Source organism: Rahnella sp. P4_A8 (genome assembly GCF_056402435.1).
The window spans coordinates 1-56790 of sequence record NZ_JBFUHK010000009.1 but is presented as its reverse complement, the minus strand read 5'-3'; the positions used below and the strand labels follow the sequence as shown (position 1 = coordinate 56790).

55 protein-coding genes and 4 tRNA genes (1 of these 59 only partly in view) are annotated in these 56790 nt (G+C 53.0%); 25 read left to right on the top strand and 34 right to left on the bottom strand.

What is annotated here, in order from left to right; translation table 11 throughout:
- The 6 genes in view from AC1DUO_RS07275 to AC1DUO_RS07250 are tightly spaced (at most 2 nt apart) and all read right to left on the bottom strand, a layout consistent with a single transcriptional unit that may run on beyond the window.
- On the bottom strand, positions 1-83 hold the start of the coding sequence (locus AC1DUO_RS07275; protein WP_477986914.1) for a class I SAM-dependent methyltransferase. The gene continues 1150 nt to the left of window position 1, outside the view; the window shows 83 of its 1233 coding nt (coding positions 1-83); the start codon lies at positions 81-83; its stop codon lies off the left edge, out of view.
- A 2-nt stretch (positions 84-85) separates the two neighbouring features.
- A complete protein-coding gene (locus AC1DUO_RS07270) occupies positions 86-802 on the bottom strand; it encodes a DUF1365 domain-containing protein (protein ID WP_013576329.1) in 717 nt (238 codons plus the stop codon).
- Positions 799-2157: an NAD(P)/FAD-dependent oxidoreductase gene (locus AC1DUO_RS07265; protein WP_119261833.1), complete on the bottom strand. Its 1359-nt coding sequence runs from the start codon at positions 2155-2157 to the stop codon at positions 799-801. Before AC1DUO_RS07265 ends, AC1DUO_RS07270 begins: the two co-directional genes overlap by 4 nt.
- A 1-nt stretch (position 2158) precedes the next feature.
- A complete protein-coding gene (locus AC1DUO_RS07260) occupies positions 2159-2875 on the bottom strand; it encodes an SDR family NAD(P)-dependent oxidoreductase (protein ID WP_119261832.1) in 717 nt (238 codons plus the stop codon).
- Positions 2875-3330 (bottom strand): nuclear transport factor 2 family protein, encoded by a 456-nt coding sequence (locus AC1DUO_RS07255; RefSeq protein WP_231576108.1) that lies wholly within the window; start codon positions 3328-3330, stop codon positions 2875-2877. Before AC1DUO_RS07255 ends, AC1DUO_RS07260 begins: the two co-directional genes overlap by 1 nt.
- The gene (locus AC1DUO_RS07250; RefSeq protein ID WP_112198504.1) at positions 3320-4180 is read right to left on the bottom strand and encodes a MerR family transcriptional regulator; all 861 of its coding nucleotides are present in this window, start codon (positions 4178-4180) and stop codon (positions 3320-3322) included. The genes AC1DUO_RS07255 and AC1DUO_RS07250 overlap by 11 nt, the downstream gene beginning before the upstream one ends.
- A 179-nt stretch (positions 4181-4359) precedes the next feature.
- Between AC1DUO_RS07250 and AC1DUO_RS07245 the strand changes: the two genes are divergently transcribed.
- A complete protein-coding gene (locus tag AC1DUO_RS07245) occupies positions 4360-4929 on the top strand; it encodes a helix-turn-helix domain-containing protein (RefSeq protein WP_013576324.1) in 570 nt (189 codons plus the stop codon).
- Between the two features lie 27 nt (positions 4930-4956).
- Positions 4957-5493, top strand: a complete 537-nt coding sequence (locus AC1DUO_RS07240) for a GNAT family N-acetyltransferase (RefSeq protein ID WP_112198505.1) — start codon at positions 4957-4959, stop codon at positions 5491-5493.
- A gap of 627 nt (positions 5494-6120) precedes the next feature.
- Here AC1DUO_RS07240 and AC1DUO_RS07235 read toward each other — a convergent pair.
- The 16 genes from AC1DUO_RS07235 to rutA form a co-directional block, all read right to left on the bottom strand.
- Positions 6121-7116 (bottom strand): ABC transporter permease, encoded by a 996-nt coding sequence (locus tag AC1DUO_RS07235; RefSeq protein ID WP_015690214.1) that lies wholly within the window; start codon positions 7114-7116, stop codon positions 6121-6123.
- 11 nt (positions 7117-7127) lie between these two features.
- The gene (locus AC1DUO_RS07230) at positions 7128-8609 is read right to left on the bottom strand and encodes a sugar ABC transporter ATP-binding protein (protein WP_119261831.1); all 1482 of its coding nucleotides are present in this window, start codon (positions 8607-8609) and stop codon (positions 7128-7130) included.
- 322 nt (positions 8610-8931) lie between these two features.
- The gene (locus AC1DUO_RS07225) at positions 8932-9792 is read right to left on the bottom strand and encodes a VOC family protein (RefSeq protein ID WP_013576320.1); all 861 of its coding nucleotides are present in this window, start codon (positions 9790-9792) and stop codon (positions 8932-8934) included.
- Positions 9785-10894 (bottom strand): alkylhydroperoxidase domain protein, encoded by a 1110-nt coding sequence (locus AC1DUO_RS07220; RefSeq protein WP_477986909.1) that lies wholly within the window; start codon positions 10892-10894, stop codon positions 9785-9787. The genes AC1DUO_RS07225 and AC1DUO_RS07220 overlap by 8 nt, the downstream gene beginning before the upstream one ends.
- Positions 10891-11952 carry a putative FMN-dependent luciferase-like monooxygenase gene (locus AC1DUO_RS07215; RefSeq protein WP_119261829.1) on the bottom strand — a complete coding sequence of 354 codons (1062 nt, stop codon included), beginning with the start codon at positions 11950-11952 and terminating at the stop codon, positions 10891-10893. Before AC1DUO_RS07215 ends, AC1DUO_RS07220 begins: the two co-directional genes overlap by 4 nt.
- A gap of 27 nt (positions 11953-11979) precedes the next feature.
- Positions 11980-13599, bottom strand: a complete 1620-nt coding sequence (locus tag AC1DUO_RS07210) for a dipeptide ABC transporter ATP-binding protein (protein WP_119261828.1) — start codon at positions 13597-13599, stop codon at positions 11980-11982.
- Positions 13596-14459, bottom strand: a complete 864-nt coding sequence (locus tag AC1DUO_RS07205; protein WP_013576316.1) for an ABC transporter permease — start codon at positions 14457-14459, stop codon at positions 13596-13598. Before AC1DUO_RS07205 ends, AC1DUO_RS07210 begins: the two co-directional genes overlap by 4 nt.
- On the bottom strand, positions 14456-15415 hold the full coding sequence (locus AC1DUO_RS07200) for an ABC transporter permease (RefSeq protein WP_119261827.1): 960 nt from the start codon (positions 15413-15415) through the stop codon (positions 14456-14458). The genes AC1DUO_RS07205 and AC1DUO_RS07200 overlap by 4 nt, the downstream gene beginning before the upstream one ends.
- A 16-nt stretch (positions 15416-15431) precedes the next feature.
- Positions 15432-17072: a TIGR04028 family ABC transporter substrate-binding protein gene (locus AC1DUO_RS07195; RefSeq protein ID WP_013576314.1), complete on the bottom strand. Its 1641-nt coding sequence runs from the start codon at positions 17070-17072 to the stop codon at positions 15432-15434.
- A 254-nt stretch (positions 17073-17326) separates the two neighbouring features.
- Entirely contained in the window at positions 17327-18673 is a 1347-nt protein-coding gene (gene rutG / locus AC1DUO_RS07190) for a pyrimidine utilization transport protein G (RefSeq protein ID WP_119261826.1), read from the bottom strand.
- A 32-nt stretch (positions 18674-18705) separates the two neighbouring features.
- The gene (rutF, locus tag AC1DUO_RS07185; protein ID WP_119261825.1) at positions 18706-19311 is read right to left on the bottom strand and encodes an NADH-dependent FMN reductase RutF; all 606 of its coding nucleotides are present in this window, start codon (positions 19309-19311) and stop codon (positions 18706-18708) included.
- 30 nt (positions 19312-19341) lie between these two features.
- Positions 19342-19932 carry a malonic semialdehyde reductase gene (locus tag AC1DUO_RS07180; protein WP_119261824.1) on the bottom strand — a complete coding sequence of 197 codons (591 nt, stop codon included), beginning with the start codon at positions 19930-19932 and terminating at the stop codon, positions 19342-19344.
- Positions 19917-20756, bottom strand: coding sequence for a pyrimidine utilization protein D (gene rutD, locus AC1DUO_RS07175; RefSeq protein WP_013576310.1), 840 nt, complete (start codon positions 20754-20756; stop codon positions 19917-19919). The genes AC1DUO_RS07180 and rutD overlap by 16 nt, the downstream gene beginning before the upstream one ends.
- A gap of 42 nt (positions 20757-20798) precedes the next feature.
- On the bottom strand, positions 20799-21185 hold the full coding sequence (gene rutC / locus AC1DUO_RS07170) for a pyrimidine utilization protein C (RefSeq protein WP_013576309.1): 387 nt from the start codon (positions 21183-21185) through the stop codon (positions 20799-20801).
- A 26-nt stretch (positions 21186-21211) separates the two neighbouring features.
- Positions 21212-21964 (bottom strand): pyrimidine utilization protein B, encoded by a 753-nt coding sequence (gene rutB, locus AC1DUO_RS07165; RefSeq protein WP_015690206.1) that lies wholly within the window; start codon positions 21962-21964, stop codon positions 21212-21214.
- Positions 21961-23052 (bottom strand): pyrimidine utilization protein A, encoded by a 1092-nt coding sequence (rutA, locus tag AC1DUO_RS07160; RefSeq protein WP_015690205.1) that lies wholly within the window; start codon positions 23050-23052, stop codon positions 21961-21963. The genes rutB and rutA overlap by 4 nt, the downstream gene beginning before the upstream one ends.
- A gap of 411 nt (positions 23053-23463) precedes the next feature.
- Here rutA and rutR point away from each other — a divergent pair, with 411 nt between their 5' ends.
- Positions 23464-24153, top strand: coding sequence for an HTH-type transcriptional regulator RutR (gene rutR, locus AC1DUO_RS07155; protein WP_013576306.1), 690 nt, complete (start codon positions 23464-23466; stop codon positions 24151-24153).
- A gap of 9 nt (positions 24154-24162) precedes the next feature.
- Complete coding sequence (locus AC1DUO_RS07150; protein WP_477986902.1) at positions 24163-25152, top strand: metal-dependent hydrolase; 990 nt, start codon at positions 24163-24165, stop codon at positions 25150-25152.
- Positions 25153-25283: 131 nt separating this feature from the next.
- On the opposite strand, the gene AC1DUO_RS07145 is transcribed toward AC1DUO_RS07150, so the two are convergent.
- Together AC1DUO_RS07145 and cycA are read right to left on the bottom strand one after the other, a co-directional pair.
- Positions 25284-30014 (bottom strand): glucoamylase family protein, encoded by a 4731-nt coding sequence (locus AC1DUO_RS07145; protein WP_477986900.1) that lies wholly within the window; start codon positions 30012-30014, stop codon positions 25284-25286.
- 404 nt (positions 30015-30418) lie between these two features.
- Positions 30419-31813: a D-serine/D-alanine/glycine transporter gene (cycA, locus tag AC1DUO_RS07140; protein ID WP_015690203.1), complete on the bottom strand. Its 1395-nt coding sequence runs from the start codon at positions 31811-31813 to the stop codon at positions 30419-30421.
- A 371-nt stretch (positions 31814-32184) separates the two neighbouring features.
- Here cycA and AC1DUO_RS07135 point away from each other — a divergent pair.
- Positions 32185-32260 (top strand) — tRNA-Lys (locus AC1DUO_RS07135).
- Positions 32261-32515: 255 nt separating this feature from the next.
- Here AC1DUO_RS07135 and AC1DUO_RS07130 read toward each other — a convergent pair.
- A complete protein-coding gene (locus AC1DUO_RS07130) occupies positions 32516-32764 on the bottom strand; it encodes a hypothetical protein (protein WP_013576302.1) in 249 nt (82 codons plus the stop codon).
- Between the two features lie 227 nt (positions 32765-32991).
- Here AC1DUO_RS07130 and AC1DUO_RS07125 point away from each other — a divergent pair, with 227 nt between their 5' ends.
- Both AC1DUO_RS07125 and leuA read left to right on the top strand, forming a co-directional pair.
- Positions 32992-33411, top strand: a complete 420-nt coding sequence (locus tag AC1DUO_RS07125; protein WP_013576301.1) for a hypothetical protein — start codon at positions 32992-32994, stop codon at positions 33409-33411.
- A gap of 161 nt (positions 33412-33572) precedes the next feature.
- Entirely contained in the window at positions 33573-35243 is a 1671-nt protein-coding gene (gene leuA, locus AC1DUO_RS07120; RefSeq protein WP_119261822.1) for a 2-isopropylmalate synthase, read from the top strand.
- Here leuA and AC1DUO_RS07115 read toward each other — a convergent pair.
- The 3 genes from AC1DUO_RS07115 to AC1DUO_RS07105 form a co-directional block, all read right to left on the bottom strand.
- On the bottom strand, positions 35230-35988 hold the full coding sequence (locus tag AC1DUO_RS07115; protein WP_112151624.1) for an AraC family transcriptional regulator: 759 nt from the start codon (positions 35986-35988) through the stop codon (positions 35230-35232). The two genes, leuA and AC1DUO_RS07115, sit on opposite strands and share 14 nt — an antisense overlap.
- Positions 35989-35991: 3 nt before the next feature.
- Entirely contained in the window at positions 35992-36165 is a 174-nt protein-coding gene (locus AC1DUO_RS07110) for a hypothetical protein (protein ID WP_162906065.1), read from the bottom strand.
- 109 nt (positions 36166-36274) lie between these two features.
- Complete coding sequence (locus AC1DUO_RS07105; protein ID WP_037037254.1) at positions 36275-36499, bottom strand: DUF2594 family protein; 225 nt, start codon at positions 36497-36499, stop codon at positions 36275-36277.
- Positions 36500-37238: 739 nt separating this feature from the next.
- On the opposite strand from AC1DUO_RS07105, the gene uvrY reads away from it, so the two are divergent.
- The 6 genes from uvrY (at position 37239) to AC1DUO_RS07075 (ending at position 40781) form a co-directional block, all read left to right on the top strand.
- Complete coding sequence (uvrY, locus tag AC1DUO_RS07100; RefSeq protein ID WP_013576296.1) at positions 37239-37895, top strand: UvrY/SirA/GacA family response regulator transcription factor; 657 nt, start codon at positions 37239-37241, stop codon at positions 37893-37895.
- On the top strand, positions 37888-39723 hold the full coding sequence (gene uvrC, locus AC1DUO_RS07095; protein ID WP_477986897.1) for an excinuclease ABC subunit UvrC: 1836 nt from the start codon (positions 37888-37890) through the stop codon (positions 39721-39723). The genes uvrY and uvrC overlap by 8 nt, the downstream gene beginning before the upstream one ends.
- 56 nt (positions 39724-39779) lie before the next feature.
- Entirely contained in the window at positions 39780-40328 is a 549-nt protein-coding gene (pgsA, locus tag AC1DUO_RS07090; protein ID WP_477986895.1) for a CDP-diacylglycerol--glycerol-3-phosphate 3-phosphatidyltransferase, read from the top strand.
- Between the two features lie 148 nt (positions 40329-40476).
- Positions 40477-40552: transfer RNA gene (locus AC1DUO_RS07085), tRNA-Gly, on the top strand.
- Positions 40553-40610: 58 nt separating this feature from the next.
- Positions 40611-40684 (top strand) — tRNA-Cys (locus AC1DUO_RS07080).
- Positions 40685-40695: 11 nt separating this feature from the next.
- A tRNA-Leu gene (locus AC1DUO_RS07075) sits at positions 40696-40781 on the top strand.
- A gap of 267 nt (positions 40782-41048) precedes the next feature.
- On the opposite strand, the gene AC1DUO_RS07070 is transcribed toward AC1DUO_RS07075, so the two are convergent.
- A complete protein-coding gene (locus AC1DUO_RS07070) occupies positions 41049-41315 on the bottom strand; it encodes a hypothetical protein (protein ID WP_013576293.1) in 267 nt (88 codons plus the stop codon).
- 223 nt (positions 41316-41538) lie between these two features.
- On the opposite strand from AC1DUO_RS07070, the gene AC1DUO_RS07065 reads away from it, so the two are divergent.
- Together AC1DUO_RS07065 and deoR are read left to right on the top strand one after the other, a co-directional pair.
- Positions 41539-42198 (top strand): metallophosphoesterase, encoded by a 660-nt coding sequence (locus tag AC1DUO_RS07065; protein ID WP_477986892.1) that lies wholly within the window; start codon positions 41539-41541, stop codon positions 42196-42198.
- Between the two features lie 84 nt (positions 42199-42282).
- Positions 42283-43047 carry a DNA-binding transcriptional repressor DeoR gene (gene deoR / locus AC1DUO_RS07060; RefSeq protein ID WP_477986890.1) on the top strand — a complete coding sequence of 255 codons (765 nt, stop codon included), beginning with the start codon at positions 42283-42285 and terminating at the stop codon, positions 43045-43047.
- Between the two features lie 4 nt (positions 43048-43051).
- Here the strand turns inward: deoR and AC1DUO_RS07055 are convergent, their stop codons facing one another.
- Complete coding sequence (locus AC1DUO_RS07055) at positions 43052-43528, bottom strand: GyrI-like domain-containing protein (RefSeq protein WP_112198567.1); 477 nt, start codon at positions 43526-43528, stop codon at positions 43052-43054.
- A 177-nt stretch (positions 43529-43705) separates the two neighbouring features.
- Here AC1DUO_RS07055 and AC1DUO_RS07050 point away from each other — a divergent pair, with 177 nt between their 5' ends.
- From AC1DUO_RS07050 to AC1DUO_RS07040, 3 genes are all read left to right on the top strand, one after another.
- Entirely contained in the window at positions 43706-44215 is a 510-nt protein-coding gene (locus tag AC1DUO_RS07050) for a YlaC family protein (RefSeq protein ID WP_013576289.1), read from the top strand.
- Between the two features lie 124 nt (positions 44216-44339).
- A complete protein-coding gene (locus AC1DUO_RS07045; RefSeq protein ID WP_119261819.1) occupies positions 44340-44615 on the top strand; it encodes a hypothetical protein in 276 nt (91 codons plus the stop codon).
- A 48-nt stretch (positions 44616-44663) separates the two neighbouring features.
- Entirely contained in the window at positions 44664-44927 is a 264-nt protein-coding gene (locus tag AC1DUO_RS07040; protein ID WP_015690199.1) for a hypothetical protein, read from the top strand.
- A 76-nt stretch (positions 44928-45003) separates the two neighbouring features.
- On the opposite strand, the gene AC1DUO_RS07035 is transcribed toward AC1DUO_RS07040, so the two are convergent.
- Positions 45004-45216 carry a YccJ family protein gene (locus AC1DUO_RS07035; RefSeq protein ID WP_013576286.1) on the bottom strand — a complete coding sequence of 71 codons (213 nt, stop codon included), beginning with the start codon at positions 45214-45216 and terminating at the stop codon, positions 45004-45006.
- A 185-nt stretch (positions 45217-45401) separates the two neighbouring features.
- Here AC1DUO_RS07035 and AC1DUO_RS07030 point away from each other — a divergent pair, with 185 nt between their 5' ends.
- The 3 genes from AC1DUO_RS07030 to AC1DUO_RS07020 all read left to right on the top strand — a co-directional run bounded on the left by AC1DUO_RS07030 (position 45402) and on the right by AC1DUO_RS07020 (position 46808).
- Positions 45402-45533: a hypothetical protein gene (locus AC1DUO_RS07030; protein WP_013576285.1), complete on the top strand. Its 132-nt coding sequence runs from the start codon at positions 45402-45404 to the stop codon at positions 45531-45533.
- A 252-nt stretch (positions 45534-45785) separates the two neighbouring features.
- Positions 45786-46148 (top strand): DUF2502 domain-containing protein, encoded by a 363-nt coding sequence (locus tag AC1DUO_RS07025; protein ID WP_013576284.1) that lies wholly within the window; start codon positions 45786-45788, stop codon positions 46146-46148.
- Between the two features lie 375 nt (positions 46149-46523).
- Positions 46524-46808 carry a hypothetical protein gene (locus tag AC1DUO_RS07020; protein ID WP_015690197.1) on the top strand — a complete coding sequence of 95 codons (285 nt, stop codon included), beginning with the start codon at positions 46524-46526 and terminating at the stop codon, positions 46806-46808.
- Positions 46809-46885: 77 nt separating this feature from the next.
- On the opposite strand, the gene AC1DUO_RS07015 is transcribed toward AC1DUO_RS07020, so the two are convergent.
- Positions 46886-47332 carry a universal stress protein gene (locus AC1DUO_RS07015; RefSeq protein ID WP_013576282.1) on the bottom strand — a complete coding sequence of 149 codons (447 nt, stop codon included), beginning with the start codon at positions 47330-47332 and terminating at the stop codon, positions 46886-46888.
- Between the two features lie 14 nt (positions 47333-47346).
- Positions 47347-48141, bottom strand: coding sequence for an IclR family transcriptional regulator (locus tag AC1DUO_RS07010; RefSeq protein WP_477986884.1), 795 nt, complete (start codon positions 48139-48141; stop codon positions 47347-47349).
- 248 nt (positions 48142-48389) lie between these two features.
- On the opposite strand from AC1DUO_RS07010, the gene AC1DUO_RS07005 reads away from it, so the two are divergent.
- A complete protein-coding gene (locus AC1DUO_RS07005) occupies positions 48390-49991 on the top strand; it encodes an MFS transporter (RefSeq protein WP_013576280.1) in 1602 nt (533 codons plus the stop codon).
- A gap of 58 nt (positions 49992-50049) precedes the next feature.
- The gene (locus AC1DUO_RS07000) at positions 50050-51084 is read left to right on the top strand and encodes an HlyD family secretion protein (RefSeq protein WP_037037276.1); all 1035 of its coding nucleotides are present in this window, start codon (positions 50050-50052) and stop codon (positions 51082-51084) included.
- An 83-nt stretch (positions 51085-51167) separates the two neighbouring features.
- Here AC1DUO_RS07000 and mdoC read toward each other — a convergent pair whose 3' ends face one another.
- On the bottom strand, positions 51168-52352 hold the full coding sequence (mdoC, locus tag AC1DUO_RS06995; RefSeq protein ID WP_013576278.1) for a glucans biosynthesis protein MdoC: 1185 nt from the start codon (positions 52350-52352) through the stop codon (positions 51168-51170).
- A 332-nt stretch (positions 52353-52684) separates the two neighbouring features.
- Here mdoC and AC1DUO_RS06990 point away from each other — a divergent pair, with 332 nt between their 5' ends.
- On the top strand, positions 52685-54220 hold the full coding sequence (locus tag AC1DUO_RS06990; RefSeq protein ID WP_013576277.1) for a glucan biosynthesis protein G: 1536 nt from the start codon (positions 52685-52687) through the stop codon (positions 54218-54220).
- On the top strand, positions 54213-56790 hold a 2578-nt coding region (gene mdoH, locus AC1DUO_RS06985; RefSeq protein WP_477986881.1), incomplete at its 3' end, for a glucans biosynthesis glucosyltransferase MdoH. The genes AC1DUO_RS06990 and mdoH, both read left to right, overlap by 8 nt.

Genomic DNA, 56790 nt, shown 5'->3' with positions numbered 1-56790 from the left:
ACGCTAAGGATGAGCGCGCGCGCCGCTTTGCTGCGCCTGTTATTCGTCCCTTCACGGGCGAGTTGCATTTCAGGTTGGCTCATGGTCAGTCCTTATCAACGGGAGGATGAGAATAAATGGGCGCCCGTTTCAGCCACAGTTTCAGTGCCTGCCAGTAGATAGTCAGTGCGGTTTTAGCGGTCATGACAGGCAGCCGCCACAATTGCTGACGCAACGCCGCGCGGGTCAGCGGACGGGCTGTCAGTGAAAGGGCTGCATCGAATTCCCGTTCTTTACGGTGATTTTCGATAGTGATGTGTAACTGCTTTCCAGGGGGTGTCAGCCGCCAGTGATAGACCATGTCCATCGGATTAAAGGGCGACACATGAAAGGCTTTCGGCACCGGTTGTGAACCGTCAGGCAGAACGGCGTAGGTGTGACGTTCGTTCCAGGGGGTATTGCGCACCTCGGCCAGCATCCAGCGCAAAACACCATGCTGATCATAAAGATAGTAAAAATTCACCGGATTGAAATAACAGCCGAAATAACACAACTGACATAACAACATCACCCGCCCGTCCGGGCGTTCGCCGGTCAGCGCTTCGATTCTCGCCTGCGCTTTGGTTTTGATATCACCGCCGCCGAGATAATCTTTGCGGCGAAAACTGGCGGCGGAAAACCGGTCGAGCTGGATACCTTGTGCAGGTAACTGGTCCAGTTCATCAAGGTCAATCAGCGGCATGAAAATATCGTAGTCGAATCGGTGTTCAACCGGCGTAAACCGCCGATGGCGCACCGTGCCGACATACAACTGGCTGTTCATGACGCCTCCCGTTTTTCCTGCTCATTCTGTTGCTGCGCACTGAAAAGTTGCAGATTGAGTTGTTCCACCACGTCACGCGCACTGTTGACACCGTCTTCGTGAAAGCCGTTGTACCAGTACGCACCGCAGAACCAGGTGCGGTTGTGGCCGTTGATCCGGTGGCGTTCCTGCTGTGCGTGGCGGCTGGCCAGATTGAGAACCGGGTGCATATACGTGGTGCGGAACAGGACTTTGTTTTCATCAATCGGCGTCAGCGGATTGAGTGACACGCAAAATGTCTGCGGCGTATTCAGCCCCTGCAAAATATTCATGTTATAGGTCACGCTGGCGCGGCGGCAGTGCGAAGGATTGCTGTCGCGTATATCCGCGTTGTCCGCCAGATTCAGCGCGTTCGGCAACTGATAATTCCAGCTCGCCCAGGCGCGTTTTTCGCGAGGCAGCAGGTGGGTATCGGTATGCAAAATGACGTCGTTGCTCTGATAAGGCAGGGCAGTGAGAATGCTTTGCTCATCAGCAGTGGCGTTGTCACCCAGAATGGTCAGCACCTGATCGGAATGGCAGGCGAAAATAATCTGATCAAAATGCGCCTCGCCATGCGGGGAATGCAGCGTCACACCGCAGGGTGTGCGGACGACTTTACTGACCGGTGCGCTGGTCAGCAGCCTGACGCGGGCCGGCAGTTTTTCCTGCATCCGGCGGATATATTCCCGTGAACCGCCGGGGACCACCATCCATTGCGGGCGGTTGCTGACGTCCAGTAATCCGTGATTATCGAAAAAGCGCAGGAACATCGACAGAGGGAAATTCGCCATATCGCTCAGCGAAGAAGACCAGATGGCCGCCCCCATCGGCAGCACATAATGCAGGGCGAAAAACGGGGTGAAACCGTTTTGATCGAGCAAGTCAGCCAGCGTATCTTCGTCATTGTGCGGATTCAGCAGGCGCGCCTTGCACAGTTTGTTAAACCGCAGGATCTCGAGAATAAAGCGCCAGAATTGCGGTTTGAGCAGGTTGCGGCGCTGGGCAAACAGGCTGTTCAGCGAGTGGCCGTTGTATTCGAGTTTATTAACCGGATTGCGTACGGAAAAACTCATTTCCGTCGGCTGTCCTTCAATGCCCAGTTCTTTGAGCAGGGCAATAAAATGCGGGTATGTCCGGGAGTTATAGACAATAAAACCGGTATCGATGGCGTATTCTTTTCCGTCGGAAATTACATCCTGCGTGGCAGTATGTCCGCCTAAGGTTTCAGACGCTTCAAAGACGGTAATCTCACAGCCGGGCTGACTTTTTGTCAGCAGCCAGGCACAGCTCAGCCCTGAAATTCCGCTGCCTACAATCGCCACTTTTGTTGTCATTTTATTTCACCATTTTCCGGCATAACCATTGTTGCAAACTGACGGGCAGCAAGGAGAGCACCTTGAGTAAACGGGCAAAAAGCGGAGGGAAGGCGATTTCACTCGCACCGCGCGCCAGTTTTTTTCGGATGTGCTTCGACGCCTGGGCGACGCTCACCATCATCGGCATCGGGAAGTCATTGCGCGATGTCAGTGGTGTTTCGACAAAACCCGGCTGAATCAGCGAAATGTGAATCTGACGTTTCGCCAGATCAACCGCCAGAGAGCGGGCAAAAAAGGCCAGCGCGGCTTTGGATGCCCCATAGGCTTCACTGCGTGAAAACGGCAGCAGCCAGGCGACGGAACCCACCAGCGCTATCCGGCTGCCGGGCACTAAGCCGGGGAGCAGGGCGTCGAGGCAATTGACCGGACCGGAAAAATTGGTGTTCATCACCCGCATGACTTTCTCGGCATCGACGACGCCGTTGTCGAGATATTCGCAGGTGCCCGCGCAAAGAATCACTAAATCGGCCTGCCTGCCCTGCAATGCTTCACGGGTAGCCTGTAAATCGGTGATATCAAAACACAGCGGGATGATCAGCGGGCTGGTGGCGGCGACGGCCGTCAGCTTTGCGCCATCTCGCCCGCAGGCAATGACCTCCCAGCCTCCGCTGGCATAATCCAGTGCCAGTTGTTTGCCAATGCCAGAACTGGCACCGGTAATCAGTACGCGCCCCATTATTTCAACCTGCCTTTGACGGCGCGCACGACACCGCCGAGCACCGGAATGTGCTCGTACAACATGGCACCGAGATCGTAATAATCGCGCTGATAGATAATAAGGTTTTCATTCAGGCGCAGATGGCTTGTGCCATCAAGAAACATTGCCTGACCTTTTTTCAACGCCGGGTGTGAGAATTCCATCCGCCAGAACAGCGACACTTCATCACCCTGAATAAGTGGAGGCTGGATCTCAAAGCGGCAGTAATTCGTTTTCTCAAGCAACTGCGCAAAATAGTGTTCCAGCGCATCCACGCCGTCGTAATGTGAAACCGGATCGATAAACACCACATTCGGATGATAAATAAGGGAAAGCTGCGGCAGGCGGCTGATATCAAGGTGACGGTAAAATTCGCACAGCCGTGCCAGAACATCGGCCGGGGTTGCGTGTTCAGAAGCATGTTTAAGCATCATTTTTTCCCTCCCGGCGAACAGGCTCAATACGAAGACTGGCGCGATGATCATCGTCATCGGGGGAGGCGCTGAACTCATCTTCCTTAGCGTCTGTTTCTTCTGCGCCGAGCAGGATAGCTGAGCTGCCCAGCAGGATGATCGACAAACCCTGCGCCATCCAGTTCTGCAGCCGCTGGCGCTGAACCTGCGTCAGCTTGCCTTCGGACCACAACAGAATTTGCGAGCCGCTCAGGTTTTCCAGATACGGCTCGCTGAGAGGAACCGGCAATATTTCGACCTGCAAACCTTCTTCGCACCGCACAATGGCCTCAAGCCACAACTCGGTGCTGTCTGTGTTCCCCCAGCCGATCAGCGTGGCAGCCGGTCCGGGACGCTTACGGGCGGCGTTCATGCACATCACCGCGTGTTCAATGATCAGACCGTCAAGCTGGCTGCGCAGCATCAGCAGTCGTGAATCGCCGGAACTCAGGCGCTCACGCAGGGGGCGAAGCACGTTATTCACAAATGTTACCGCCGGGTATTCACGACCGAACTCCAGCATCAACTGACGAACTTTTTGCGGGCGGCCATCCTGTAAGGCGGTCAGCAGCTGATGTTCTGACTGCGACCAGCCACCGGGTAGCACGTCCACTTTACCTTCCAGCAAAGATTTCACCTGACCAACCGGAATACCGCGATTGATCCAGCCCAGAATGGTGCGGATGGTGTCGAGATCATCATCATTAAACAGACGATGGCCACCCTCTGTGCGCTGTGGCTTCAGCAGGCCATAACGCCGCTGCCAGGCACGCAACGTGACCGGGTTGATACCACAAATTCGGGCGACTTCACCGATGCTGTACAGAGACATATTTCCATCCAAATATTCATACCACTTATAAGCTAACTCTAGCGCCACATCGTAAAGTTGTACAACTTTATTATTTCTGTACAACTTGGAAAATCCTTTTGGTTACACTTTTTTAACTTGCGATATTCTCATATAAGAGATATTTTCCCTGTATTGAGATTTCACGGCAGGGTAAGAAAATGGGAGAAGGGCAGGACAATCACGATCTCCGTCTGGCGGAACGGCTGGCTGAATTACGCGTCAGCCAGGGCTGGTCACTTGAACAACTGGCGCAGATGACCGGCATAAGCCGCGCGACACTTTCACGCGTGGAGCGGGCAGAGACCAGCCCGACGGCCTCGTTGCTGGGCAAACTGAGTGCGGCTTACGGGCTGACCACTTCCCGTTTGCTGATGGCGCTGGAAGATAACCCCCCGGAGCTTATCCGCGCATCGCAACAACCGGTGTGGCATGACCGGGAAACCGGCTTCGAGCGTCGTTCCGTTTCCGCACCAGCACCGGGTTTTCGTGCTGAGTTGATTTCAGGTGTGCTGAAAGCTGGCGCCAGCATTACTTACGACGCACCGCCGGTAGAGGGACTCGAACAGCATATCTGGATGCTTGAAGGTGTACTGGAATTTGTGCTCGATGGCCGCAGTTACCGGCTGGAACCGGGCGACTGCCTGCGTTTTCATCTTCACGGCAGGACTTCTTTCTACGTACCCGGCCCGGCAGATGCCCGCTACGCCATCGTCATTTCACGTCCTTAAATGTCTGACTGAGTAAGGTTTAACATGATGCAAAACAGCAATGAAGTGGTGATCAGTGAAGTGCAGGGCGGCGTATTGTCGCAAATCGATCTGGATGCGCTGGCCGAAACCCTGATGCAGTCCGTGGCGTTGGGTGCCAGCATCGGTTTTATTTTGCCTTTCGGTTTTGTGCAGGCGCAGGCGTTCTGGCAAAAGCTGTTACCGGCTTTTGAGCGTGGCGAAAAACGCCTGCTGGTGGCGCGCATGGCAGGCAAAATCATCGGCACGGTGCAACTGGTGGTCGATCAGCCCGCCAACGGTGCGCACCGCGGTGACGTGGTTAAACTGATGGTTCACCCCGATGGCCGCCGCAAGGGTATCGCGCGTAAACTGATGACGGCGGTTGAAGCGCTGGCGCGGGAAGAGGGCAAAACCTTGCTGGTGCTGGATACCGTCACCGGCAGTCCGGCACAGACATTGTATGAAAATCAGGGTTTCACCCTGAGCGGGACGATTCCGCATTATGCGATGTCGACGGGGGGAATGCTGGAGTCGACGAGTGTGATGTATAAGGTGCTGGTGTGATCTGATTTTGACCGAATCAGGGGCGGTTTTAACTTCAACTTCAACTTCAACTTCAAATTCAAATTCAAATTCAAATTCAAGGTCGTGGGCGTCGGCCCACACCGACTTGGGGGACGGCTTATCGCCGCCGCCCCCCAAGACCCCCCGGGCTCTTTCACTGCGCGCTCCGCTCGCTGACTATGTTTCATCAGCCGCAGTGATAGCCGCAAAATCCCGCCGCTGCGCGGTTCCCTCCCATCGGGTTACAACCCGCGCAAAAACATGCGCGGTTTTCCACCTCTCGTCCGGCGGTATTTTGGAACCGGCCTCAGGCTCTTAATTCACAACCTGACTGATGTTGAAATCTTAAACTGTCTGCCCTTGAATTTAAGATCCCGCGGGCGATTCAGAAATCTTGCTGAACGGAGCGGCTTCGAGACCTATGGCTCGAAGACCGAGAGAAGGTACCGCGCAGCGGCAAGATTTCCAGCCTGTCGCTGTGGTTGCTGAAACATAGTCAGCGAGCGAAGCGCGCAGTTAAAAAAACGCAGGATTCCAAAGGGTTTCGTTTAAAACCCTTTGGGCCAGTGTGGGCGGCGAGCCCACGGTGTTGACCTTAAAGAGGCCGAAATATAGCAGCGGCCTCCGCTATCTCTTCTGGATATACGTCAGCGCTAACGCCACTGCCAGCACCAGCCCTTTGATGATATCCATCGCATAATACGGCACCGACAACATCACCAGCCCGTTTGACAGCACGCCTAAAATCACCGCGCCAAGCAGTGTGCCGAGCGCATTAGGCTTACCGGAACCGGCCAGTGAGAAACCGATATAAGCGGCGGCAACGGCATCCATCAGATAGCCGCCACCGGCATTCACCTGCGAAGAACCGATGCGTGAAGCCAGCAAAATCCCGCCTGCACCGGCAAGCACGGATGACATCACATAAGCAATCACGCGGTAGCGCGCGGTGCGGATCCCCGCCAGACGTGCGGCCAGCGGATTTCCGCCGATGGCGTACATGCGGCGGCCATGCTTGGTCAGCGACATAAACAGTTGCACCGCAATGGTCACGACGGCCATCACGATCACAATCACCGGCACCTGACCGAGCAGGCTGAACACCGCAGGGACCGTGCCTTCGGCCATGTCGCCGCTCGGCAATAACATGTTTTCAGTGATGGAACCGCCGTAGCTGTAAGTCATCGCTGCGCCCTGAATCACAAACAGACTGGCGAGCGTTGCCAGCATGTCAGGAATTTTCAGGATGACGATCAGAAAGGCGTTGAACAGGCCGACCAGCGTACACAACGCCAGCGTGATAAGTATCGCTTCGGTCGTGCCAAAACCGTGCCAGACGAACATCGAAATCACCAGCGCATTGGCAAGCGATGCCGTTGAGCCGACCGATAAATCGAAGCCGCCGACCGCCAGGGAAATCGACACGCCGATGGCAATCACCGTCACGATGGCAATCGAACGCAAGATATTTATGATGTTCGACGGTTCGAGGAAGTTATCTGACGCCAGACCAAAAGCGGCGATCAGCAACACCACGGTCAGCAACATGCCCCATTTATATAAAAATTCGAACAGCTGATGACGCCACGGCTGGCGGGCATCGGGCACGTTTTCTTTACTCACCACGGCTTTGTTCACGCGGGTATTCCTCCGGTTGAATAGACTAATAAGGTTTCTTCGTCGACGTCTGCGGCGTTCAGTTCGGCGACGATACGGCCGTCCCATAACACCAGAATGCGGTCGCATAAACCGACCAGTTCGGCGAACTCACCGGAAGCATAAATAATGCCTTTTCCCTGTTGCGCCAGGCCGTCGATCAGCCTGAACACGTCCGTTTTGGCCTTGATGTCCACGCCTTTGGTCGGTTCGTCGAAGATCAACACCTGACTCTCACTGCGCAGCCATTTCCCGATGGCGACCTTTTGCTGGTTGCCGCCGGAAAGCCGGGCCAGCTTCTGCATCGGCCCGGAAGCGCGAATGCCTAAGCGGCTGATAATGTCTTTTGCCCATGACAGCGACTGGCGCGCGTTGAAAATACTCCAGCGCGAAAAGGTGTCATCAGCGGTCACACTCAGGTTCATCGGGATATTTTCGTCAATGAAAATCCCTTCCTTGCGCCGTTCTTCCGGTACTAACGCCAGCCCCTGTTCGACAGAAAGGTGCGGCTCCTTCGGCTTCCACGGTTTGCCATTCAGCTCACCGCTTTCTACCTGACTCGGCGTTGCGCCAAACAACGCTTTGCACAGTTCCGTTTTTCCGGCACCCGCCAGCCCGGCGATGCCAAGAATTTCGCCACGATGCAGTCGCAGCGAGATATCGCGCAGTTTGTCTTTATCGTGCATCCCGTGAATGCTTAGCAGCGTTTCACCGCTGTGCGGCGGGCGGCGCGGCGGATAGATATCGTCGAGCTGATGGCCGATCATTTTCTCGATAATGTGCTCGTTGCTCAGGCCGTCCATGCTGTCATCGCTGACCAGACGCCCGTCACGCAGCACCGTCATACGGTCGCAGATATCGCGCAGTTCATGAATACGGTGCGAGATAAATACGATCGCCATTCCGGCGGCTTTCAGCTTGCGGACCAGCGCGAACAGGCGTGCACTTTCCGCCTGATCCAGCGGGGCGGTCGGTTCATCAAGGATCAGAAAACGGCATTTATGCGATAACGCCCGCGCCAGCAAAATCAGTTGTTTCTCGGCCAGCGTGCAGCTTTCGATCCGCGCCCGCAGGCTGATGTTCAGGCCGAGCTGCTCAGTCAGCAGTTGCGCCTGGCGGTAAAGCTGCGGCCAGTTATGCAGATGGCCCGGTTCGGAAAGGCGGTCGAGCATGATGTTTTCCGCAACGTTCAGCGTCGGCACCAGCGCGACATCCACTTCCTGCTGCACCAGATGAATACCGTGCTCGCGGGCATGATGCGGCAGGCGGATATTTACCGCTTCGCCGTCGATAGTGATCTGCCCGCTGTAATGGTCATGCGTGCCGGAAAGCACCGCCATCAGCGTCGATTTCCCCGCGCCGTTTGCGCCGACTAATGCATGGACGGATCCGCCTTCCAGCGTGAAATCCACCTGGCGCAGGGCAGGGAAACCGGCAAATGAAATCGAGATATTACGCATCTCAAGGAGGGAGGAAGTCACTGGGCGTTGGGCCTTATTAAATAGACGGTTGGGGATTTAGACGTTTAGCCGTCTAAGACTCGCAGTAGCAGAGTTTTAACATATCAGGGAATTTAAGCAACAAAATAAAAGTGATAACTAAGAGCGAAAAGATCTAAAGTCTTCAGCGGAAACTCGATCGACTCCCTCCCCTGCGAAGGGGAGGGTTGGGGTGGGGTATTAAAGACAAATCAGCGGGTTAAGTTACCGGACAGGCATTTGCGTTAATACTTAAAACCCCCTCCCGGCCTCCCCCTTCGCAGGGGGAGGAGCTAAAAGCAGATCATTCCTCGCTGAATCCAAGCGCCACGCCAAGCCCGTCCGCTGCCCGGACAGACACACGGTTAACGTCATCCCTGAAAGGTATTTCCCCGACCCGTAAACTATTCCGTACTGCCTCCAGCGACCGCGTGGCGAATTCCAGTCCGACCATGCGGGCGCTGCCGTTCTCGCCTTCCGGCACAATGCCGAATTCGGCGGCGGCTTGCTCCGGTGTGATAAACCGGACGGTGGCGCGGCCTGCGCGCAGCACGACTTCCTGCGGTTTGAACTCCAGCGCACTGACACCAAACAATTCGCCATACACCTGAGCGGCTTCCTGCGGATTTGCCGCAGAAATCACGAAACCGGTGATATCGGCAACACCGTTCGGGTGGTGTTGCCATTCGTTGCGCCACACCAGTTCCGGCGTCAGATGATGACAAAAGAAACTGCGGCCATTCGGTACGCGGCTGGCGGCCAGCGGTACGGTGCGGAATCGCGCATTCGGTGAAGTGCCGTCGTTGAGCCCGACGGGGCGGAAGAACTCCGCCGGTGCGGAACCGGCAATATCTTGCTGTTGCAGATGTTCGTATACCGCCGATGAATTCTGCGTTTTCCACACCAGACCGGTCAGGCCAAGCGGTGCCTGCCACAGGTCTTTGCGGGTGTGAGCGTTGCCCGGCTCATAGCCGAGCAGTTCAAGATAGTTTTCGCCGAAAATCGCCAGATGATTGCTGGATCCCAGCGAGTGATGCCCGCGCGGCGTGAGATGAAACCCCAGACGGCGGAACTGCTGCCCGGCCTGATCCAGTTGTTCGGCGACGTTGATCACCACGTGATCAAGCTGCGGGCGAAGGGGCTGCGAATGTTGTGCTTCAGTCATTAAACGGTTCTCCCAGCGTTAACATCAGACGGTTTGCCCAGGCGAAGAACGCCGCAGACTGCGCCAGATCGACAATCTMCAGCTCACTTAAACCTTGCTCGCGCAGCGCCGCAATGTGCTGCTCAGTGGCGACCGGTGGGGTAGCGGAAAGCGCGGCGGCGAAATCAATTTCAGCCTGCCAGCGCGGAGATTGTTCTTTGCTGAGAATGCCGCCCGGCGGGGTGTCGATCAGACGCTGGACATCTTCCGTCTGTTTGGAAAGCTGGCTGGCTTTGCGCGAATGCACCGAGGCGCAATAAATACAGCCGTTAATTTTGCTGGCAACCGTCGCCGCCAGTTCGCGCTCTTTGCGCGGCAACCCGCCGGAGGTATAGAAAATCCCTTTGTCGGTCAGCGTGCGCTGTTCGAGTACCGGTAAATTACGACCTAACAGGCGGAAATAGTCAGAATCGGTATGGCCGAATTTCGCCAGTATCGCCTGCTGGGCTTCATCAAATTCTTCCAGTTTTTTCGCCGGGATCCACGGCTCCCAGCCCAGTTCTTCCTGGGTAAAGGCCTGTGGTGCATCGCGGCCGCTGTGCGTGTTCGGTTCGGTGCGCCAGAACGCGGCACCGACCGGCTTATTGCTGCCGTTCTCCACCGGCTTGCCACCGATCAGACGGTAGCTGCGCAGCACGCGGCTCTGGAAACTGACGAAGGCGATCAGTTGCGACAGCGTGACAATGGCATCCACCGACCAGCCAGCTTTTTTCAGTGCCTGCAAATGCTCCGGAGTCGCGCTGGCGGGTTTGAAGCTCAGACGTTCACCGTGGGTCAGTGCCGCGTCGAGGCGCGCGCTTTCGTCGATATCCGGCAAATCCTGCAAACGCTCGGAATAGTGGTTAGTCAGCTGCGAATCGCCGTGCCAGCGCGCGACGTTTTGCGCCAGCCGCAGGCGCTCAGCCAGTGAGAAATCCACGCCATCCTGTTCGGTAAACAGCGCGTCATAGCTGCCCTGTGCGTGACGGGTGGCGGCGTCGCGGGTATCGCGAGCCTGTTTCAATGCGGAATCCGGGGCAATATCGGCCAGTTTTTCCAGCAGGTCGGTCGAACAGGTAGTCATAGGGCTTCCCTTGAGAATGAGGAATCGGCAGAAGAGGTGGAAACACTGCGCTGCGGTGTGCGGCGAACCCAGCCGAGCGCGGGCGCAACGTGACGGGCAATCAGTTCGATGGAACGTAAAATATACGGATGCGGCGGATCGATGGAATGCACCTGAAACGCCAGATCGGTGACGCGGGCCAGCGCGGTATCGGCCTGCAACGTTGCGGTCACCTGCGCTGGCGTGCCGAGATGCACGTCGAAGGTGCGGATGTAATCATCCAGCGTGTCGCCTTGCACCGTCTGTCCGCTGGCACGGTGATTTTCGGCCTGACGGCGTAAGCCTTTTTGCGCCAGCTCACGCGCTTCATCGCCATTTTCGGTGACGAATGCGGTACGCGAACCCATGATGCGCGGCGGTACGCCTTCCGGCAGTGCATCCAGATAGGCATCGATAATCGGGTTTTGCAGCTCATCGAGACGCAAATCCGGCGCGTCCGCCGGACGTGGCTGGGTGCGCGAGAGCATCAGCCCGTCGCCGGATTTACCGGCACGTGCGCCGCCGTCCACCGAGAAAGTCGCCTGCCAGACGCGGTTCGCCAGTTGCGGCGCCGCCGGATATAAGCGGTTATCGGTGCCCGCCAGCGGTTCGCCGCGCCAGGCGGTGAGCAGGGTTTGCAGATTGTTGCCAAATGCCGTACCGCGTTCGTGACTTTCCAGCCCGAACGGCGGGAAGGATGACGGTGTGCCGCCCGAGCCTAAACCAACCTCAAGCCGTCCGCCGGAGAGTAAATCCAGCACGGCAGTGTCTTCGGCAACGCGTAATGCGTTTTCCATCGGCAGGGTGATTACGCCGGTGCCGAGACGGATAAAGCGGGTATGCGCCGCGACCTGCGCAAGAAAAACCAGTGGTGCAGGCAGGCCGCCCTCGGCTTCATGAAAATGGTGCTGCGCGACCCACGCGGAATCAAAACCTAACCGTTCGGCATGAATGATTTGCTCGGTCGCCAGCCGGTAACGTTCCTGCGCACTGGTGTTGTCCAGCAGGCGGGTGAAAAATCCAAGACGTTTACTGCTCATAATGTCCCTCTTGTTTCATGGTCTGGTTTATGCGGCGCGGTGGCGACCGGGAATAGCATCGATAAGCTGGCGGGTGTAATCGCTGGAAGGCAGGGCGAAAACGTCTTCCACATTGCCGGAATCCACCTGCTGCCCGCGGTTTAACACCGAGACGCTGTGTGAGATTTGCCGGACGGTGGCCAGATCGTGCGAAATAAACAAATAGGTCAGGCCGAGTGAGTCCTGTAACTGCTGAAGTAACGTCAGGATTTGCGCCTGCACGGTGACGTCGAGCGCCGACGTGGCTTCATCAAGGATCAGCACTTTCGGCTCTAAAATCAGCGCGCGCGCAATCGCCACACGCTGGCGCTGACCGCCGGATAGTTCGCGAGGTTTACGGCTGAGTAATTCTTCCGGCAGCGCCACGCGGCGGGCGATATCCAGCACCCGTTCACGGCGCACGGCAGCCGGGATTTTTTCGAAATTCAGCAGCGGTTCTTCGATCACGCGAAACAGCGTTTGCGACGGATCCAGCGAGGCGAACGGGTTCTGATATACCAGCTGGATTTTCTTGCGTAACTGCCGCAAGGCTTCACCTTTTAGCCGTGTGATGTCTTCACCGTCGATCAGTACGCGTCCGCTGTCCGGTTTCTGAAAACCGAGCAGAATGCGCGCCAGCGTGGTTTTGCCAGAGCCGGATTCGCCGACCAGCGAATGGGTGGTGCCGCGCGGAATGCTGAATGACACGTGATCCACCGCGCGGAACGCCGCCTGATGTTTGCCACCCAGCGTGAAATCATGGGTGATGTTTTCGACCACCAGCACCGGATCTTCCGCTGCGCGAAGTTGTGCACGGTGACGGCCGGAAAGGGCCGGGGCATCGGCGAAAAGCTGGCGGGTGTAATCACTTTTCGGTGCGCTCAGCACCTCGCGTGTGATGCCCTGTTCCTGCACTTTGCCGTGACGGAACACCAGCAACCGGTCGGCGCGTTCGGCAGCAATCGCCAGGTCATGTGTCACCAGTAACACGGCGGTGCCGGATTCGCGGCGCAGTTCGTCGATCAAATCCAGAATGCGTTTTTGCACTGTGACGTCCAGCGCGCTGGTCGGCTCATCGGCGATGATCAGCGCCGGTTGCAGCGCAATGGCAATGGCGATTAAAACGCGCTGTTTCATGCCGCCGGAAAGCTCGTGCGGATACTGTTTCGCCCGTTGCTCAGGATGCGAAAGACCGACGCGTGACAGCAGTTCCACCACGCGGGCGTCGCGCTGCACACGCGGCAGGCGCTGATGGATATCGAGAATTTCCGCCACCTGCGAACCGATGGTTTTCACCGGATCCAGCGAACTGGTCGGATCCTGCGGAATGAGGCTGATGCGCGCACCGCGCAGGGCATCAAGACGGCGCTGCGACCACTGGCTGATGTCGGAACCGTTCAGACGGATTTCGCCCTGTTCGATATGGCCGTTCTCTGCCAGCAGGCCAATAATCGCCTGTGCGGTGGTGGTTTTCCCTGAGCCGGATTCGCCGACCAGCGCCAGCACCTCCCCGGCGTTAATGGAAAACGATACGTTATGCACCACCGGTTTGCCGTCGTAGGCAATCGATACGTTTTCCAGTTCGAGAACCGGCGGAGCGTCATGCGTAAAAGTGGCCTGTGCGTTCATCGCGTTCTCCTGCGTAATGACTGGCTGATGCGGTTGGCGGAAAGCACCACTAAAACCACCACCACGCCGGGGAAGGTGGTCAGCCACCAGGCGGTGGAAATGTAATTGCGGCCTTCGGCAATCAGTAAACCCCATTCCGGTGTCGGCGGTGGCGTGCCATAACCGAGAAAACTCAGGGTGGAAATCGCCAGAATCGCGCTGCCAAACTGCAACGCCGAGAAGGCGATCACTGAGGTCAGCGAGTTGGGCAAAATGTGTCGCCACAAAACAGCGAAGAAGGATCCGCCGCTGCCGTACGCGGCTTCGACGTAATCGCTGTGACGTACCAGCACCACTTCGGCGCGTGCCAGGCGGGCGAAGTTGGCAACCGACGTGACACCGACGGCAATCGCTGCGTGCACCGTGCCGAAGCCGAGCAGAATAATCACGCTCAGTGACAACAGCAGGCCGGGAATTGACAGCAATACGTCATTGATGCGCATGACAATGGCATCCACCAGACCGCCGCTGGCACCCGCCGCCAGCCCTAGCGCGGTGCCGAACACCAGCCCGAGCGCCACCGCGACCAGTGCACCGGAAAGGGAATGCGATGCGCCATACACAATGCGTGCGTACACATCGCGGCCGAGCTGATCCGTGCCCAGCCAGTGTCCGGCCTGCGGCGCCAGACGCTGCGCACCGGCAATCCCTTCGGTACCGCTGTAATCCGTAAATAAGCCGGGGGCAATCGCCCACAAAATGACGGTCGCCATCACCAGCCAGGCGAGAATTAACCCCGGTTGCAGGCGGGCAGGTTTCCAGCGGCGGCGCTGTGTCACCGGCAACGACAGAATGCTTTTGCCAAGCGGTAAGCTGCTCATGCGGTGGCTCCTCCTGAATGTTTAGAGGCAGAGGTTTTAAGGCGCGGGTCGAGCAGCGGATACAACAAATCGACCAGTAAATTGATGCCAACAAAGGCGGCGGCGGAAATCACCACAATCGCCTGCAACACGGCGACATCCTGATTATTCACTGCCTGCTGGGTCAGTTGTCCGAGGCCGTTAAGACCGAAGACGGTTTCGGTGATCAGCGCCCCGGCAATCAGTTCGCCAAACAACAAACCGGCAATGGTCAGCGCCGGAAGCAGGGCGTTGCGCGCCACATGACGCCACAACACGCCGCTGCGGCTGGCACCTTTGGCGCGGGCGACGGCGACAAACGGCTGGGTTTGCACCTGATCAATACTGCGGATGAGGATCTGCGCCAGCGGCGCGGAAATCGGTACCGCCAGGGTGATAACCGGCAGAATCAGCCCGACCCATTCACCCGGATTAATCACCGGGATCCAGCGCAGATGGAACGAGAAAAACTGAATCAGCGCGATGCCCAGCCAGAAGGTCGGGATGGAAATAAACAGCGACGGCAGCGCCTGCAAAGCATTTTTCAGCCAGCCGAAATGCAGCAGGCTGGAGAGAAATGCCAGCGCAAAAGCCACCACGGCGGCCAGAGCAAAACCCATCAGTGCCAGACGCAGTGTCGGCGGAAAGTTGCTGCTGAGTAATTCGGTGACCGGTACGCCAGCCTGAATCGAGTAACCCAGATCCCCGCGCAGAAAATTGCCCAGCGTATGCAGATATTGTTGCCAGACCGGCACATCCGCGCCGTAAGCGGCACGCATATCGGCGATTTGTGCCGGGCTTAATCCCATGTCCGGGTTCTGGAATTTAATCAGAATCGCGTCGCCGGGCAGCACCTGCAACAGGATGAAGGAGACGGTAAACGCCGCCCACAACACCAGCAAAGCCTGCCCGAATCGACCGCTCACGTATCGGCTCATGATTTACTCCCGTCTGTTAATGCTTTTCCAGCCATGCGCCGTAGAAGCTCGGACGCCCGACCGCTTCAAAGCTTACGCCTTTGAAATACGGCGCACCGGCAAACACCTGCGGCTCTTCGAAAATCGGAATGACATACGCCTGATCGAGCAGGTAGTTCTGCACGTCACCGGTCAGTTCAAGCCGTTTTTTCGGATCGACTTCGGCAGAAATCGCGGTCAGCAGATCGTTAAGTTTGTCGTCGCGGAAGCTTTTCACTTTGCTGCTGAGGCCGCCTTTTTGCAGCAGCGCATCGCGGTTGGTCGGGTAGAAGGAGCTTTTGATGACGTCCGGATCGGCGCGTCCGACTTCCACCACGTTAGCCGGGGTTTTCTCCGGATCGAGGTTATCCGCTACGCGGCTGCCCGCGTCGCCCGCCAGAATATTCAGCTTCGCGCCGACCTGGCTCCATTGCTGGGAAACCAGTTGCAACACCTCTTTGTTCTGCGGCTGTGGCAGCGATTCATAAATAGTCAGTGACAGCGTTTTGCCGTCTTTCTGGCGGATGCCGTCCGGGCCTGGTTTCCAGCCCGCCTCATCGAGCAGCTTTTTGGACAGCGTCGGGTCGTAGGTCAGTTTGTGGCTCAGATCGACATAACCGGCCGCCGTTTTGGCAATCACCGAAGTGGCCTGCGGATAGTTTGGTGAGAACAGCGTATCGACCACCTGTTTGCTGTTGGTGGCGTGCAGCAGCGCCTGACGCACTTTCAGATCCGACACCAGCGCGTTGTCCGGCCGGAACGAAATGCTGTCGTTAACGCCTTTGGTCGGCGCGGCATAAAGCGGGAAGTTCTGGTCTTTGGCCTGTTTCTCGTCATACGCCTGAACCTGACGGATGAAATCAGCCTGACCCGCCAGCAGTGCGCCGATACGCACGCTGTCTTCACCGGTCACGATCACTTTGATGCCGTCGAGGTTAGCGCGACCCTGCTGTTTAAGGTTTTTCGGCCCCCAGTTGTAATCCTTGCGGGCAGTCAGATCGACTTCACGCCCCAGCGTTTCTTTGCTGACCACAAACGGGCCGGAACCGATGATGTGCGTGGCGTCGCCCAGCGCATCAAAATTACGATCCAGCGTGCTCAGCGACACCAGACCGGAGCCAATGGTTGCCGTGCCCTGCAGGAATCCCGGCGAGGATTTTTTGAAATAGAACTTCACGGTCAGCGGATCAACCACTTCGCTGTGGTCATAATTGTTGATGACTTCGGAGACCGGCAGGTGATGCTCTTTGTTGCCCAGACCGTAAGTATCAAAGTTTTTGGCGACCGCGTTGGCATCGAGCGGCGTGCCGTCGGAGAAGGTCACGCCCGGACGCAGTTTAAAGGTGTATTCGGTTTTATCTGCGTTGAATGACCAGGATTCAGCAATCCAGGGTTCAATCTCCAGCGTCTTCGGATTCTGGTAAGTCAGTTTGTCGGTGATCTGATTGAGTATGCCGCCGTTCGGGTAGAAGCCACCTGCGGGCGGATACAGGTTGGTGTGCGCCTGCTGTTCAAGATAAATCAGCGTGCCGCCCTGAACCGGTGTGCCGTCGGCGGCGATGGCAGAAAACGTGCTGGTGAGAAGTGCCCCTAAAGCCAGTGCGCGGGTCACCGCGTTAATCCGGCGAATGTTCTTCATCGTTAAACCCTTTTTCTTATTGGTCATGGTGACAGGTGATGACTTTGGTGTGCTTAGAACCAAAGTGCTGAACCCATAACAAACCAATTTAAGGGGGAGGTGAACGAAGGAATTTTGCAATCGTTAGCTGGAAACGGCATTAGGGAAAATGTGCGGGAGGCAGAAAGAAAAAAACCAGCGGCTAATCCGGACGGGTGGACCGGCTAACCGCTGGCGATCATCAAAAATGATGAGCTAAGGAGAAACTGAGGTCGTCAGTGATCTTTTAATGCAGCTTCTGTGCCAGCTTTTATTTCAGGCTGAATTTTTACCTGTTTGCTGCGACTCAGGAAGGCATTGAGTAAAATGGCACCAAACGTGGCTGTGCCGATGCCGCCCATGCTGAAGCCGCCCAGACTCAGGGTAAAGTTGCCTGCGCCCAGTACCAGCGTGACTGCCACCATGATCAAATTTCCGTTAAGTCCCAGATCCACCTGGTTTTGTACCCAGATGCGGGCACCTGCCACAGCAATCAGTCCGAACACCACAATCGATGCGCCGCCGAGTACCGGCCCCGGAATGGTGTGGATCAGTGCACCAAACTTGGGCGAGAAGCCCAACACAATGGCAACAATCGCCGCAGCAACAAAAATCAGCGTGGAGTAAATCTTGGTGACCGCCATCACGCCGATGTTTTCGGCATAAGTCGTGACACCGGTGCCGCCCGCCGAGGCGGAAAGTAAGGTTGCCAGACCGTCACCGACAAACGCGCGGCCCATGTACGGGTCGAGATTTTTGCCGGTCATACCGGCCACGGCTTTAATGTGGCCCAGGTTTTCCGCCACCAGAATCACCGCCACTGGCGCAATCATCAGCATGGCGTGAGAACTGAACACCGGCGTGGTGATGGCCGGGATGCCAAACCACGGCGCCTGTGCCACGGCGCTGAAATCTACCGGTGCGCCCAGCCCGAGGCCGTTGGTAATGACCATGTAAATCAGGTACGCCGCCACCAGACCGAGCAACAATAACAGGCGCTGCACCAGGCCGCGGGTGAACACCGCCACCGAGCCGATACACAGCACGGTCATTACCGCCATCCAGCTGTCAAATGAAGAGGCCGACACGCTGTTAATGGCAATCGGCGCGAGGTTCAGACCAATTGCCATCACCACCGCACCGGTGACGACCGGCGGCATCAGACGTTCAATCCAGCGCGTACCGGCTGCCATCACCACAAAACCGATCAATGTATAAATCACGCCGCAGGCAATAATGCCCCCCAGCGCCACGCCGATATTCGGGTTCGCGCCGTGGCCGCTGTAGCCGGTCACAGCGATCACCAGCCCGACAAACGCGGCGCTGGAACCGAGATAACTGGGTACGCGTCCGCCGACCACCAGGAAGAACAGCAGGGTGCCGATGCCCGACATCAAAATCGCCATGTTGGCATCAAAACCCATCAGCAATGGCATTAACACGGTGGCACCAAACATCGCCACCGTATGTTGCAGCCCCATGATTACTGTCGATCCGAACGGCAATCGTTCATCCGGTGCGATCACTGCGCCATCCAGATTGCCTTCTCTTTTACGCCATTGTGGAAACCAGGTATTTGCCATGCACGACCCTTACTAAGTTGAGGATTGAGTTATCAGGCTATCTGACGCATCAGCGGGTGATAGCGCCGGTCGAAATACACCAGTCCGTGGCTGTCGTCGTTGCGTCGTAACGCAACGGCTTCACAAAACAAAATGTCGTGGGTGCCGACGCTGGTGATTTGCGTGACTTTGCAGTCAAACGACACCAGCGCGTCGGTGAGGATCGGTGAGCCGGTGGCGAGGCGTTCCCACTCAGCGGCTTCAAAGCGTTGCTCCGTCGGCGTTTTTCCACCGAATAAATTGGACAGTGACTCATGGCAATCAGCCAGCGTGTTAACGCACAGCACCTGATTCTCTTTGAAGACCGGATACACCGACGCTGAGCGGTTCAGGCAGACCAGCAATGTCGGCGGCGAATCGGTGACGCTGCATACGGCGGAGGCGGTGAAACCTGCACGTCCGCCGGGGCCGTCGGTGGTGATGATGTTGACGGCTGAGCCGAGGCGCGCCATCGCATCGCGGTACTCTTGTTTTTCAACGGCGGCTTGTTTCTCAACGGCAGCGTGTTTCTCAACGGCAGCGTGTTTTTCAACGGCAGCGTGTTTCTCGACGACTGGCATATCGGGAACAGGCAGTGTGGCGTTCAGGGTTGATGGCATGGTCGTGTCCTCAAATTTTTTCATTGATGCTTACAGCACGCGGCAGGCGCGGTCGAAATCAAGGCGCGGTGCACGCGGATACACTTTGCTGTGATCGCCGTAACCGATGTTGATCAGGAAATTAGATTTCCAGCCTTCCTGCGCCAGAAATGTTTCATCGACTCTGGCGTTGTCAAAACCGGACATCGGCCCGGTATCCAGCCCGAGGGAGCGGCAGGCCATGATCAGGTACGCGGCCTGCAAGCTGCTGTTGCGAAATGCCGTGTCGTGCGCCAGTTGCGGGCTGGAGGTGAACCACGAACGGGCATCGCCGGAGGGATACAGTTCCGGCAGCAGTTCGTAAAATTCCGGATCCCAGGCAATGATCGCCGTCACCGGCGCAGTCATGGTTTTTTTCAGATTGCCGCCCGAAAGCGCCGGAGCCAGTTTTTCTTTCGCCTCCGGACTCTGAATAAACACGATGCGCAGCGGGCTGCAGTTGGCTGAGGTCGGCCCCATGCGCGCCAGTTGGTAAATCGTTTTCAGTTGTTCGCTGGTGACCGGTTTATCCAGCCAGCCGTTGTGCGTGCGGGCTTCGGTGAATAAGGTTGCCAGCGCGGTGGCGGTTAATGCTTCGGCCATGATGTCTCCGTGGGCAGGTGACCGGACGGCGTAGCGGACGCTTGCGATGAGTGCCGCAGCAGCCAGTCCAGTAAAATCGGGTTAAAGGTTTCCGGGTCGGTTACGCTCATGGCGTGGCCGCCGTACAGCATTTGCGTGTGTTCGCCGTTAGGCAGACGGGAAGCGAGATCGACCGAACGCGACCACGGCACCAGCAAATCGTCTTTACAACTGAAAGCCAGCGTCGGGGTGATCACTTGTCCAAGCGACGCCGTCAGGTCTGAATTCATCAGCGCCTGCAAACGGTGCAGCAGGTTTTCCATCCCCTGAAAATGCGCCACCTGATGCTGGCGCTCTTCCTGCAATAACGCGTCATGTTCAGAAAGCCAGTCACCCGGATACAGAAACAGCGGCTGCGCCTGCACGTAGGCATCGACCCCGCTGTTGAGCAGTAAATTCTGCCGCACTTCAAAGCAGCGCCGCGTCTGGCTGTCGAGCTTCGTCCAGCCGTTAATCACCACCAGACTTTGCAACAACGCCGGATAACGCAGGGCAAGATGCAGGCCGATAATGCCGCCGAGCGCGTGACCGACCAGATGACAGCGGCTGATATCCAGCCCGTTGAGCATACCCGCCAGTTCATCGGCCATGTCTTCCATCCGGTAACCGGCGGGCACCGTGCCCTGACTGACGCCGGTACCGTGCTGGTCATAGACCACCACGCGGAAATGCTCCGCGAGCATGGTCAGTTGCGGCTGCCAGAAACCACCGGAACCGCCGAGGCCGGAGGAAAGCACGACGGTTTCTGCATCAGCATTTTTCTTACCCAGTACCTTGTAATACATGCTGTTACCTCAGGGAGTTCAGGACAGGTTCCATCGCACGCATCATTTGCCGATATGGGCAATCGAGGCGATTTCAATCAGCGCATCCGGTTTCACCAGCCCGCACTGAATGCAGAACCGTGCCGGTTTTTCGCCCGGGAAGTATTCGGCGTAAACCTGATTTACCGCACCGTAGTTCGCCCAGTCGGTGATGAAAATTGAGTTCATGGTGACGTCATCCATTGTGCCGCCTGCGGTTTCGATCACCTTTTTGATGATCTCCAGTACGTGGCGGGTTTGCGCAGCGGCGTCGCCGACATGCACCACATTGTTGTCTTTATCAAACGGCAACGTGCCGGAAACATACACCACGCCATCGGCGAGGGTGCCCGGAACAAAAGGTGCCAGCGGAACGCCGCTGCCAGCCGGAATAATGGCGCTTTTAGGCATGGTTAATTGTCCTTTTCAGAAAGCGGTCAGGCCGCATTTTGTTCAGTTTTGTAACCCACGGCATCGCAGAAATTACGTACGCTGGAGACCCAGCCAAAGAAGGTTTCAATGTTATAAATCGCCGCTTTTTGTGCGAATTCCGGCCCGGCCTGATGGGTGGCGTCTTCCAGTACCACACCGAAATATTCGAGGAAGAAGCCGTCACGCAGCGTAGATTCCACGCAGACGTTAGTGGCGATGCCGGTGAACACCAGATGGTGAATACCGTAGCTGCGCAGCAGGCTGTCGAGCTGAGTATTGAAGAAGCCGCTGTAGCGTGGTTTGGGCAGGACAATGTCGCCGGGCTGCGGCTGCAGTTCATCCACCAGGTCATAATCCCAGTCACCTTTCGCCAGCAGTTTGCCCATCAGTTCCGGGCGTTTACGCATGGTTTTCAGCGCATTGGATTTATGAAAGTTAGGCGAACCGGCACCGCCAGCTTCGACGTACTGGTTGTCCCAGCCGTTCTGGAAGAAAATCACTTTGATTCCGGCGGCGCGGGCAGCGGCAATCGCCACTTTGATATTGGCAATCACCGGCGCGGTGGCGGAGACATCAAACCCCGCCAGATCCAGATAACCGCCCTGTGAGGCGTAGGCGTTTTGCATATCCACCACAATCAGCGCCGTTTGCTGCGGCGTAAAGGCAATGGCTTCAGGACGTGCTGTGAGGATCGTTTCCTCGCCGGTGTTGTGGGGCTCGCGGCGGACCACAGTTTGATTCTCAACAACGTTCATCATGCGACCTCTTTCTGCTCAGTGCCGATGTGCTGGCGGGTTTTCATGAGTGGCTGGATATAACGGCCAAAGTTTTCGATGCCTTCGACAAAATCGTCAAAGGTCAGCAGTACGCCGCCTGCGCCGGGCACGGTGTCGATTTCGTCAAGCATTCTGGCAACGCTGGCGTAAGAACCGACCAGTGTGCCCATGTTGATATTGACCGCCGAAGTCGGGTCAGCCATCTGGCGGACGTTGGTATCAGCGCCGGATTTGGTGTCTTTGCTGCTCTGGTCGGTGAGCCACGCGAGCGCCTCGGCGTCAGCACCGGATTTATACAAATCCCATTTGGCGCGGGCAGCGGCGTCGGTTTCGTCGGCAATCACCATAAACAGGACATAAGAAGAAACGTCGCGCCCTTCGGCTTCGGCCGCCGTTTTCATGCGTGCGGCGGTCGGTGCAAAGGCGGTCGGTGTGTTAACGCCTTTGCCGAAGCAGAAGTTGAAATCGGCATGTTTGGCGGAGAACGCCATACCCGCATCGCTTTGTCCGGCGCAGATCACTTTCATTTCGCTCTGTGGGCGCGGACTGACGCGGCAGTCGTCCATTTTGAAGAATTCGCCGTCGAGTGTGCAGTGACCGGTGCCCCACAGGTCGCGCAGCACGCTGACGTATTCGGTCAGGTAATCATAGCGGCGGCTGAAATAGTCATCGCCCGGCCACATGCCCATTTGCTCGTATTCCGGTTTCTGCCAGCCGGTGACGACGTTCACGCCGAAACGTCCGTTGGAAATGGAATCAATGGTGGCGGCCATGCGCGCCACAATCGCCGGAGGCATCACCAGCGTGGCGGCGGTGGCATAAAGCTGGATGCGGGAGGTCACGGCAGCCAGACCGGCCATCAGCGTGAACGACTCCATATTGTGTTCCCAGAATTCGGTTTTGCCACCGAAGCCGCGCAGTTTGATCATCGACAGCGCGAAATCAAAATGATAATGCTCCGCTTTCTGCACGATGGTTTTGTTCAGTTCGAAGGTCGGTTTGTACTGCGGCGCAGTTTCTGAAATTAACCAGCCGTTGTTGCCGATAGGAATGAATACACCGATTTTCATAGCTCACCTCGGTTGAAAATAAAAATTACCAAAACAAGGGCTTGCGAAAATCTCTGCGCGGCTTGAGTGCGTCCTGCGGGTTCCGAATTGCACCGTGCTGAAATCTCCTGACGGGAAAGCTATTGCAAACGTGATGCCACTTTTAGAATGCGCAGTGTTATCAATGAGTTAAAAATGTGTTTCGTTTTCAGGTGGAGCAAATGGTCTGTTTCAGACCATCTGGTCAAAAATAACTGCACATCTATCAGGCAGGATTGAACAAAAATGGTGCAAATTTGTTAAACGGATAACTCTTTGTGGTTAATGTTTATTGTCTTTGGTGTTACTTTCATCATCGACAGGCTTAGCGATAGTCGCTTGTACCTCCATTTGTTATGATTTCCGTCTTGCTGTTTGTCTCAGGGAGACATTGTGAAGCCATTGGTTGAACCTCCGTTGCCTCACGCCGGAGAGAAAAAATCCCGCCAGACGGCGGCGAAAGCGCCGACGCGACGCTCGCGGGCCGTCGCCGCCAAACGCAGCAATATCATGGCGGCGGCGCTGGAGTTCTTTTCGTTGTACGGCATGCATGGCACCAGTCTGGATCAGGTTGCCGAGCGCGCCGACGTGTCCAAAACCAATCTGCTGTATTACTTCCCGTCGAAAGAAGATTTGTATATCGCGGTGCTCAAAGGGTTGCTGGATATCTGGCTGGCGCCGCTGAAAGCGTTGCAGTCGGATCAACATCCGCTGGAAGCTATCCGGGAATATATCCGCCTGAAGCTGTGCGTTTCGCGCGATCACCCGCAGGCATCAAAGCTGTTTTGTCTGGAGATGGTGCAGGGCGCGCCGCTGCTGAAACAGGAACTGGGCGGTAGCCTGAAAACGCTGGTGGAAGATAAATCGGATGTGATACGCGGCTGGATTAAAGCAGAACTGATCGCACCTGTTGACCCGATGCAACTGATATTTATGCTGTGGGCGACCACGCAGCATTACGCCGATTTCGGCGTGCAGGTCGAAGCCATCACCGGCAAAACGCTCAGTGATCCTGAGTTCTTTGAACAAACGGTGAGTAACGTGCAGCGCATTATTACCGAAGGCATTCAGCTTCGGGTCTGAGAGGGCAGAATGGATTCGGTTTCACAATTAGTTCTTGGCGCTGCGGTCGGCATTGCGGTGATGGGCAAACGGGTGCCGGTGTGGAAATCTGCACTGGCTGGCGCGGTATGCGGAACCTTGCCCGATCTGGATGTGTTTTACGATCACGGTGACGCCATCAGCAATATGACCCTGCATCGCACCGAAAGCCATGCGCTGTTTTATCTGACGCTGGTTTCGCCGCTGATTGCCTGGCTGATGTCAAAATTGCTCAGCGGCGGGCAGCATTTCAAACGCTGGTGGGGCGCGGTCTGGCTGGCACTGATCACTCATCCGTTGCTGGATCTGATGACGGTGTACGGCACGCAGCTTGGATTGCCATTCACAAACTATCCGTTTGCGGTCGGCAGCATTTTCATCGTCGATCCGCTTTATACCTTACCGCTGATCATCGGCGTCGGGCTGGCGCTGTACCGCGAGCAACAGCGTGGGATCATGTGGAATAACGTGCTGCTGGGCGTGAGTTGTTTATATCTGGCCTGTACCGCCTTCGAGCAACATCAGGTGACGCGGCATGTGGGCGAGGAATTACAACGCCAGAACATCGAAAGCACACAGATTCTGGTCACGCCGACGCCGCTCAATTCGCTGGTGTGGCGCGTGGTGGTGATGAGTAAAGACAGTTACGGCGAAGGGTTTACCTCGCTGCTGCACCCGGATTCACCGATCCGTTTCCGCTTCTATCCGCGCGGTGAAGCGTTGTATGAAGCACACAAAGATAATGCCTTTCTGGCGCGTGTCGCCTGGTTCAGCCACGGCTTTTTCAGCGTAAAAGAGCAGGGCGGCCATATTCTGGTCAGCGATTTACGTATGGGGCAGGAACCGGATTACACCTTTGTGTTCGATCTCGGCGAGATGAAAGCCGGTGCACCACCAGAACTGCCGGTGAAAGTGGCATCAGCCAGACCGTCGGCGGTGAAAATGTGGGATCAGTTCAGACAGGCGCTGGAAGTGGAGTAATCTGCAATAGAGCAAAAGGAGCCCGTGGGCTCCCCCGGACTGAGGTGTTAGCATCAAAGTGTTGTCATAACGGTGGGAAGTGTTTGCCTGCATTGACTCTCGCAGACAAACACCGGAGATCCGACCGTTAATTAACTCTCACGTGGCGGAATGTCATCATCGACAAAACCGATAAGAGATAAGGCCTGCTGAATTTCAGGGCAGGTCATAAAATAGCGCCATAACAATCCACTACGATGGTTTTCAATCATGCCAATGATTGGCCCCTGGTCGATGGCCAGATATCCATCGGAATACCAGTTTTTGGAAAGATTAACACCATCAATAAACCCGCATTTCTCTGTCCACAGCGCATTTCCCAGGTCGTCATAAAAATGGCGCAGCGCTGCCATCGACGCTTCAGGTAAATAAGGTAAGTCACATAGTGCAGCGGTAAGGGTAATCGTGCCGTCATCAGACGTTGGATCATGACTTGCATAACCTGCAGGCCCGTAACCCGATGTCAGTCCCCAGTAATTTTCTGCATAGCCGTTAAATCCGCCAGGATTATCGATACTGTAAGCCTGCTGGATCTGGCTTTGCGCTTCACCCTGCTGGAAATAATTCACGTTATTGGCACTGTCCCGCAGGTTACGCGGGTCAAAACCGAGGAACGAGTAGTGCATAAAGAACATCGGGCCGCCCATCGTCGGGCCGATCGGCAACGTGATGTCGTAATAGACTTTGTTTTTGTTGTTATAACTTCCCTGTGACCAGCCACTTTTCCAGAGTGCCGGGTCGATGGCATGCGTCGGAGAAGCGATAGCCAAAAGATAGGTTATCATCGCCTCATTCCAGCCGGTGATTTTCATCCCCATGGTGAACTGCAAATCTTTATCGATATGCCAGTACAGGCTGTTGCTGTTATTGGTGAAGTAGTTCCAGTCAATGTCATGCCAGAGGGCGTTGATTTTGTCCGTCAGCGCAGTGTCGTTAAAATACTGACGCGCTGTTAACAAGCCCTGCACCATATACGACGTTTCCACCAGATCGGCACCGTTATCATCGGAACCAAACGGAATGGTCGCGCCCGTGCTGCCGTTAATCCAGTGCGGCCAGGCCCCTTTGTAGCGCGTGGTCGGCCCGCCAAGGAAATCGACCATTTTGTTAATGCGGTCGTACCCATCCTCACGACTGACGAAACCGCGCTCAATCGCCACTAAAATCCCCATGATGCCAAAACCGCTCCCCCCAATCGCAATGGGTTCATCAGGCCCGGCATCGCTGTTGCGATATAACCGCTCAAAAGCCAGACCGCTGGTCGGGTGTGCGTAGTCCCAGAAATAGCGCAGCGTGGTTTGCTGTACTTTATCAAGCAACTGCTCGTCATCGAGGGACGGATAAACTGCCGCGTTGACGGCCGCAAGTTGTTGAGAAACAATCGGGTCCAGTTCTCCGAAACGGTTGATGCGAATATCCATACAGGCCACGCCATCACGGGCAGCTACGTCTTTCACCCATTGGGCGAGCGCGTCGGTATCGTAATGTTTACCGGTATCGCTTGAACCCATCGCGCCCCAGCCCGCATTCACCGCCTGGTTACCGAGTGCTATCCAGCGGAACCACTGATGATAGCCGTCGTTGCTGTCCCAGCGTGTGTCCGGCAGGTCAGTCATCACATAGTTGCCTTCGGCATTTTTCGAGCCGTAGGATTCACCCGCTGAGTAATCCGTGTAAGTCAGGGTATGAACACCAATCCCGGTGACAATTCGGTCCGGATTCCCCGCCCGCGAGCCGTCCACCACGTCATTGATATTGTAGGGCTGGCTCATGTCGGTGTAGTTATTCCACATGCCATCGAACCACCAGCCTGCTAACAAATCACCGTAGCGTTCACCAAACTCTCTTACCACCGCGTAATTCATGCGCGTGGTTTCTGACGTGATAACGTTGTCAAACGGGGAGCATTCGTACAGATGCGGGACCAGCATGTCACCCCAGCGATCCGGCGAGTGCTGATTCGCGTCATCATCGTAATAGACCAGGCTGGCTTTAGCAGGCGCGTAACCCATCATGTACAACATCAGTTTGATATCGTATTTCGCCAGTTCCTGAGCCATTTCCAGCGGCAAATCACGAATGGCGCTGCGCACGCCAGGTTCAATATCCAGAATGGCGTCATGAGTTTTATTCGGGCCAAGGTTATATCCGGCATGTTGATCCATCGTCAGCAGAACAAATCCCGCCCCCGTTTCGCTGACGGCTTTGGCATAAGCCTGCACGTCAAAAGTACTGAGGAAATCGTCCCAGCTTTCGCCCGGCTGCCATTTCTCATCTTGCGGAATATCCGATGAGAGATTGAGATAGTTAGGCAGGAAATGGTGCGATACGCCGTAGTGCGCATTGCGGAACCAGTCGGTTCGCGGGTTGCCACTTCGCGCAACGACAGGCCCGACAATCACAGATTGTGACTCACCAAAGCACAGGCGTTCATTGCGCGGTGTAACCGTGACACGAATGTATTTCCCGTTGTGCTCAGGCAACAGCATCATTGTGCGGGTATGCAACCCGTTGATGGTACTGAATGGGCCAGTCGTACTGCTCGCCACTTCCCACAGGTATTCACTGCCATTTTCTGCAAAACCGCCGGGGTCAGTAAAAAGATAATCCGGGCGTAAAATTTCGCGCGTCAGTAACGAACCGTTTAACACCAGTGACGAGAGGGAAGGGGCAGCTATCGTGGTCGGTTCCAGCGAGAAATCCGCATCGACAGGCAACTCCCGATAACGCACGGTGAAGATGATATTTTGTTCAACCGCCGCAAGTTCGAGTGGCGTGAAAGAGAGTGTTGCCGTATTGCTTGCCGCATCCCACACAAAACCAGTTATTGGCAAACCCACGCGCATTTCACTGTTCACTTTGAGGTGTGTCCGGAAATCACTCAGCACAGGCTCGACAGATTGCGGGTGAACAAACACAGCTTTCAGCGTGCCGTTACTCGCCTGAAGGTTGAAGTTCGTGTCGGCCAGTTGACGATAATGCCCGCTCAACGTTTGCGGGCTTATCTGTGAATCAAAGAATTTAACTTCATCAATGATACCGTCGAAAGCATCCGTCACMGCGCCGTTGGTATCCAGCCGTCCGCCCACTTTCACCGAAGTGGTGACGTTCGTTTGCACCACGTTACTGCCGCCTGTCATCGCCATATTGCCGTTAACGGCCAGGGCATATTCATCACCCTGGCGCAAAATGGCGACGTGGGTCCAGGCATTCAGCGGAATAAAAGACTTGGTTTTTAAAGTAAATGAGGTGCTGTTGGTATCATTCGACATCGTGCAAACCAGCTGATTGTCCTGGGTATAAAGCTGCCAGCGCTGGTTGTTGTTATTACGCGTGTCCTGGCTGACGATCATACTCATCGCTGTTGAACGCGGGTATATCCAGRCTTCCACGGTAAAGGCGGAATATTGCAAACAATCAAGCACGCCTAAATCAATATAACCCGGCTGCCCGCTGGCAAAATCGATACCATTGTTAAGCTTTGCCGTCACCAGCGAGGGGGCTTGCCCCTGGCTTATTGCACTACGTTGGTTATTAATGGTCTCTAAGAAAGCCCCGTCAGTTTCATCATCAAAGGTGTAGTAATACTTCATGCCCTGGTTGTAAGTAAACGTGGCCTGAATATCGGCAAAATCTTTCGTCAGGATCTCATTTTTAAATCCGTGGAAAGTCAGGGTATAGGGAATTCCAGTTTGTAAGTCAGGCACATTAAGTGTCAGTGTGGTTTTTAAATCATCCAGCGCGACACTTTGAATAACGCCACTATTATCCAGCACAGAGTTAGTGAGAGTTAACGCACTCGTTGAATCCAGAGCCTGGTTAAACGTCACCAGAATATTGTTATTACTGTCGGTAGTGGTTTCAACAATTTCAAGATCACCGGCATTGTAGACTTTTAATGCATCCAGATGTGCATAAGACCCCGAACGTTTAATTCCCTGAATCGTGTGTGAACCAAACGGTAAATCCACCTTTTGATACAGAATATGGCTGTCCAGATGGGTGGAAGACCAGGTGCTTATTCTGCCCTGAGACACACCATCAATATAAATTTCAACATCACCCTGATCGCTACTGCTTTCGGCAATATAAGAAATACCGGTACCAATAAAGTTTAGTGTAAAGGTCGCAGAGTTATTACTCTGGGTATACGAGGTGGTGTGATAAAAGATACTTTGTGTACGGTTCGTGCTGTGCGTCCACTTACCGGCATATACAATGTCGGCGACCGGGTCGTCATAAACCTGTTCCGCAGGAAGTGCAGTGTAGTTTAGCGTAAAGGTCTGGTTTTGAACGGTGGTGGTCAGAATCTGGTTGCTGATTTGGCTCAACGTGAGTGTGTAATCCGTTTGCGTGGTCAGCCCGGTAATGGTGAGGTCAGCAGTCTTTCGGTCATTGCTTAAAGTGACGGAGATAACGCTTGCTCCGTTGTTCAACTGATAATTTCCCGGTTCAGTTCCGCTTTGGCTATCCAGCGATTGATTGAACTGAAGCCGTGCTGTCCCTTCACTGCCTGCGCCTAAAAATTGCTCTACTTCAGCGGTAAGCGCGGCATCGTTATACACTTTAAGCTGATCAAGCAGCATCCAGGATCCGTTTTTTTTCACCCCTTTAAAAGTATGTTCTCCGGGCGATATGTCGGTAATATAATAAATAAGATCGCTGTACTGGCGCGTTGAAGTTTTGGTTGTTGCCGTACCGTGTAACACGCCATCAAGATAAAAATCTATTTCGCCCTGATCGGTATTTCCTTCGCTGTAATACCCAATGCCTGAACCGGTAAATGTGTATTCAAAATACTTACCGTTATCATACAGCGCCATACTTGCACCATCATCGCTGTATGCTCGTCCGGTATATCGGGTCCAGTTTCCGGTATAAATAATAGAGGGGTCATTATCCTGAATGATAATTTCTGGTTGTACATCTTGCTTTGCAGAACACATAATATAGACCTCACGCTAATCGACATTAAATTCAATTTAATGCTAACTAAGGTATGAGGCGGGCGTGTATCATAAATAATCACGCAGAGGAAATTATATTTTTTAGTGAATGTTTATGATTTAAATATTTAAATGAAAGTACCGCAAAGGATTTGCAGCGCCTTTATAATAAAAAAGAGATTAATAATTAATGAGAGAGAATTACTGAGGAGGATTTTTATGCTCCTCAGTAATTCAGGACACTGTGATTACCAAATACCTTTGGCAGTATATTCGTGCAATCAGGACTGGCGTCTGCGCAACCCGTAGCCAATCGCCAGAATCACAAACCACAGCGGCGTGACGAGTAACGCCTGACGGGTATCATCCTGCAAGGTCAGCAGTACCAGAACAAAAGCAAAGAATGCCATACAGACCCAGCACATCAGTTTGCCGAGCGGCATTTTGTAGATTGAAGCTTCGTGCAGTTGCGGACGTTGACGGCGGTAGACCAGATAAGAGCAGAGGATGATGGTCCAGACGAACATAAACAGAATCGCCGAAACGGTCGTGACCAGCGTGAAGACCGTCACCACATTCGGGATCAGGTAAATCAGCACCACACCGCCGAGCAGGCAGATGCAGGAAAATGTCAGGCCGTTCGACGGTACAGCGCGGGAAGAGAGCTTGCCGAACGCTTTCGGCGCATTGCCTTCCTGTGCCAGACCGAACAACATGCGACTGGTGGAGAATACGCCACTGTTGGCGGAAGACGCCGCCGAAGTCAGCACTACAAAGTTGATAATGCTCGCCGCAGCCGGAAGACCGGCAAGTACGAACAGTTCAACGAACGGGCTTTTATCCGCCACCACATGGCTCCAGGGTGTCACCGACATAATCATGATCAGTGAGAACACATAAAACATGATGATGCGCAGCGGAATGGCGTTGATGGCGCGCGGCAGGGATTTCTGCGGATCTTTAGTTTCTGCGGCGGTGGTGCCCACCAGTTCGATACCGACAAACGCGAACACCGCTATCTGGAAACCGGCAAAGAAACCGCTCACGCCTTTCGGGAAGAACCCGCCATCATTCCACAGATTGCTGAAGGACGCGACGGTGCCGGTCGGCGTCTGGAAGTGCGTCAGCACCATCACCAGCCCGGCGATAATCAGCCCGACGATGGCGACGATTTTGATCATCGCGAACCAGAATTCCATCTCACCGAACATTTTCACAGTAGCGAGATTGAGGCTCAGCAGCACCAGCACGCAGAGCAGGGATGCGACCCATTGCGAGAGTCCGGGGAACCAGAACTGTGCGTAAGCGGTGATAGCGACGACGTCGGCGATGCCGGTGACCACCCAGCAGAACCAGTAGGTCCAGCCGGTGAAATACCCGGCCCACGGGCCCAGCAGGTCGGCGGCAAAATCACTAAAAGATTTGTATTCGAGGTTGGACAGTAACAGTTCGCCCATCGCGCGCATGACGAAAAACAGCATAAAGCCGATGATCATGTAGACGAAGATGATGGACGGACCGGCGAGGCTGATGGTTTTGCCTGAGCCCATAAACAGGCCGGTACCGATCGCGCCGCCAATGGCAATGAGCTGGATATGACGGTTGGAAAGATTTCGCCGCAAACCTTCAGCGTTCTCTTCCCCAGGCTGGACGAGGATTTTTGACTCTTCTTGCATGTTGTATTGATTCCTGTTTTTTGCTTTTTGCGTATGAACTCCGCCATATCGCATTCATTTACGTCAATTTTTTGAGCTCTGAGTGGCCCTTTGGTCACCACGACCGGAACGACAGCGTGCGTGAACGTTGTAATAGTAATGTTAAGTGCGCATTTATTATAACTGGCATGAAAAATGCCAACGGAAAAAATGTATCGTAATTTTTACATCGCGGATAACTGAGTGTTAATTAATCAAGTCTCTTCAGAGACGGTGGGAATAATAGCGTTTTTAAGAGTGATGAGCTTCACAAATATTAATGAAAATAACGGCAAAAAAGTGAGGGTAAGCGTTTGACATCATCCTTGCAGAGGAGAATAATCCGTCCCGTTGGGTCGTTAGCTCAGTCGGTAGAGCAGTTGACTCTTAATCAATTGGTCGGCGGTTCGAACCCGCCACGACCCACCAACAAATGATTAATCAATGCATTAAGCTCCTTCTGCTTTTATTTCCCTTCTTCTTTAATCCGTCAGTTCCTCTGTTTTATGCACTGCTAATAAAGTCATCGCCTGTCGGGAAATAAACCTCAACGGTTTGTCGTTTATTTACGCAATCTGGCAGGAATATTTTTATGGCATATAAAGATGAGCGGAAGGAAGAAATACAGGGAATAGCTGTCAGGCCCCGGTTTGAGGCCAAAACAGTGTTAAGTGCAGGAATGCATCAATACATAATGGTGGTATTGGGTGCATTGCCATTTTTGAGTTGTTTTTGTACACGCATGCACAGGCTGAAGATCAGCAGATGAACGTGCGTGATAAATGTGCTTTCTTCGGTGAACCGGTCACTGCGCAAGACGACCGTCTCCGAACGATTCTGTTTGGCAACCAGTAACTCAATCCCTTTGTCGCGGAATTCGTCTTCGTAGGCTTTAACGATCCCTGCGGGGGCGATTAATGTGTAGCTGTACATAGTGATTCCTGAAACTGAGTTGAACAACTGATCGGATAAATCCTAACAAGAATATCAAATACCAGTGGAGGACTATTAGCAATTCGGGTGATGTTTTTTTGTACTAACGTCACAGATTTAGATGACTTTTTTACGCTTGCGGACACTCCGTACCCGCTCCCACCGGTTTTTTGTTGCCCGCTGCGCGCACACTGCTATCATTCGTGCATAAACTCAGGGAGATAACGATGAAAAAAACACTGGTGGCCTTGGCTGCTTTATTTTTAGCCGGGTGTGCGGCCAATCCTTATGAACCGACGCTGCAGGTCAAGTCATCTTTCGCTAACGCCAGCTCGGCAGCGCCGGCAGGGCAGACCCACATCCGTTTACACCGTTTAGATCAGTGGTCAGTCGTGCCGTTTGAGAAAACCTGTCCGCTGATAGTGTTTTTAGACGGACAAACCGTGGCTTCCCTGCATTTTAATCAGTACGTGGATTTGAATGTGCCGAACGGGATGCGCACTATTGATGTTCGCATTGCCTGCGCGCTGACCAAGACATCAGGTTCGATTACCGTTGATGCGAATGGTAAAAGTATCAGTCTGGAAACGGATCGCAGCTTCTTCGGAACCTACAATATCCGGCCGGAAGGCAGCGGCAATAAATAACAAAATGAATAAACCCGCAGAATGCGGGTTTTTTTATGATCATTTTCTTTTTGTCCGTTTTGCGAGGGTGACTGTCAGTTAGTCAGGCGCAGGAAGTTATCGTTTGCGTACTATGTATTTAACGGAACATAACCGCTGCCCAATGATAAAAGGAGAATCGTATGTTAAACGACCCGTCGCAAAAATATCGCCCCTTCCCGCAGGTGAATTTACCCGATCGCCAGTGGCCAGGAAATGTGCTCTGTAAAGCGCCGCAATGGTGTTCAAGTGATTTGCGTGACGGCAATCAGGCGCTTGCAGAACCCATGGATAATGCCCGTAAGCGTCAGTTTTTTGATTTGCTGGTGAAGTGTGGTTTTAAGCAGATTGAGGTGGCGTTTCCCTCGGCTTCACAAACCGATTTCGATTTTGTCCGCAGCCTGATTGAAGAGAGGCTCATCCCGGATGATGTGGTGATTCAGGTGCTGACGCCTTCGCGGCCGGATCTGATTGCCCGCACCTTCGAGGCACTCAAAGATGTGCCGCGTGCCATTGTGCATTTATATAACGCCACTGCGCCTGTGTTCCGTGAAGTGGTATTTAATCAGGATCAGGCCGCAACGCGCGAGCTGGCGGTTCGCGGCGCTCAGCAAATTCGTCAGTTGTGCGGGCAATATTCGCAAACTGAATGGACATTTGAGTATTCACCGGAAACCTTCTGCTTCACTGAACTGGAGTTTGCGCTGGAAGTGTGTGAAGCCGTGGCGGATGTCTGGAAACCGGGCAATGAAAGGCCGATGATCATTAATTTACCGGCAACAGTAGAAGTCAGCACACCGAATGTTTATGCCGACCAGATTGAATGGTTCTGCCGTCATTTCAGCCACCGCGAACAGGTTTCCATCAGCGTTCATCCGCACAATGACCGCGGAACCGGTGTGGCCTGTGCTGAGCTGGCGATGCTGGCCGGTGCCGACCGTGTGGAAGGATGTCTTTTTGGTAACGGTGAACGCACCGGCAACGTGGATATTGTGACGCTGGCGCTGAACCTTTACACGCAGGGCATCTCGCCGCAGCTGGATTTCAGCAATTTGCAGACGATTGTCGAGGCGGTGGAGGAATGTAACCAGTTACCGGTGCATCCGCGCCATCCGTATGCCGGTGAACTGGTGTTTACGGCATTTTCGGGCTCGCATCAGGACGCCATCAAAAAAGGGTTTGCTGCACAGAAAACATCAGAGAGCACGGTCTGGCGCGTGCCGTATCTGCCGTTAGATCCTGCGGATGTCGGTTGCAGTTATGAAGCGGTGATCCGCGTGAACAGCCAGTCCGGGAAAAGCGGGGCGGCCTGGTTGCTGGAACAGAATCACGGGCTGAAATTGCCGCGCGGTTTGCAAATTGATTTCAGTAAAGCGGTGCAGCGTGAAACCGATACGCATGGCAAGGAAATGAGCACCAGCGATATCTGGCGACTGTTCCGGCAGCGTTACGGGTTAACCGATCTGCCCGTGGTGAAATTGCTCAGTTATGACATCCGCAGCGATGAGCAAACCGTCTGCCATTTCAGTGCGCGGATCCGCTATCGTAATGAAGAACAACATATTACGGGTAGCGGTAACGGTTTGCTGTCCGGTGCAGCGGATGCATTGCGTCGCAGTTACGATGTGCTCCTGGAAATCGGCGATTATCATGAACATACGCTGGGACATCAGAGCCACAGTCGCGCGGTGGCGTATCTGAGCTGTCGGGGGAGGTTGGGCGAAACGTGTTATGGCGTGGGGATTGACAGCGATGTGTCCAGTGCTTCATTGCAGGCACTGTTCAATGCAGCCAGCGCCATTATGACTGATTAAAATATTCGCTGGGTGAGACGCCAAGCGACCGGCGAAACATCGCACTGAAGGCACTCGGGCTGTCGTAGCCGAGTGCCAGCGCCACATCAATAACTGAAACGCCAACGGCAAGCTGGTTCAGTGCTTCGAGCAATTTTGCCTGGCGAACCCAGTCACTGAAACGTAATCCCGTTTCACGCTGGAAACGGCGTGAGAGCGTTCGGCTGCTGATATTCAGACGTTGCGCGACATCTTCCAGTTCCCACGTTGAACAAAGATCTGCACGAATTTGCTGGCAAAGCCCGCTCAGCTCCGGCTCGTTGGGTTCCGGCAGATAAAGAGGCAGTGTCGGCAACAGACGCAGTTCATCAAGCAATAATTCCATGATGCGTTCATCGCGCCCGCCGGGCAGATAATCGGCCGGAATAGTCAGCGAGGCCAAAATCAGTTCACGCAGCAGCGGAGAAATCTGCACTACCTGACATTGCGCAGGTAAGTCAGCACGGGCGAGGGGATCGACAAACAGCGTGCGGGCCTTTACACCGCCGATAAAACGCAGACTGTGTTCAACCTCTGCAGGCAGCCAGACCCCGCGCCCGGGCGGCACCATCCAGGTGCCGAGCGACGTATGCACTTCTACAATACCGGATAGCGTATGAATCAGTTGTGAGCAGTTGTGACTGTGGGCTGGCTCGCTGTCACCATGTTGATAATCAATAGCCAGAGGCGCAAGCACCTGATGCGGGGCAAGGAAGTTGTGATGCATTGATCAATGATTTTTCTGTTTTTTGGCGTCTTCTACGGCTTGTTTGGCTTCTTCTGCCGCTTTTTCAATTTCTTCTTCCGTCAGTTGTTCAGAAACTTCAAACAGTTCTCCCAGCCCGTCACTGACATGGACTTCGTCGGCTTTGCTTTTGTTTTCTTTATTCTTTTCGTCGCTCATGCTTATGTCCTCATTGAATGAATGCAGGGCATGATTATAGCAGACATTGCGGGGAATAACCGGGCGGAGAGAGGCAGAGCCTGTCAGGGTGACAGACTCTGAAATAGCATTACTGACGGTAAGCAAACTTGATTTGCTGCAGGGAATTTTTGAACACGGCAGCCTGCTGTTCGTCTTCCATCTGCGCGACAAAACGCTCCATGTTCAGCATCACTTTACCTGCATCAGCCTGGCCAATCGCTTTGAGGATCAGGGTCAGGGTGGCTTTCAGGCAGGCAACTTCTGTTGCCAGTGTTTCAACGTTTGCTTCAGTCGTAAAATCGCAATTACTCATTATTTGTATCCCCTCAGGCAAGCTGTCAGGCAGCGCACCGAATTCTGAACAGGTGAAAAGTGGCCGCATTTTAGCATAGTTGGCACGTTTTAGGGCAAGGCCAGAATGGCCGCTTAAAACGGGAGGTTAAGCGTCTGCATATAGTGTTTCCGGACAATGAGTAAAGAATACTAAACGTAATGGGGGATTGAGAATTTTTCATCTTTATGTGCAGACTTATTCATATAAGCCATCATCAATTCGTGCGATCGCAAATAATAATTGGATATATCATAGATATATGAAGTGACAGTGCTGACGCTTAAATAGCCAGCATGGCGTAAAGAGAGTTTCAGATATGAGTAAGGGCCTGGAGTTATTTACTTACCGCTTAAAAGAGACCGCAGATTTTTCTGCTTGATCTTTGATTAGACACGTATTTTTAATAATTTATTAATACAGTTGGTGGTACTTCTCATTTACATTCAGCAAAGTAGTTTTTTGCAGACATTCCTTGGTCAGGAACGTCTGATAGAGTAAAATACGCGGGCTATAATAAATAACTGTGTCTTTCTGCTTTAAAAATACTACCGATGAGCGGTAGTGGGGCGAGTTAGTTGATATTGGCCTCTTATTTGCCACCTTCTCTTCATTTATAAGCTGTCTGAGAGCAAATTTTTAATGTTCGATACGTAGGTTTACGTAAGACAAGCGTGAAGTCCCTGACGGTGTGTTGCCCTTATTTTTTGGAGAATTCTCTTTGATAAGCGTTCTTCTTGTTGATGACCACGAACTGGTGCGCGCAGGGATCCGACGCATTCTTGAAGATATCAAAGGCATCAAAGTTGTTGGTGAGGCGCAATGCGGTGAAGATGCCGTCAAATGGTGTCGGACCAATGACGTTGATATTGTCCTGATGGATATGAACATGCCAGGTATTGGCGGGCTTGAAGCGACCAAGAAAATTGTCCGCTTTTCGCCAGATATCAAGATCATCATGTTAACGATCTATACTGAAAACCCGCTACCGGCCAAAGTGATGCAGGCGGGGGCTTCCGGTTACCTGAGCAAAGGCGCAGCTCCACAGGAAGTGGTCAATGCTATCCGTCTGGTTGATTCGGGTCAGCGTTATATTGCCTCCGACATTGCTCAGCAAATGGCACTGAGCCAGATTGAACCACAATCTGAAACGCCTTTTGATTCCTTATCCGAGCGTGAACTGCAGATCATGCTGATGATCACTAAGGGACAAAAGGTCAATGAAATTTCTGAACAGCTGAACTTGAGCCCGAAGACAGTTAACAGTTATCGTTATCGGATGTTTAGTAAATTAAATATCAGCGGTGATGTTGAGTTAACACATCTGGCAATCCGGCACGGTTTGTTCAATACGGAGACTTTATCAGGCAGTGAGTGATGAGCGTTTCGACCCAAAAGCCTTTTTGAAAACGGTCACCAGCCAGCCTGGCGTCTACAGAATGTATGACGCCAGCGGCACCGTAATCTACGTAGGTAAAGCCAAAGACCTCAAAAAACGTCTTTCGAGTTATTTTCGCGTCCAGGTTTCCAGCCGCAAAACCGAAACGCTGGTCAAAAACATCGCGCAAATCGATGTGACGGTGACCCACACGGAAACCGAAGCGCTGCTCCTCGAACATAATTACATCAAACTTTATCAGCCGCGTTATAACGTATTGTTACGCGATGATAAGTCGTATCCGCTGATCTTCCTCAGCGCGGATAATCATCCAAGACTTTCAGTTCACCGCGGTGCTAAGCACGCCAAAGGCGAGTATTTCGGGCCTTTTCCTAATTCCTATGCCGTGCGCGAAACACTGGCGCTGCTGCAAAAACTTTTCCCGATCCGCCAGTGTGAAAACAGCGTATACAGCAACCGTTCGCGCCCTTGTCTGCAATATCAGATTGGTCGCTGTCTGGGGCCGTGTGTCAAAGGGCTGGTGAGTGAGGAAGATTATAAAGATCAGGTGGAATACGTTCGCCTTTTCCTGTCCGGTAAAGACCAGCAGGTCGTCACACAGCTCGTAAACCGCATGGAAGAAGCCAGTAAAGCGCTGCGCTTCGAAGATGCCGGGCGGATAAGAGATCAAATTCAGGCTGTACGCCGCGTGACAGAGCGTCAGTTCGTGTCGGGTAACAGCGAAGATCTGGATGTGATCGGCGTGGGCTTCGAGTCAGGTATGGCATGTCTGCACGTTCTGTTTATCCGTCAGGGCAAAGTGCTGGGCAGCCGCAGTTATTTYCCGAAAGTACCAGGCGGCACCGATCTGGGCGAAGTGGTGCAGACCTTCGTTGGACAATTCTATTTGCAGGGCAGTCAGCAACGGACACTGCCCGGCGAAATTCTGCTGGATTTCAGTCTGGCGGAAAAAGATCTGCTGGCCGATTCGCTCAGCGAACTGGCCGGGCGCAAAGTGCAAATCCAGAGTAAGCCGCGGGGCGACCGTGCCCGTTATCTGAAACTGGCGCGCACCAATGCCTCTGCTGCACTGACGACCAAACTGGCTCAGCAGTCGACAATCCATCAGCGGCTGTCTGAACTGGCAAAAACACTGAATCTTGCGGAAATTAACCGTATGGAATGCTTCGACATCAGCCATACTATGGGCGAGCAGACAGTCGCTTCCTGCGTGGTTTTTGACGGCAATGGCCCGGTGCGTTCTGAATACCGACGCTACAACATTACCGGCATTACGCCCGGCGATGATTACGCGGCGATGGCGCAGGTATTGCAGCGTCGCTATGGTAAGACGCTCGATGACAATAAAATTCCTGACGTTATCTTTATTGATGGCGGCAAAGGGCAACTCGGCATGGCGCTGGATGTGTTTCATTCGCTGAATGTGGAGTGGGACAAATCCAAACCTTTACTGATTGGTATCGCGAAAGGTGCGGATCGTAAGGCCGGGCTCGAAACGCTGTTCTTTGTGCCGGAAGGTGAGGGGATTGCGTTACCCGCTGATTCGCCAGCGTTGCATGTCATCCACCATATTCGTGATGACTCGCATAACCATGCGATTACCGGCCACCGGCAGAGACGTGCGAAAGTCCGTACGACCAGTGCGCTGGAAGAAATTGAAGGCGTCGGGCCGAAGCGGCGTCAGGTTTTACTGAAATACATGGGAGGCATTCAGCCATTACTGAATGCCAGCGTAGAGGAAATTGCACAGGTACCGGGTATTTCTATCGCATTGGCAGAAAAGATTCATAATGCGTTGAAACACTAAGGGCAATGTAGCAACATACTCATAATATCCACACCGGACAAACAGTTACCTTCGCTATGCAATTTAATATACCTACGTGCCTCACCCTGTTCCGCGTTGTACTGATACCGTTCTTCGTGCTGGCCTTTTATCTGCCTTTTCCATGGGCATCAATGGTCTGTGCGTTGATTTTCGTTTTTGCTGCCGTGACCGACTGGTTTGATGGCTATCTGGCACGCCGCTGGAAGCAAACGACGCGTTTCGGTGCATTCCTTGATCCGGTAGCCGATAAAGTGATGGTGGCGATCGCGCTGGTGCTGGTGGCTGAATATTTTCACTCCTGGTGGATTACGTTACCGGCTGCGACCATGATTGCCCGCGAGATCATTATTTCCGCGCTACGTGAGTGGATGGCTGAGATTGGAAAACGCAGCAGTGTGGCGGTTTCATGGATCGGGAAAGTGAAAACCACGGCGCAGATGCTGTCGCTGGTCGCGCTGTTGTGGCGTCCTGATGCTATTGTGGTCTGGGTTGGCGTGGTTGCACTTTATATTGCTGCAGTGCTGACTTTCTGGTCAATGTTCCAATATCTCAACGCTGCGCGCCATGATTTGCTGGAACCCTGATCAAACTGCCGTAAAAAACGTCAAACGAACGCATGAAGCAGATAATTTTATTGACTCAATCCGTCAGGTCAGTAGAATGCAACGCATCGGAAGGCAGCCAGTCTTGTGCCAGAAGATTAGTTAAAAAAATCAGTACGTTCTGATTAAAGCGGGAATAGCTCAGTTGGTAGAGCACGACCTTGCCAAGGTCGGGGTCGCGAGTTCGAGTCTCGTTTCCCGCTCCAAATTTTCTTAAACTGGTTCGTGAATTGGTTTAAGTGCAAGACAAGTAGTAAGATTTAAGGCGCGTTAACAAAGCGGTTATGTAGCGGATTGCAAATCCGCCTAGTCCGGTTCGACTCCGGAACGCGCCTCCAATTTTCCCGGAGCCCGGGTGGTGGAATCGGTAGACACAAGGGATTTAAAATCCCTCGGCTTATGGCTGTACGAGTTCAAGTCTCGTCCCGGGTACCATGGGAAAATTAGCTGAATAATCAAAAGCAATAAAGTAGTAATGTCGTTATAGCCACCTTCGGGTGGTTTTTTTATGCCTGAAATTCGCGTAATCCAGATGCAATAAAAAAGGCCACCTGCAACAGGGGCCTTAAGTGTTTCTTCAATAACATCCTTCGCGCACGCGACCTCAGCCAGAATGAGGTGCTCTGAACACAATGTCGGTTGTTGAGTAAAAGGGATGAAGAAAATCAGGAATTAAAACAGCCCCGAGGGGCGTTTTTAGGGTCAGAATTCACCCGATGAATCAGTGTTGCTCAATGCCCTGATTGATAGCGGCAAATGGTAGTTAGGCTGGCTGGTGAAAAACGCCTGCAGGGCAACGCGTTTCTTCCTGTCGATTGAAATCTCTTCCATGGTTTTGCGGAAGATACTGTAGCGGCCACACGAAGTGCAGGTCACAGTAACAATTTTCGCCGACATATTAACCGACGTCTTATTCCTGCTTTGACATAACGGACACTCGTCTTGAGCGCTTAAAACTGTGGAACTCATAAAACCTCCGGTTTTACTTAGAGCGGGCAGTAGTCTAGCACAAAAAGGCGTCAGTTACTTAACGATAATTTAATTATCAGTGGATTTCAGCGTCAACTCAGTGTAGAGAGCGCATAAGCCGCTGATGAGAGAGTAAAGTCTTCTCCCGATTTTCTCCGCTTTCCTCATTATCATCTTGCATTACACTTAAGGTATTCATCCTGATTATGGATTTTGGCGAAGTATGACTCCTGCTCTGTACCAGCGTATTGATTGTTCAATATACAGACACATTTATATTGTTGGCGATTTGCATGGTTGCCTGAGTTTGCTTGGGGAAAAGCTGGCGAAAGTGTCTTTCGATCCCCACCGCGATCTGCTGTTATCTGTGGGGGATCTTGCCGATCGCGGGCCTAACAGTGTCGGTTGTTTGCAACTGCTCAATGAATCCTGGTTTGCTTGTGTACGCGGAAATCACGAGCAGATGGCGATTGATGCCATAAACGAAGAGAATAYCCCGCGCTGGTTACGTAATGGCGGCGACTGGTTTTATGCTCTTGAACACGACAAACAAGAAGAGGCGAAAGCGCTGATTTTACAGGCTGACACGCTGCCACATATTCTCGAACTGACGAACCGTGAGGGCAGGCGTATCGTGGTGGCCCATGCTGATTACCTTTCCAATGAATATGTGTTCGATAAGCTAATGGATGGTGATGAGGTTATCTGGGATCGTGAACGTGTGAATTCTGCGCTGGCGGGTCGCTTTCAACCGATAGCTGGCGCTGATGAATTTTATTTCGGTCACACGCCGGTTGAACATGCAATGCAGTTTGCCAATCAGTTTTATATTGATACGGGCGCTGTATTTGGCGGTTATCTGACGCTTATTCAGCTGCAGTAATGTCAGGCGTTACCGGGGTTTGCGGTGACTGACGGGCAACGGTATAGTGAGCGGCTGCGAACCGGGAAGGCACGGGATAACATCATGGAAAATAAGCGTGAAGACAGGATTCAGCGTCTGTTGCTGGCATTAAAAAAGACCGACAAAATTCACCTTAAAGAAGCGTCTTTACTGCTCAATGTTTCGGAAATGACTGTCCGCCGTGATCTCAGCGCAGCACCCGCACCGGTAATTTTACTCGGCGGTTATATTGTGATTGATCCGAAGAATAATCCGGCGACGCACTACTTTATCAGTGAACAGAAAACCCGCCATGTTGCAGAGAAACAACGTCTCGCTGCCCGCGCAGCCAGTCTTATTCAGGATAACGATACGGTATTTTTTGACTGTGGCACGACAATGCCTTATGTGATTGAAAGCATTGCCGATAACCGGGTATTTACGGCCATTTGTTACTCGCTCAATACGTTTCTGGCGCTGCAGGATAAACCTCACTGTGAAGTCATCTTGTGCGGCGGTGCGTTTAAATCCAGTAACAGTATTTTTACGCCTATCGGGCGCAGCAGTGAACTCGACTTTATCCGCCCGGCGAAAGCCTTTATTTCCGCTGCGGGCGTCAGTATTGAACACGGTGTGACCTGCTTTAATTTTGATGAATTACTGATGAAACATCAGGCCATAGAACGCTCAGCGCAGAGCATTCTCGTCGCTGACAGCAGCAAATTTGATCAGGTCAGGCCCGCAGCCATCGCGCCGCTTGCGCGTTTTAATGTGGTGGTCAGCGACGCTGAACCACCACAGGCTTATGTCGATTTCTGCGAGCTCTCCGACATTTCGCTGCTGGTTTAACACTTCAGCGGATTGCCGGGATTTTTTCGACCGACTGATAAAAAACCACTTCCCAGATGCCATTTTTGGAGCCGTCGCTGAGATAGTGCTCAAAGCACGCTTTTCCGTCCGGGCGATAGCTCGTACTGGCCAGCAGCTGGCTGTAGAATTCCCGCCAGGCCTTTTCAAAATTGCCGTCTGTGATCGTGGTGTGATACGCCGCATACGTGCCTCCCGGCAGCGTTTGCAACGCCAGTCCTTCTGCATCATCGAGAATAAAATTATCGGCTACACACACCGACGGATCAGCACGTAAAGCTTCTGCCGGTGTGGTGTCAGGATTATCATGAAACCACGTCAGCCATTCGTTTTGCGGCTGATGATGCCGTACAGCCCATTTCATCAGTTGCTGAAAACCACTGTGGATTGACTCCTGATAGGGGCCAACCACCCGGTAGCTCACCAGCTTTTTGGCCGGTCTCTCTACAATTAATAATGCCACGATGATCTCCTTTTATCTGACATGCATTGAACGGGTTCCATGTTGAGTAAGGTGCAAATACCAAACTATAACAGTTTACCGATTAACGGCGGTGAACTGCTCTACGCGCTATAACAGTTGTCGTGATAAAATTATGTAATCAGATTGCATTATAGTCGTGACGCAATGAGGTATGAGATGGACGTAATCAAAAACGTATTAAACAGTGAAATTGATCGCATCAATCGTCAGGAAGGGCGCGATGGTAAAGCGCGGATCAATGCTGAGTTCTTTATAAACCATCCCTGGTTATGTCTGGCTATGCTGGTCGGGTATATCGCCGTGGGCATCGTCATGTACGTTTCACCTTATATGGGGCTCGGCTGGTTTATCGGATTTACGGCTTTCCTGATCTTTATGTCCGCGATGCTGTTGCTGGAAATTAAGCCAGTTTATCGCTACGAAGATATCGGGGTGCTTGATTTACGCGTTTGTTATAACGGCGAATGGTATTTCAGCCGCGAGCTTTCTGCTGATGCCGTGAAGCAAATACTCAGCGCCCCTGATGTCAGCGAGCACATCAAAAACCGCATTGAATCCATTGTCCGACATAAAGGTTTTGTGGATTTCTATGATGTTTACGATCTGGCCCGGCTGGAACGCCATTTGCCAGATAGCACCGGAACAGCACAGTTAGCTCACTCTTAACCCCTCTAAACATGGCATCAGGCCATGACGTTACCCTGCATGCTCTGATAAAATAGCGGCTGGGCATCATTTTCGTGAATGTGTTTAAACGAGAAAATGATGTTGAGCCGTGACAGGAGCTATAGTGGAACGAATCAAACTTACCATTCACCATCTGCACAAAATCATTTCGGGCGAAAAGCAGGACACGCAAGCTACTGCACGTATTTATGCTGGCGATGAACTGTTAGTCACCGAAACGATGACCGGGCAGGCTGCACATTTTGATCGTTTCATCAAAGTCGTACACGATAACGGCAAACCGTTGAGAGTAGAATGGGACTCCGACGGCAGTGCGCAAATGTCGGTAACGCGCGCCGAAGTGTGCCCTTGCTGTGGCGGCGACGCCTTACACCATTGATTTAACCCGGCAATGACCGCAAGCAGAGTAAAAGCCAGGCAGAGGTAAATGATGAAATTTATCAGCAACGAATTTGAATACCGTCAGTGGATAATGGATGAAATATTCCAGGCGAGTGCGGTAGGCGAAACCTCTGAGTTTGCCGATCAGGAAGTGGATGACTTTATCTTTGACGCCCGTCCGGTGGCTTATCCGTGCGTGGCTGTGATGATCCAGACACCAGGCGAACCGGGGGTGTGTGAGCCGCGTTTTTTCTACAAAGAGCAAATCTTTGAGTGGGCGCATAAAATGGGATTTGGCTTCGACAGCTAACTGCCAGGCCGGTTTAATGCAGATTCAGCCCTAAGTCTGACTCAGGGCTGAGCGTCAGCCGTTCACGCTGTGGCTATCAGACATTTTGCCGATCAATTTTCTCTTCGCCCCAGAACAAATGGTCTTCTTTGGTCTTGGCGAACGCGATAGGCAATACTTCGTCGTTACCTTCTTCCCAGATTTTCTGTGCCAGCGTCTCGTCGTTATTCGCCAGTTCGAAAATGGCCTCGGCGATTTCGTGAGAGGTTTCACGGGTATTTGCCCACGCTTTGATGTTTGACGTCGTCATCCGGTTCTCCTCGTGTTTATTTCATATTCATAAAGGTGTCTCTGTTACACCGTTGCATTCACCATAACTATGGTTTCCCGATGCACTTTATGCAAATGCGGCGGCAGCAGGGCACAAAAAAACCGGCGCCTGGCAGGGGCTGTCGTTTATACTGAACGCGATTTTGAACATTTAAGGTGATGATAATGAGCGACGATATTTTTGATTTTGACATTGATGCTGCACTGGAAACTGCCGAAGTGAAAGCAGCTGAAAAAGCAGCAGAAGTGCCTGAAGCCGTTCAGGACGAAAGTGACTGCGAAGGCTGCAAAATCTGATTTTGCACAACAAAGCAGCAAAAAGAAAACCGCTTCGGCGGTTTTTTTGTATCTGTCATTTATAACGGCTTTGCAATGTTGAACTGAATTTCCTTTGCAGCCATAGCGTTGCGCCTGGTTGGACGAGGTGGTGGATTGACGCAAATGTAAGGGTTACGTTAAGGGTTTTTTTTTTGGGATAAATTCCTATAGAACAGGAAGATAGCTGGGGGTACTTTGACACCACCTGATAAGCAGGTCGTGAGGTTCACAATGAAAAAACTAATTTTAGTTCTCGCCGTTTTGCTAACTTTGCCAGCTGTCGCACAGGCGAACGTCGAGCTTGGCGTTAATATGCCAGGGTTGTCACTGCATATCGGAGACCGTGACGACCGCGGATACTATTGGGATGGTGGTGACTGGCGTCCACCGGGTTGGTGGGACCAGCATTATCGTGATGAAGGCCGCGGGCACTGGGTTTATTACGAACCGGCCCCGCCGCCGCCACGCTACTGGCATCATGAGCACTGGCATGAAGGCCCGCCACCCGGCTACTGGCGCGATGGCCCTCCTGGGCACTGGCGTGATGGCCCTCCGGGACACTGGCGCGAAGGTCCGCCTCCGGGCCGCTGGTAACGAAAGTTTGATGAGTTGAAGGGCAGACGTTAAAGATTTTGGGAACAGGGTTGGCAGTGGCGATGCAAAAGCATCCCCAATGTCAGTTCTGTTCCTTCCACATTCTCTCCCCCCGCTATTAATAATTCTCTCCTAATTAATTACTTTATGAATGCAAATAATGTGATTCATTTATTTGAATTATATAAAGATGTTTTTTCATTCTATTGAGCGCAGGTGAGTTTGGAAAAAACTTTTTTAAGAGTAATTGCAGCTTGCTAACGGTCATTAATATGTTAATTTCTTGTTATGAAATCGGCAATGGATGGCTCGAATACGACACATATCTGATGAAACAGGCCGTCATACAGGGGAAAGCCCTGTCAGATATGTAACATGTCATTTAGCGAGATTATTCCTATGCAATTGATTAAAAATGATTTTGAATACCGCGCCTGGATGCTGGATGCCTATTTCTATCAGGATAAAATAGAAGGCGATAAGTTGATGACTGATGAGGAAATGGATGATTTCCTTTTTGAATATCGTCCGCTGGAATATCCGTGTTTAGGCAGTGTGACGCCATCAAAGGAATGTTCACTGGAACTGGACATCACTTTCTTTTATCGGGATCACATCTCAGATTGGGCAAAATCCATGGGACTGATAAACATTAAATAATCCGCTTCGTTATTGCTGTTCTTTATCCGTCTGAAAAAGCGCCTGAGGGCGCTTTTTGTCGTCTGGCATCAGAAATATTAATTACCGCGAACTTCAACCATAACCGGGCAGGGGGCGGCCGCGATCACTTCCGCACTGACTGAGCCTTTCATCATCCGTCCAAACGCTGAAAGCTGACGGTGGCCGATGACAATCACCGAGGCATTGATTCTTTCAGCTTCAGCCACCAGCGCTTCTCCGGCCGGACCGACGATCAGATTGCCTTTCGCATTGATCCCTGCTTGCGACAAAATTTCCAGCGCATGCCCGACCACGGCGCGTGCGGTGTTTTGCTCTTCTTCTGCCGGCGGGTAGCTGACAATTTCACCGGGAACGTCGCCGTTATTTTCCAGTGCGTAAGACTCGTCAATGCAGCAGGTGACGAAAACCGTTGAAGCTCTTCCCTTTGCCAGCTGGCGGGCGAGATCAATCACGAGAAGGGATTGCTTTGAGCCGTCTACGGCTAACAAAATGACATCAAACACGGCAATTCCTTTCTTTATTTTCCACCGGATACCTGGGTTTCATCCAATTTACCAATTTCGCCAATCAGGGCATGTTTGCATTCCAGCAACGCTTCACGGATTTGCGACTCTTTGGCTGCCCGCCGGGCGGTAGGGAAAAGTACCGATACCGAGTAACGGCCTAAAATTGTATCTATTGCGATAGCCAGCGTGGTAACGCCGTTTACCGTTTCTCCCTCTTCCATCGCAATTCCGCTTTCCCGCACACTGGCGATTTTTTCCAGCAGTGAGTCAAGGGTACGCACGGTATTTTCCGTGGCGGGCTCCAGCACATCCCCGACAATAATGCGGATCTCTTCATCGGTTTTTAGCGACACCAGGGCACGGCCGCTCGATGTGCTGTAAATGGGCAGATTCAGGCCGACGCGCGGCACCACGCGCAGTTCCCGTTCGGCCACAATGCTGTGAATATTGGCGATCTGCCGACCACTTGCCCGCCCGAGCGACACCGTTTCCTGTGTGTTGTCGCAAAGCTGACGCAGAAATGGGGAGGCGATGGCGATGACATCGGTATGGACCGTTGAAACGAGTTTCAGAAGCGTCGGGCCAAGCCGTACGCCTCCGCTACCTTCTGAGCGAACCAGCCCTTCTTCGGCCAGTGCGGCGACGATGCGCTGCACAGTCGAACGTGGTAAATCCACTTCATTGGCAATGGCACCGAGACTCATTCCCTGCGGATGTTTTCCCAGCGAATTGAGTATGGTGGCCGCCCGCGAGATCACCTGAATCCCACCGCTGCGTTCTTCGTCTGCCGGATTGTCCTGAGCCATGATTTCTCCTTTATCTCCGTGCGTGATCCTGTCCATAAACCTGAGTGGTCAATGTAATGGCTCAACGGGTGAAAAACAATTTTTAATCACATTGCAATACAGTGCACCGTATTATAGTATTTCTGTGTGTATCACAATGTGGTGCAATGCATCGAAATATTTGTGATGCAGGTCGCTTATTTTGCACTTCTGCGACACAAAACCTGCCTTCTTCCTATCGCCGCCATGATAAAGCGGTGGAGTTAACGATGAATCAGACAATCACAATGGCGCCTGTTGCTGCACTGCCCGTGCCGCCCCCTTTTACGTTAAGGCTGGTTATCGGGTTACTGGGGGTTTTAATCGCCTCATTGTGTTCTGGCCTTAACGACCGTGTTACTGACATTGCGCTTGCCGATGTTCGTGGCGCACTCAGCATCAGCACAGATGAGGGCTCATGGCTGATTGGTGCCTATCAGGCGGCGGAAGTCTCCGCAATGATGCTGGCACCGTGGTTTGCCATGACCTTTTCACTGCGTCGTTTCACCGTGTTCGTCACGCTGGGTTTTGTTCTTATTGCCGCTGTTTTGCCGTACACCCCAAATCTGCCGGTATTCATTGCACTGCGCGCAGTTCAGGGCGTGTTCGGTGGTGCTTTGCCGCCGTTACTGATGACGTCCGCCCTGCGTTTTATGCCGCCGCAATACAAGTTATACGGGCTGAGTGCTTATGCGCTGACGGCGACTTTCGGGCCCAATATGGCGACTTCACTGGCGGCCATCTGGACCGATTATGTCGGCTGGGAGTGGGTGTTCTGGCAGGTGATCCCACCGTGTCTGCTGGCGGTAGCGATGATTGCCCACGGGCTGCCGCAGGATCCGCCGCGTTTTGAGCGTTTCCGGCAAATGGATGTCGTCGGCATGCTGACTGGCACGGGCGGAGTAACGCTGCTGGTGCTGGCCTTGCAGCAGGGAGAACGCCTCGACTGGTTCAGTTCGCCGCTGATTACGCTGATGTTTTTCACGGCGCTTGGCTTGCTGACGGTTTTCCTGGTCAACGAATGGTATCACCCGTTGCCATTGTTCAAATTACAAATGCTGAGAAGACATAATCTGACGCACGGCTTAATCACGTTGTTCGCTCTGATGTTTCTCTTCTTATCGGGCTCCGCGTTACCCGCCAGTTATATGGAGCAGGTTGGCGGATTTCGTGCCATACAGGTCGGACCGCTGGCGCTGACTATCGGTTTACCGCAGCTATTACTCGCCCCGTTGATCGCTTTTGTGCTGACCATGCGCTGGATAGACAGCCGCTGGGTGCTTGTCTGCGGATTAGGGTTGGTGGGCTTTTCCTGTTACTGGGGAACACATCTTACCGGTGCCTGGGCGCGCGATAATTTCTATCTGATCCAGATTATGCAGGCTTTCGGACAACCGATGGCGGTCCTGCCGATCCTGATGAGTGCAACCAGTGTTGTACAGCCACTGGAAGGGCCTTTTGCCTCCGCGATGTTTAACACCACCCGCGGTTTGGGCAGCGTGATGGGCGGTTCTTTGCTGGCTGTCTTTGTCAGCCACCGCGAGCAATTCCATTCCAATGTTTTGCTCAATCACGCCGGTAGCGTGAGCTATCTGCTCTCCCAGCCATATGGTGGCGACAGCAGCTTTCTGGCCCCGCTGAACAGCGGCGGCGCAGCGATTTCGACAGAAATACTCACCCGGTTTTCTCAAGGGGTGAGACAGCAGGCGCTGGTGCTGGGAATATCGGACGCTTACATGGTGATCATCGGGCTGGCACTCTCCCTGATATTGCTGGTCGCCATTTTGCCTAAACGCACATATCCGCCTCAGTCTCTGGTTAAACGTCCCTGAGTATCGCATCACTATTAACCGTGGTATTCCACTCTGAAAAGTACGAGAGAACAACATCATGATAAAAACCTCACCTGTCCGCCTGAGCTGGCTGTGTGCCGCTGTGGTAGTGATATTTCTGGTTGTCATCGCCTTGTGGATACTCGGCAAGAGCACTCTACCCGTTACTGACGATGCCTTTGTTTCTGCAGATTCCACGCTGGTCGCGCCGCGGATTTCCGGCACGATTGCGGATGTTTACGTGCAGGATAACCAGATGGTGAAAGCCGGTGATGTACTTGCCCGAATCGACGATCGTGATTACCGCAATGCGGTACTGACGGCAGAAGCAAATCTGGAAACCGCTAATGCGCAGATGCTCAGCCTGACCGCGCAACTGGCGAAACAACAACAGACTATCTTGCAGGCCCGGGCACTGGTTAATGCTGATGCGGCCAGTATTGCTTATGCGCGTCAGAGTGCTGACCGTTATAAACGCCTGCTGCAAAATGGCTCCGGCACGGCCGATGCACGTGATGAGTCTGATGCCAATTTACGTTCAAAACTGGCTGCGCAGCAGAGTGATATGGCCGCAGCTCTGGGCGCTGAAAAGCAGGTTGATGTACTGAAAGCGGAACAGGCAGAAGCGAAAGCTGCAATCGATTCAGCCGCAACGGCGCTGGCACAGGCGAAGCTGAATCTTTCTTATACCGAAATTACGGCGCCGGTGGATGGCGTGGTCGGGCAGCGCTCGTTGCGTATCGGCGGATATGTGGCTGCAGGAGCACGCGTTCTGGCCGTGGTGCCGCTGAAAAATGCTTACATTGTGGCGAACTACCTTGAGACGCAACTGGGTGATGTGCAGCCGCATCAGCCGGTTGAGATTAAGGTGGATGCGTTGCCGGGTGTGACCCTGAAAGGGAAGGTGGACAGCATTTCGCCTGCCACCGGCGTGACGTTTTCGCCTATTTCGCCGGACAATGCGACCGGCAATTACACTAAAGTTGTACAGCGTCTGGCGGTTAAAATTGTGCTCGACAGTAATCAGCCCGATGCGAAGCGTCTGAAAGTCGGGATGTCTGTGATCCCGACAATTGATATCACATCGCGCTGAATAACAAATTTTGAAACAAAAAGGCGACTCCGGAGATCGCCTTTTTCATGTCGCTGACTTTGTATGGGGTCAATGTTCGCGTATCAGGAAGCCTGATTTTGCGGCGGATTCGCGTCGGTTGAATTCTTTTTAGCCGGATGCTGTGGTTTGCCAGAGAACAGGAACCGCAGGATCGGGATGCGCTTATGCACTTCATACAGCAAAAAGGCGATACCGAATACAAACACCAGCCCCAGCCAGAATCCCAGCCAGTCGCTGTGAATTTTCGGTGTAATGAACGCACCGTAAATCAGCGTTAAAGGATGGTGGATCAGATAGATAAACAAGGATGAGTTCACCAGATAGGTGATCCATGGCGCCTGAAAATTCAGTAAATAATGGCTGAATGAAAACACCACATTGACCATCAGGAACCCGAGCAGGGTAGTGATGATGGCATCGATTTCCATTGAGTACAGCTGTGGCGTATTGACATGTTGATTGAACATGTAAGCGGCGAACAGGAAAATGCTGACTACCCCGGCAGTCGCGGACGGTTTCAGAAACAGTTCTTTCAGCCAGGAGAATTTATAAGCAAGTGCACCCAGGATGAAAAACGGCAGATAAAACAACGTTTGCATGACGATGAAATTAAACGCGCCGTTGGAAAGTAAATTTGGTGCAAAAAGATACAGGCTTCTGTTAAATGCCGCGTAAATTAAACCGATAAAAAGAAATATAATTGAGATTTTTCCTAAGCTATTTGTACGGCTTTTTATTATTTGAATACGACTATTCTTAATTTCTTTAATAAATTTGAAGAGGTAAAAGCAAATGCTGGTGAGAATAACCAGGGTTAACAGGAACCATAAATGCGAGACCAGTTCCCATACAGTCACATTAATTCTCTGATAAAAATCCATATTATTCCAGTCAGAAAACTTGCTGGTGAATTTCATCAGGAAATAGAGCTGCGGAATCGTGATCAGCGGGAAGGCCGCCGCCAGCGGGATGGCAACCCGCTCCAGACGCACCTTCAGCCACTGCTGCGGGTCATAGCGCTCATACAGCATATAAGAAAAATAGCCCGAGATAACAAAGAACACCTGCATACGGAAGGCGTGAATAACATCATTAAATATTGTCAGGCCGTCAGAGGGTATTGCACTGTTTACCGCCCAGATATGACTGGAGTAAATCAATGATATATGGAAAGGAATACCCAGCAGCATCAAATATGCGCGGATGGAGTCTAAGAAAAACTCACGTTGTGGTTTTGGCTGTGTCATTACGTATCCGTTGTAAGTAGCTCATCCTAATTTTAGAGCGTAATTTGTCTTTAAGGCTAATTTTGCACGTAAGCAAAAATGACCATCGTTGACATTAGTTTAGTTTCTAACCTTAAAACATGCTTTGTTATAGGACAAGTTTCCATAGCCGGAGTTTCATCGAATTGATATCCTTGTACCCTGTTGCGCTTAAACGGTTCATCAATGGATGAACCATCGACTGCTCAAGTTGTCGGAAACCTGACACTTCCCTTAAAATAGTTACAGTAAATGAATGAAGCGCGCGTAAAGGAGACAAGGTGTCGGATAAAAATTTTTCCATAGGGTCACGTATGATCAAAGTCCGTTTGCTAAGTGCCGCAGTGTTGATGACCATGTTCACCTCATCTGCCTGGGCTTTTTCTATAGATGATGTTGCCAAACAAGCGAAGGCGTTAGCCGATAAAGGTTACGAAGCGCCGAAAAGCAATCTTCCGTCTCAGTTCCGCGATCTCAAATTCGCAGACTACCAACAAATTCAATTCAATCATGACAAAGCGTACTGGAAAAACCTGAATACGCCTTTCAAGCTTGAGTTTTACCATCAGGGTATGTACTTCGACACTCCGGTGAAAATCAACGAAGTAACGGCTGATTCAGTCAAAGAAATCAAATACAGCCCGGACTACTTCAACTTTGGCAACGTCAAGCATGACGCTGACTCAGTGAAAAACCTCGGTTTTGCCGGCTTCAAAGTGCTTTATCCCATCAATAAAGCCGACAAAGATGATGAGATTATGAGTGTGCTGGGTGCCAGCTACTTCCGTGTCATCGGTAAAGGCCAGGTTTATGGCTTGTCTGCCCGTGGTCTGGCGATCGACACCGCGCTGGCTTCCGGCGAAGAGTTCCCACGTTTTCGTGAGTTCTGGATCGAACGTCCTAACCCGGATGAAAAGCATTTAGTCATTTACGCCTTGCTGGATTCCCCGCGTGCGACCGGTGCTTATCGTCTGGACGTTTATCCGGGTAAAGAAGCCACTGTCGATGTGCAGTCTCAGGTTTATCTGCGCGATAAAGTCGGCAAACTGGGTGTGGCTCCGTTAACCAGCATGTTCCTGTTTGGCGCAAACCAGCCTTCGCCGGTGCTGAACTACCGTCCGGCGCTGCATGATTCCAACGGACTGTCTATTCACGCCGGTAACGGTGAATGGATCTGGCGTCCGCTGAACAATCCGAAACACCTTGCCGTCAGCCAGTTCTCGATGGAGAACCCGAAAGGCTTCGGGCTGCTGCAACGTGGTCGCAGTTTCTCTAACTTCGAAGACCTGGACGATCGTTATGACCTGCGTCCAAGCGGTTGGGTTGAGACCAAAGGTGACTGGGGTAAAGGGAAAGTTGAACTGGTGGAAATCCCGACGGCGGATGAAACCAACGATAATATCGTCGCCTTCTGGACCCCTGATCAGTTACCCGATGCAGGCAAACCGCTCAGCCTGAACTATCGTTTACATTTCACCCGTGAAGAAGAGAAATTGCATTCTCCTGATCTGGCGTGGGTTGAACGCACCATGCGCTCTACCGGAGATGTGAAACAGTCGAATCTGATCCGTGAGCCAGATGGCAGCGTTGCTTTCCTCGTCGACTTCGTCGGTCCAAACCTGAAAGCGCTGAAGAGCGACACGCCAGTCGTGTCTCAGGTCAGCGTGGGCGACAACGGTGATCTGGTTGAAAACTCCGTACGCTATAATCCTGTAACGAAGGGCTGGCGTCTGACGCTGCGCCTGAAAGTGAAGGATCCTAAGAAGGCGATCGAAATGCGCGCTTCTCTGGCCAATGGCGACAAAACTCTGAGTGAAACCTGGAGCTATCAGCTGCCTGCAAATGAATAAGTCAATGCACTCTACTCAAGATTATGTAGAAGCTTTGCCGCTTACTGATGAACAGAAAGCGGCGCTCTCTCAGCAGCTTCCCGCTGAGCCGGGGCAGGCTTTTGCTACCGTACATCACCGTTTAGGCGGTGATGCCTCGACCACAGCTGATGCGGCCGATCCTGATGCGCCATTGGTGTCAGTGAAAGCCCGCGTCGGCGCAAGCTGGCCTGATGCCCTTGAAAAGGGCTCGTTAGACGAAGTCGATAACGAAGGGCGTACGATTGCCAGCGCCATGCCACCGGTTAAACGTTCCAGCATGTTCCCTGATGTCTGGCGCACCAACCCGGTCGGGCGTTTCTGGGACAATATGATGGGGCGCAGCGCGGTTTCGCGTCACACCACATCAGATATGCCCGAGTCAGAAAAGCGCTGGCGTCACGCCGGTTCCGTGCGTCGCTATATCCTGCTGGTTCTGATGCTGGTGCAGACGGCGATCGCGACCTGGTACATGAAAACCATTCTGCCGTATCAGGGCTGGGCGCTCATCGACCCAAGCGATATGCTCAATCAGGACTGGCAACAGTCGGTTCTGCAACTGCTGCCTTACGTCTTACAGACCGGGATCCTGGTGCTGTTCGCCATTCTGTTCTGTTGGGTGTCGGCCGGTTTCTGGACGGCATTGATGGGCTTTTTACAATTGCTCATCGGTCGGGACAAATACAGCATTACCGCCTCGACGAAAGGTAATGAGCCGCTGAATCCGAACAACCGTACCGCGTTGATCATGCCGATTTGTAACGAAGACGTGGAGCGCGTTTTCGCGGGTCTGCGTGCAACGTATGAATCTGTTAAAGCGACAGGTGATTTGGATCAGTTTGATATCTACGTGCTGAGCGACAGTTACGATCCGGATATCTGCGTAGCGGAACAAAAAGCCTGGATGGAAGTGTGCCGCGACGTTGAAGGTCACGGACGTATTTTCTATCGCCGTCGTCGTCGTCGTGTGAAACGTAAAAGCGGTAACATTGATGACTGGTGCCGTCGCTGGGGCGGGGAATATGCCTATATGGTTATTCTCGATGCTGACAGCGTCATGAGTGGCGAATGTCTGACCGGCCTGGCCCGTCTGATGGATGCCAACCCGAACGCCGGTATTATCCAGTCTGCGCCAAAAGCGTCAGGCATGGATACGCTGTATGCACGTTGCCAGCAGTTTGCGACCCGTGTTTACGGTCCGTTGTTTACCGCCGGTCTCCATTTCTGGCAGTTGGGCGAATCCCACTACTGGGGCCATAACGCCATTATCCGTGTGAAACCGTTCATTGAGCATTGTGCGCTTGCACCATTGCCCGGTGAAGGCTCCTTCGCCGGTTCCATTATGTCTCATGACTTTGTGGAAGCGGCATTGATGCGTCGTGCGGGCTGGGGCGTGTGGATTGCTTATGATCTGCCGGGCAGTTATGAAGAGTTGCCACCGAACCTGCTCGACGAGCTGAAACGCGACCGTCGCTGGTGCCACGGTAACCTGATGAACTTCCGCCTGTTTCTGGTGAAAGGGATGCATCCGGTTCACCGTGCGGTGTTCCTGACCGGCGTGATGTCTTATCTGTCCGCGCCGTTATGGTTTACGTTCCTGGCTTTGTCTACCGCATTGCAGGTCGTGCACACGCTGATGGAACCGCAGTATTTCCTGCAACCCCGTCAGCTGTTCCCTGTGTGGCCGCAGTGGCGTCCTGAACTGGCGATAGCCTTGTTCTCGACCACCATGGTGTTGCTGTTCCTGCCAAAACTGCTGAGTATCGTGCTGATTTGGGCGAAGGGGGCGAAACAGTTTGGTGGTGCATTCCGACTGCTGATTTCCATGTTCCTCGAAATGCTGTTCTCAGTATTACTGGCGCCGGTACGTATGTTGTTCCACACCGTCTTCGTGGTCAGCGCGTTCCTGGGTTGGGAAGTGGTCTGGAACTCACCGCAGCGTGATGACGACGATACTCCGTGGGGCGAAGCCTTTAAACGCCATGGTTCTCAGTTGTTGCTGGGTGCGGTCTGGGCTGCCGGTATGGCGTGGCTGGACTTGCGTTTCCTGTGGTGGCTTGCGCCAATCGTCTTCTCCCTGATCCTGTCGCCAATCGTCTCTGTGCTGTCGAGCCGTGCAACGCTGGGGATTAAGAGTAAGAAGGCCAAGCTGTTCCTGATCCCGGAAGAATATGATCCTCCGCGTGAACTGGTGGCTACCGAGGAATATCTGGCGCTGAACCGTTCGCGTAAGCTGCAAAATGGCTTTATGCATGCGGTCTTCGATCCGGGCTTCAACGCACTGGCAACGGCGATGGCAACATCCCGTCACCTGTTGCGTGAAACGGTAGAAAACGGCCGTYGTGCCCACCTGGAGCATGCGCTGAAAACCGGTCCTAAGGATCTGGGCAAGGCGGATCGTCTGATTCTGCTGAGCGATCCGGTGCTGATGGCGCGTTTACACTCTGCGGTGTGGACGCAACCTGATCAGCAGACCTGGAGTGCTTACTACCAGCAATTACCTCGCAATGCGCAGGCATTCCCTGTCACTCAGACGCTGGAAGTTAAACCCC

What these genes read in the sequence shown, in the direction of transcription:
- AC1DUO_RS07255 (WP_231576108.1), bottom strand. Translation starts at nt 3,330, where the DNA reads ATGATGCTTAAACATGCTTCTGAACACGCAACCCCGGCCGATGTTCTG.
- AC1DUO_RS07260 (WP_119261832.1), bottom strand. Translation starts at nt 2,875, where the DNA reads ATGGGGCGCGTACTGATTACCGGTGCCAGTTCTGGCATTGGCAAACAA.
- AC1DUO_RS07020 (WP_015690197.1), top strand. Translation starts at nt 46,524, where the DNA reads ATGTCATTTAGCGAGATTATTCCTATGCAATTGATTAAAAATGATTTT.
- AC1DUO_RS07150 (WP_477986902.1), top strand. Translation starts at nt 24,163, where the DNA reads ATGGATTCGGTTTCACAATTAGTTCTTGGCGCTGCGGTCGGCATTGCG.
- AC1DUO_RS07180 (WP_119261824.1), bottom strand. Translation starts at nt 19,932, where the DNA reads ATGGCCGAAGCATTAACCGCCACCGCGCTGGCAACCTTATTCACCGAA.
- AC1DUO_RS07245 (WP_013576324.1), top strand. Translation starts at nt 4,360, where the DNA reads ATGGGAGAAGGGCAGGACAATCACGATCTCCGTCTGGCGGAACGGCTG.
- AC1DUO_RS07240 (WP_112198505.1), top strand. Translation starts at nt 4,957, where the DNA reads ATGCAAAACAGCAATGAAGTGGTGATCAGTGAAGTGCAGGGCGGCGTA.
- AC1DUO_RS07215 (WP_119261829.1), bottom strand. Translation starts at nt 11,952, where the DNA reads ATGAGCAGTAAACGTCTTGGATTTTTCACCCGCCTGCTGGACAACACC.
- AC1DUO_RS07270 (WP_013576329.1), bottom strand. Translation starts at nt 802, where the DNA reads ATGAACAGCCAGTTGTATGTCGGCACGGTGCGCCATCGGCGGTTTACG.
- cycA (WP_015690203.1), bottom strand. Translation starts at nt 31,813, where the DNA reads ATGCAAGAAGAGTCAAAAATCCTCGTCCAGCCTGGGGAAGAGAACGCT.
- AC1DUO_RS07110 (WP_162906065.1), bottom strand. Translation starts at nt 36,165, where the DNA reads ATGAGCGACGAAAAGAATAAAGAAAACAAAAGCAAAGCCGACGAAGTC.
- AC1DUO_RS07225 (WP_013576320.1), bottom strand. Translation starts at nt 9,792, where the DNA reads ATGACTGAAGCACAACATTCGCAGCCCCTTCGCCCGCAGCTTGATCAC.
- AC1DUO_RS07250 (WP_112198504.1), bottom strand. Translation starts at nt 4,180, where the DNA reads ATGTCTCTGTACAGCATCGGTGAAGTCGCCCGAATTTGTGGTATCAAC.
- mdoC (WP_013576278.1), bottom strand. Translation starts at nt 52,352, where the DNA reads ATGACACAGCCAAAACCACAACGTGAGTTTTTCTTAGACTCCATCCGC.
- AC1DUO_RS07130 (WP_013576302.1), bottom strand. Translation starts at nt 32,764, where the DNA reads ATGTACAGCTACACATTAATCGCCCCCGCAGGGATCGTTAAAGCCTAC.
- AC1DUO_RS06990 (WP_013576277.1), top strand. Translation starts at nt 52,685, where the DNA reads ATGATCAAAGTCCGTTTGCTAAGTGCCGCAGTGTTGATGACCATGTTC.
- AC1DUO_RS07125 (WP_013576301.1), top strand. Translation starts at nt 32,992, where the DNA reads ATGAAAAAAACACTGGTGGCCTTGGCTGCTTTATTTTTAGCCGGGTGT.
- AC1DUO_RS07010 (WP_477986884.1), bottom strand. Translation starts at nt 48,141, where the DNA reads ATGGCTCAGGACAATCCGGCAGACGAAGAACGCAGCGGTGGGATTCAG.
- AC1DUO_RS07050 (WP_013576289.1), top strand. Translation starts at nt 43,706, where the DNA reads ATGGACGTAATCAAAAACGTATTAAACAGTGAAATTGATCGCATCAAT.
- AC1DUO_RS07230 (WP_119261831.1), bottom strand. Translation starts at nt 8,609, where the DNA reads ATGCGTAATATCTCGATTTCATTTGCCGGTTTCCCTGCCCTGCGCCAG.
- AC1DUO_RS07040 (WP_015690199.1), top strand. Translation starts at nt 44,664, where the DNA reads ATGATGAAATTTATCAGCAACGAATTTGAATACCGTCAGTGGATAATG.
- pgsA (WP_477986895.1), top strand. Translation starts at nt 39,780, where the DNA reads ATGCAATTTAATATACCTACGTGCCTCACCCTGTTCCGCGTTGTACTG.
- rutF (WP_119261825.1), bottom strand. Translation starts at nt 19,311, where the DNA reads ATGCCATCAACCCTGAACGCCACACTGCCTGTTCCCGATATGCCAGTC.
- rutG (WP_119261826.1), bottom strand. Translation starts at nt 18,673, where the DNA reads ATGGCAAATACCTGGTTTCCACAATGGCGTAAAAGAGAAGGCAATCTG.
- AC1DUO_RS07105 (WP_037037254.1), bottom strand. Translation starts at nt 36,499, where the DNA reads ATGAGTAATTGCGATTTTACGACTGAAGCAAACGTTGAAACACTGGCA.
- AC1DUO_RS07005 (WP_013576280.1), top strand. Translation starts at nt 48,390, where the DNA reads ATGAATCAGACAATCACAATGGCGCCTGTTGCTGCACTGCCCGTGCCG.
- leuA (WP_119261822.1), top strand. Translation starts at nt 33,573, where the DNA reads ATGTTAAACGACCCGTCGCAAAAATATCGCCCCTTCCCGCAGGTGAAT.
- rutB (WP_015690206.1), bottom strand. Translation starts at nt 21,964, where the DNA reads ATGATGAACGTTGTTGAGAATCAAACTGTGGTCCGCCGCGAGCCCCAC.
- AC1DUO_RS07115 (WP_112151624.1), bottom strand. Translation starts at nt 35,988, where the DNA reads ATGCATCACAACTTCCTTGCCCCGCATCAGGTGCTTGCGCCTCTGGCT.
- rutA (WP_015690205.1), bottom strand. Translation starts at nt 23,052, where the DNA reads ATGAAAATCGGTGTATTCATTCCTATCGGCAACAACGGCTGGTTAATT.
- rutC (WP_013576309.1), bottom strand. Translation starts at nt 21,185, where the DNA reads ATGCCTAAAAGCGCCATTATTCCGGCTGGCAGCGGCGTTCCGCTGGCA.
- AC1DUO_RS07210 (WP_119261828.1), bottom strand. Translation starts at nt 13,599, where the DNA reads ATGAACGCACAGGCCACTTTTACGCATGACGCTCCGCCGGTTCTCGAA.
- rutD (WP_013576310.1), bottom strand. Translation starts at nt 20,756, where the DNA reads ATGTATTACAAGGTACTGGGTAAGAAAAATGCTGATGCAGAAACCGTC.
- AC1DUO_RS07200 (WP_119261827.1), bottom strand. Translation starts at nt 15,415, where the DNA reads ATGAGCCGATACGTGAGCGGTCGATTCGGGCAGGCTTTGCTGGTGTTG.
- AC1DUO_RS07000 (WP_037037276.1), top strand. Translation starts at nt 50,050, where the DNA reads ATGATAAAAACCTCACCTGTCCGCCTGAGCTGGCTGTGTGCCGCTGTG.
- AC1DUO_RS07265 (WP_119261833.1), bottom strand. Translation starts at nt 2,157, where the DNA reads ATGACAACAAAAGTGGCGATTGTAGGCAGCGGAATTTCAGGGCTGAGC.
- AC1DUO_RS07035 (WP_013576286.1), bottom strand. Translation starts at nt 45,216, where the DNA reads ATGACGACGTCAAACATCAAAGCGTGGGCAAATACCCGTGAAACCTCT.
- AC1DUO_RS07195 (WP_013576314.1), bottom strand. Translation starts at nt 17,072, where the DNA reads ATGAAGAACATTCGCCGGATTAACGCGGTGACCCGCGCACTGGCTTTA.
- AC1DUO_RS07030 (WP_013576285.1), top strand. Translation starts at nt 45,402, where the DNA reads ATGAGCGACGATATTTTTGATTTTGACATTGATGCTGCACTGGAAACT.
- AC1DUO_RS07070 (WP_013576293.1), bottom strand. Translation starts at nt 41,315, where the DNA reads ATGAGTTCCACAGTTTTAAGCGCTCAAGACGAGTGTCCGTTATGTCAA.
- AC1DUO_RS07025 (WP_013576284.1), top strand. Translation starts at nt 45,786, where the DNA reads ATGAAAAAACTAATTTTAGTTCTCGCCGTTTTGCTAACTTTGCCAGCT.
- AC1DUO_RS07205 (WP_013576316.1), bottom strand. Translation starts at nt 14,459, where the DNA reads ATGAGCAGCTTACCGCTTGGCAAAAGCATTCTGTCGTTGCCGGTGACA.
- deoR (WP_477986890.1), top strand. Translation starts at nt 42,283, where the DNA reads ATGGAAAATAAGCGTGAAGACAGGATTCAGCGTCTGTTGCTGGCATTA.